Origin of the sequence: Mitsuaria sp. WAJ17, from assembly GCF_014174515.1 — a bacterium.
Lineage (GTDB): Bacteria > Pseudomonadota > Gammaproteobacteria > Burkholderiales > Burkholderiaceae_C > Roseateles_B.
This window is the reverse complement of sequence record NZ_JACJUG010000030.1, coordinates 1-52,780: the sequence shown is the minus strand read 5'-3', so window position 1 is coordinate 52,780 and position 52,780 is coordinate 1. Positions and strand designations below refer to the sequence as shown.

Sequence of the window (52,780 nt, the reverse complement as noted above, 5' to 3'; positions counted from 1 at the left end):
CAGGAAGGCATGCTGTTCCACCACCTGATGGCGACCCAGGGCGATGTGTACCTGCAGGACGTGCTCTTCAGCTTCCAGGAGCGCGACAAGCTGGACCGCTTCGTGCAGGCCCTGGGCCAGGTCGTGCGGCGCCATGACGTGCTGCGCACCGCGCTGCACTGGGAAGGCCTGGACGAGCCGGTGCAGGTGGTCTGGCGCGAGGCACCGCTGCTGCTGCAAGAGGACGCCCTCGACCCTGACAGCGACCAAGACGCTGCGACACAGCTGCGCGCGCGCTGGGACCCGCGCCACACCCGGATCGAGCTGACCCAGGCACCGCTGATGCGAGCCCATGTGCTGCACGATGCCGCCCAGCAGCGCTGGCTGCTGCTGCTGCTGATGCACCACCTGGCGACGGACCACCAGGCGCTGGAGGTCATGCAGCAGGAGATCGCCCTGCTGCTGAGCGACCGGGGTCAGGACTTGCCCCCCGCACAGCCCTTCCGCAACTACGTGGCGCAGGCCCGGCTGGGGCTGACACCCGCCCAACACGAGGCCTACTTCCGCGAGCAACTGGGCGATGTGGACGAGCCAACGCTGCCCTACGGCCTGTCAGACGTGCAGGGCGATGGCAGCCAGGTCGGCGAAGCCCACCTGGCACTGCCGGATTCGCTGAGCCAAGCGCTGCGCACCCAGGCCCGCCGCCTGGGCGTGAGCGTGGCCAGCCTGTGCCACCTGGCCTATGCCCAGCTGCTGGGCCGGGTCAGCGGGCGCGAGGACGTGGTCTTCGGCACCGTGCTGTTCGGCCGCATGCAGGCCGGCGCCGGGGCGGACCGCGCCCTGGGGCTTTACATCAACACCTTGCCGCTTCGAGTCAAGCTGCAGGGCCCCGTGCTGGGCGCCGTCAAGCAGGTCCAGCAAGACCTGGCTGGGCTGCTGCGCCACGAGCACGCCCCGTTGGCCTTGGCCCAACGCTGCAGCGGGCTGGAGAGCGGCGTGCCGGTCTTCGCGGCCCTGTTTAACTATCGCCACAGCCCGAAGGACACCACGGCTGACTCTGAGGCCACGCTGATCGACTTCACCGCCGGGATGCAGAGCGAGGTCGGCGCTGAACGGAGCAACTATCCCTACACGCTCAGCGTCGATGACGACGGCGAAGCGCTGTTCGTGACCGCCCAGGTGCATGACAGCATCTCCGCCGAGCAAACCTGCCGCTACATGGCTCGCCTGCTCCAGGCGCTGTCGGTGGCCTTGGAGGAGGACGCCTCCCGATCGCTGCTCTCACTGGACATGCTGGAGGACTCGGAGCGGCAGACCCTGATCCAGGGCTGCCATGAACCCGTACGGTATGAGCAGCGGCTGACCGTGCATGGCCTGTTCGAGGAGCAAGCCCATCGAACCCCAGAGGCAACGGCCATGATCGACGGCGACCGCCGCGTCAGCTATGCCGAGCTCAACGCCAGCGCCAACCACGTGGCCTGGCAGCTCCAGCAAGCCGGTGTGCGCCCTGGCCAGCCGGTCGCCTTGTTGATGAAGCGTTCCGTCGAGCTCGTGGCTTCGCAGCTGGCCGTGCTGAAGTGCGGCGCCTTCTTCGTCCCCTTGGACGAGCAGGCGCCACCGCAGCGCTGGGCCGAACTCATCGACGACAGCGGCGCCGCGCTGCTGCTGGTGCTGCCCGGCGACGAGGAGCGATCTCTGCCCAAGACAGAGCAGCTGTGCGTCGATCTTCGCCATCTGGACCTCACTCATGCGGGCAAGCCTGTCGAAGTCCATGCGCAGCTGGAAGACCTGGCCTACCTGATGTACACGTCCGGCTCGACCGGCCGCCCCAAGGGCGTGCGGATTCCGCACCGAGCCATCGGGCGCATCGCCCTCGAGAACGGCTATGCCGACTTCGGATCCGCGGATCGCGTCGCGTTCATTTCCAATCCGGCCTTCGACGCCAGCACGATGGAGGTCTGGGCCGCGCTGCTCAACGGCGGCACGCTGGTGACGATGGACACCGACACGGTGCTGGACCCGCCCCGCATGGCAGAGGCCCTGGATCACACGGGCATCACGGCAATCTTTCTGACCACGGCGGTGTTCAACCAGCTGGCGGCATCCATTCCTCGTGCGCTGTCCCGACTGCGTCACCTGATGACGGGCGGGGAGCGTTGTGATCCGCAGGCCTTTGCCCGGGTCCTGGCGGAGCAGGGGCCAGTCCGTCTGATCCACTGCTATGGTCCGACCGAGACCACCACCTTCGCGCTGACGTCCCACATCACGTCGGTGAGCGACGGGGCCCTGACGCTGCCATTGGGGCGCCCGATCTGCAACACCCGGGTCTATCTCCTGGATGAAAGGCGCAGGCTGGTGCCCTCCGGCGCGATCGGCGAGATCCACATCGGCGGCGATGGTGTCGCCCTGGGCTACTTGAATCGGCCGGAGCTGACACGCGACCGCTTTGTGGACGATCCGTTCGTGCCTGGCGCAACGCTGTACCGCAGCGGTGATCTGGCCTATCAGCGCTCGGATGGCCAGTTCGTCTTCGTGGGACGTCGCGACTTCCAGGTCAAGATGCGGGGGTTCCGCATCGAGCTTGGCGAAATCGAGGCTCAGCTGCTGCTGCAACCGGGCGTACGCGAGTCGCTGGTGCTGGTTCAGCACGACCAGACACCGCAGCAACGCTTGCTCGGCTACGTCGCCGGTGACCTGGACAAGCTCAGCCCGGAGGCCGTGCGCGCGCAACTGGCATTGACGCTGCCCAGCTACATGGTGCCCGCGGTCATCGTGGCGATGGAGCGCATGCCCCTGAATCGCAATGGCAAGATCGACCGGGCGGCGCTGCCGGCGCCGGATGACGACGGCCGTGGCATGGAGGCGGAGCAGCACGTCTGCGGCGACCTGGAACAGACGATTGCCAGCATCTGGCGCGAGGTGCTCGGCTTCGATCGCATCCAGCGCAACGACGACTTCTTCCAGCTGGGCGGGCATTCCCTGCTGCTGGCCCTGACGGTGAACCGATTCGAGGCCCGCGGCATCGACATCAGTGTGGCCGAACTCTTCGGGCATCCCGTGCTGAGCGACCTGGCGGCCTACCTGCGCCAACGCCCAGCCCCCATCGGCGACGCGGTCACGATCATCCGGCCCATGGGCAGCAAGCCGCCCATCTTCCTGGTGCACGAGTACCTCGGCTTGGACATCTACTTCCACCGCCTGGGCCCCAAGATCGACCCCGAGGTTCCTGTGTTCGGGCTTCCGGGATGCAAGCCGGGTGCGAACAGCGCGGACACGATGGCCGGGCTGGCCCACCGGCTCGTCAAGCTGATCCGCGCGGTGCAGCCAGAGGGGCCCTACCGGGTGGCCGGCTGGTCCTTCGGCGGGATCCTCGCCTATGAAGTCGCCATGCAGCTGAAGGACTCAGGCGCAGAGGTCGGATTCATCGGCCTGCTGGACAGCTTTGCGCCCGCCGTGTTGCGTTTGCTGCGGGCACATGTCCGCCTGCGCCACGATCTGTCACCGCAGCGCAACCTGATGCTGCTCTGCGAAGAGCGCCCTGAGCCGACGCTGAACTGGCTCCAGAACATCGTCAAGATGAAGCTCAAGGGCCGGGCCATTCGCAAGCTGACTCAGCGAGCGGACCAACTGAGCTTCGCCGCCTTGCTGGCCGAGTGCCGCAAGGCGCGCATCTTGCCGGACTACCTCGACCAGTTCGACGAAGGCGCCTTGCGCGATTTCATTTCGCGCCTGCAGGCTCATGAGGATGCGCTGGACGGCTACACGCCGCGTTCGGCCGACCTGCCTGTTCACCTGTTCTCGGCCGAGGACAAGAGCACCGTGTTCGACGAGCTGGTCCCGATTGAAGTGCTGGAGCAGAACTCGGATCCGCGCGCAGGGTGGCTGCACTACATCCCCGATGCGCTGCTGCGCGTAGTGCCGGTACCAGGCGACCACGGAAGCATGATGGGCGACTACGTTGCCGAGCTGGGGACCGCGATCTCCAAAGCACTGGATGAATCTTTGCAATGAAGGGCAACATGAACAAGCAACACACCCACGAAGGCCTCGGCCAGCGCGCGCCGCAAGGACCGAGCCATGAGACCTTGCTGTTTTGGTTCGACAGCGAGCATGCCGACCAGGCCGCTCCGCCGGACTGGATCGAAGGGACAGGCGGCGCGGCGCCCTTGCGGTGCATCGCACTGAACTGGCGCGAGGCAGGCCGACCTCGCACGACGGAGGGCGCTGCGGCCTGGCTCGCTCAGAGCATCCGGTCCTTTCAGGGGGAGGGCCCCTACTGGCTGGTGGCAGAGGCCCGCAGCGCCGAACTGATGCATGCCCTTGCCCTGCAGTTGCTGGGTCAGGATCAGGAGCTCGCCTTTCTCGGCCTGCTCGGGGCCACGCCTGCACCAGTGGCGTCGGGGATCTCCCTGCGCTCACGGGCACTGCCGGCGTGGTCGATCGATCCGGCCAATGGCCTGGTGCAGCGATTGGAACTGCTGGCGACGGGGGCCAAGGTGCTGTCCTCGACCGTGGTTCGCGAACCCGACGGGACGCTCGAATGCCTCCAAGCCCTGTGGTCTGACGTGCTGGACCTGGCGGACAGCCTGGCGCCGCAACGCGCTCCGGAGCTGGACTATCAACCCTTGATCAAGCTTCAGGCAGGCAGCCCCGGGCATGCGCCGCTGTTCTGCGTTCCGGGCGCCGGCGACAGTGTCATGGGCCTGCGGGACTGGGCTGCAGCCTTGGGAGCGCAATGGCCAGTCTATGGACTGCAACCTCGCGGAACCGACGGTGTGCTGATGCCCCACACCACGGTCGAGGCCGCCGCGGTGGCGGCGGTGCGGGCGATGGAGGCCGTGACGGGCAGGGGGCCGGTGCATCTGGCCGGGCATTCTTTCGGCGGCTGGGTCGCTTTCGAGATCGCCCTGCAATGGCAGGCCCTGGGGCGCGAGGTGCTGTCCTTGACGCTGCTGGACAGCGAAGCACCCGACGCTGCGGGGGTGCTGGACAAGGAGCACAGCCATCTGGACATCTGTGAGCAGCTGGCTGGCAGCCTGGAGCTGGCCTTGGGGCGCCCCCTGGGTATCTTCCGCCACCAGTTGGCGCCCCTGTCGCCGGCACAACGCCTGGCCACGCTGCATGCGGCGATGACGCGCCACGGCCTCCTGCCAGCCCGCACGCGCCCCGACGTGATGGAAGGTCCCCTCCAGGCCTTTGGCGCCGCGCTGCGTACCAGCTACCGGCCCACCGGCCAGTGGGGCCGGCCTATCTGCCTGGTGCAGGCCGACGATCCGCGTCGCTGCGCCGAACGCAATGCACAAGACCAGCAGCGCGATGCCGAGGGATGGCGGCTGTGGGCGCCTCAGCTTCAGCACTGGAAGGGGCCTGGCAATCACATGAGCATGCTCAAGCCCCCGCATGTGCAGCATTGCGTCGATGGGTGGCTTACCCGGCAGCGGGGCGTCAGCAGATCGACAACGCCGATCGCGTTTGAACAGAAAACGAAGGACATGGGAGTCAATTGATGAAAGCATTTTCCCGACTGGCCGCATTGGGCCGACCGTTTTGGATGCTGTGGACCGGTCAGACGGTCTCGATGGTGGGCACGCAGATGGTTCAGTTCGCCATGAGCGTCTGGATCTACGAACGCACCAATTCCACGCTCAGCTTTGCCGGCGCCATCGTGGCCAGCCTGCTGCCGGCCGTGCTTGTGTCACCGATCGCTGTGAGCGTCGTGGACCGGGTGAAGCGGCGCAACGTCATGATTGCCGCAGACTCGGTGGCGGCCCTGATGACCTTGATGCTGCTGATCCTGCTCTGGACAGACAGTCTTGCAGTGGTCCATCTGTACGCCTTCACCGCGGTGGCGTCGATGGTCAGCGCATTCCAGGGGCCTGCCTTTGAGGCGTCGGTGGCGAACATCGTCAACAAAGGCTTGCTGACCCGAGCGGCCGGTGCGTTCGGCGTCAGCGCGACTACTCTTGGCGTTATCGCTCCATCCATGGCGGGCATGCTGATGGCGCTCATCGGCTTGCCCGGCATCGTCACCATCGACCTGATCACTTTCGTGATCGGTACCTTGTTCGTCTGGTATGCCTTCAGCCTCGCCAAGTCCAACACCGAAACACTGAAGGCAGGCACGCTCAAGGAGGCGCTGCTCGACTCGCGAAAGAACTTCGCGTCGGCTTTGGGGTTCTTCAAGCGGGACACCATCATGCTGGCGCTGCTGCTCTACTCCATGATGCAGGCCGGCCTGATCGCTGTGTCCGTCAGCTTGGTCGTCCCCCTGATCCTGGAGCGGCACGATGAGCAGACGCTCGGCATCGTGTTGAGCTTCGAGTCCCTGGGCGCGCTGTTCGGCAGCATGGCCATGGTGTGGTTCGACATGCCGGAGCGTCGCATGCGCATCGTGCTGGCCTGCGACGCGATCGTGGCCGTTTGCGTGCTGCTGGTCGGGATGGTGGAGGGCGTCCCCGCCTTGTGCGCGATCGAGTTCCTGGCCGGTCTCACTGCAGCGATCGCATCGAGCTGCGTCTTTGCGCTCTGGATGACGCGCGTTCCCGAATCTCAGCAAGGGGGCATCCTGGTGCTGACGAGTACCAGCACCATGCTGGCGACAGCCTCCACCGTCGTCTTTGGTGGCCTGCTGGTGGAGCAGGTCTTCAAGCCGGCCTTCAAGCATGGGCACTGGGTGGCCGAGATGATGGGCCGTGCCGTGGGAAGCGGTGAAGGCCAGGCGGTCGCCGCCATGTTCGTGCTTTGCGGGCTGCTGGGCCTGATGGCCTCCGTCGGAGGCATCGCCCTGCGCCCGCTGCGCGAGCTGCGCTGAGGCCGGCGCGGCGGACCGCCCCTGCGACTGCTCGAACGCGCGAGCGAAATGACAAACGAAATGACAAACGAAATGACGAGCGAAATGACAAACGACGTGATGAACGAATCTTTACTGGGAGCGTCCCTGATGAACACACCTCAACTCACACGATCCATGCTGCTGCAGCCCGAGCTGGCCTTCACCTCGCTGCGCGCGCAACCGCGCTTTGCCTTCCCGCTGCTGCTGCTGGTCGGCTTGACCCTGGCCTCCATCGGCGCCTACTTCAGCCAGGTAGACCTGGCCTGGCTGCAGACACAGCTGCTGGCACCCGCCGGCGACAAGGCCCAGGAAGGCATGCCGGCCCTGTCTCTGCAGACACTGGCGATCACCTCCGTGGTCGGCGCCTTGATCGCGCTGGTGGGCGGAAGGCTGATGGAGGGCGGGTACTACTTTCTCGCGGGCCGTGCGACCCGCATTGAATTTCCGTTCAGCCAGTGGCTGGCATTGGCTTGCTGGGCCAGCCTGCCGCTGCTGTTGCTGCCTTTGCTGTCGATGGGCATGCTGGTGGTGTATCCGAGTGGGCAGGTCCTGCAGGAGCAGCTCAACGCCCTCTCGCTCAACGAGCTGTTCTTCCATGCCCCGCAGGACAGCCCTTGGTATGTGCTCCTGAACTCGTTGAGCGTCCTGCATCCCTGGAGCTGGTGGTTGAGTGCCGTGGGCGTGAAGACCTGGAGCGGGCGAGGCTGGGCATTCAGCCTGGCATTTGCGCTGGCCCCGTGGTTGCTGGTGTACGGCGTCTGGACCTTGGCGGTGGGACTCTGAGATGCGTCGTCAACTGTTGTTGGGCGGCGCGCTGGCGCTGCTGGTGGTCCTGCCCTTGTCCATCAAGGCGCTGCGGACTTCCGAACAAAAGGCCGTCGAGGTCGCCACGGTGGGGAAGCGTGCAATCACGCCCTCCATCCTGGCCTCCGGCATCCTCGCCTTTGGAAGCCAGGTCACCCTGGTTTCGGAGGTCCTTGCCCGGGTGGGCGACGTGCTGGTGACCGAAGGCAGCAGCGTCAGACGCGGCCAGGTGCTGCTTCGCCTGGAAAGCGAGTCGCTGCACGCCGAGATTGCCCAGCTCACCGCCGCCAGGCGCCAGGCTGAACTGGCTGTCGATCGCCAGCGGATTCGCCTTGAAGCAGCCGTGAGCAAGCTCAAGCGCAATGAAGAGCTGCACAGGCATGGCATGGTGGACTCCCTGCGCTTTGATGACCTGGCCTCGGAAGTGCACCTGGCCGAGGTGGAGCTTCGCAACAGCCAGGAGGCGGTGCGGCAGTCCTCGGCCTTGCTGGCACAGGCGCAGCTGCGCCTCACCAAGACCGAAGTGCGGGCACCGATAGACGGGATCGTGACCACCATCTCCATCAAGCGCGGCGAGACGGCCGTGCCCAGCGCGATGAGCATCGCGGGCGGCAGCCTGATGGTCGTGGCCGACACCCGGCAGCTGTATGCAGAGATCCAGGTCGATGAGTCGGACATCGCTCGCGTGACGGCCGAACATGAGGCGACCATCGTGCCGGTCGCCTTCCCCGACCGGCTGCTGAAGGGCAAGGTGGAGACCATTGCCCTGACTCCCCGGCAGGCGCCAGGCCAGAGTCGCACCTACCCCGTTCGTATCCGGCTGGATCCGGTGCCGGATCTCAAGTTCCATCCCGGCATGAGCGCGCGCGCCGACATCGCCACCGCGGCCACGGCGCAGCGTCTGGCGGTGCCGCTGCAGGCCATCCAGTACGAGGGCCCGTCAGGCGCCAGCAAGGCCAACGTTTTCGTCGTCGAAAACAGTACCGTGCGCAAGCGCGTGATCGAGCCGGGGATCTCCGATGACAGCTACCTGGAAGTGATCAAGGGCCTGAATGCGGACGATGTGGTGGTGGTCGGCCCCGCCAAGACACTTCGATTCCTTCGGGAAGGTGAGCGTGTCCAGCCCCGGCCTGGCGCCCAGAAGACGGCGGCCCTGGGCGGCCCATCGACAGGGGAGGCGAGCCGATGATCGAGCTGCATGACATCTGCAAGGCCTACCATCTGGACGGGCAGGAGTGCCCGGTGCTGCATGGCATCTCGCTGCAGGTGGCCGCCGGCGAGTTCGTGGCGCTGACCGGCAGTTCCGGCTCAGGCAAGTCCACGCTGATGAACATCCTGGGCTGCCTGGATACGCCGACCAGCGGTCGGTATCTGCTGGATGGACGCGATGTGTCCTCCCTCAGCGAAGCCGCACTGGCCCGGGAGCGCAACCTGAGGATCGGCTTCGTCTTCCAGAGCTTCTACCTGCTGCCCCGGATGCCCGCCTGGGTGACGGTGGCTCAGCCCCTGATCTACCGTGGCTGGTCGCCGGCCATGCGCCGGGAAGCGGCCCTTCTTGCGCTGCAGCGCGTGGGGCTGGAACACCGCGCGGAACACCGCCCCAACGAGCTGTCAGGCGGTCAAAGGCAGCGCGTGGCGATCGCCCGGGCCCTCGTCGGCGAGCCCAAGCTGCTGCTCGCCGACGAGCCGACCGGCAACCTGGACAGCCGCACCGCTCAGGAAATCATGAGCTTGTTCCATGAGCTGCATGCCCACGGGCTGACCGTGCTGCTGGTCACCCACGAACCCGGCATTGCCTCGCAGTGCCGCCGCATCGTGCGCCTGCATGACGGCCTGATCGTGGAGGACGCCTTGACCACGCCCGGGCGGATGAGGGAGGCCGCCTTCTCATGAACCCGACCATTTCTTCGACGCACACCTGCGCCCCTTTGATCGGTGACCCCGACGCCGACCCGCAATGCGCAGGCCAGCAAGCCCCATGGAGCGCACGCTTCTACCTGCTGCAGGAATGCCTGCGCTCGGCATTGGCCAGCATTCGGGCCCACGGCATGCGGAGCTTCCTGACCATGCTTGGCATCATCATCGGCGTGGCGTCGGTCGTCACCGTGATCTCGCTGGTGCAAGGCCTGTCGAAGTCGATCAGCCAGCAGTTTCAGGGCCTGGGCGGCAATGTGCTCACCCTTCGCGCCGACACATCGATCGAGGATGCGCTGCGCGGCAAGGTGAATCGGCTGAAGCTGAGCGATCTGGAGCAGCTCCGCCATCGGATCGACGGCATCCAGGACATCACCCCCACCGTCGTGGCAGGCGGCCGCATCGGCGCGGACATCCGCAACGGCTCGCATGTAGCCTACGGCACCATGTACGGCACGACCGCGCTTTACCAGGACGTGCAGGCGCTGTACCCGCTTCACGGCAGGTTTCTGACCGAAAGCGATGACTTGACACGTCGCCGGGTGGTCGTGCTGGGCGAGAAGCTGCGCCGGGACCTGAAGCTGCCGCCCAATCCTGTGGGCATGCACATCCAGATCGCTGGCGAGTGGTTCAAGGTGCTGGGCGTGATGGAGCCCCGTGGTGAAATGTTCGGCATCAGCCAGGATGCCTATCTGCTGATGCCCTTCCAGACGGCCTTGGCCGTGAATGGCGTGGTGGAAGAACCGGACCTGTCCATCAGCTTCACCGTCAGTGACCCGGACCAGGCCACGGCCGTACAGGCAAGGGTCGTCGAGCTGATGCGGCTCGCACACGGGCTGAAGCCGGGCCAGGCCAACGATTTCGTCCTGGAGTCGGCCGATTCGCTGCGCAAGTCCTTCAGCGAGATCAGTACCACCATCACCATCGTGGTGGGTGCCGTGGTCGGCATTTCGCTGATCGTGGGGGGCGTGGGCATCATGAACATCATGCTGGTGTCCGTGACGGAGCGCACCCGCGAAATCGGCATCGCCAAGGCCCTGGGCGCCCCTCGGGCCTTCATCCTGCTTCAGTTCCTGATCGAGGCCATGCTGTTGGCCGTAATCGGCGGGCTCATAGGCCTGCTGATCGGCACGGGACTGGCGCATGTAATCGCCGCGCTGATACCGAATTTCCCGCCACCGACAGTGCCCTGGTGGGCTTCATTGGGGGCATGCGGCTTCTCGGGGATGATCGGTGTGGTGTTTGGCATTCTGCCGGCGAGCAATGCCGCCAATCTGACGCCCATTGACGCGCTTCGCCACGAATGACCCTTTCGCGCTGCACCGCCTTCGCTGGGCGGTGCAGCGCAGGCGGGCGGTGTCAGGCGCCGGACGGGCCCAGAGCAGGCGCCTCCTCGTCCGGCACGCGCTTGTCGATGGATTCCCGCGCGAACCACTGCTGCAGACACTCCAGCAAGGCAGGTGAAAGCGGCAGCGGGTCGATGTCCCGCAAGTCAAACAGCGCCGGCGGCCCTTCGCAGGCCGAGAGGTGGTGAATCATGTCGGGGACCACGTGATGCTCGGTCGGGACGTCCACCAGTTCAGCCAGTTTCCCCGCGCTGTCGGGCGTGCATTGGAGGTCCTTCTCACCCGAAAGCAGCAGCATGGGGCAAGGGACGTCGCGGTAGATCCGGTGCATGTCCAGCTCGATCAGCTCGCGCAGCCAGCGTGCGCTCACGCGAGCGCTGCCCAGACGGACAGTGCCCCCTTCCAACGTCCGAACCCGCTCCAGCAACTTGCGCAAGCTCTGGCCATACGGGCCCGTCAGGCGGTTCATCACCCGCAGGATGAGACCCAACAGTCCTGGCACATCGGGCAACTCACGTTCGATCTGGTCGGCCTGATGAATCAGCATGGCCTCCGCGCCATCGACGAAGGGGCAGAGCTGTACGAGCGCCCGAGGTCGGTGGACGACCCTGGCCGCCAGTTGCGCCGCCATGGCTGTTCCTTCGCTATGTCCGACCATGTACATGCGCTCTGGGTCGCAGAAGGGCGCGGTCACCAGCGACTCCCAACACGCTTGGGCGTCACCAACCAGGTCGTGATACCCGGTCTCAAGAAAATTGCCGCCACTCGCACCGGCACCGCGCTTGTCGTACCGGTAGCTGGCCACGCCGAACTCTGCAAGAGCTCTGGCCAATTTGGCGTAGATGGCGGGTCCGCGGCCGCGAACGTTGCCATTTCTGTCCACCTGGCCGCTGCCCTGCAGAATCAGCGCAATCGGAAAACGGCCCTCGGCGGGGAGGCAAAGACTGCCCTTGATGACAATGCTGGAGCGTTGCACGTTCCAGTCTTTCTCGATGATTGGCATGAACTACTGACTGATTGAGTAGATGGCGCAGTCTAGCGGCCCTTCGTGACGGCGATGCAGCGAGCGTGGAAACCCCCAAAGCTGCGCAGCCACACCTGCGCGGTTCATGCGTGGGCCTGGCGCTTGACGGCAGAACTCAAGCGGCCGGGAGCCGCCCAGGAGGTCGCGAGGTCGAGACCGACCGCGGCGTGCAGGGTCTTGCTGGCATGCGGCCCCAGATGCCCCTTCAGCGACCCAAGGAAGGGGCTCCATGCCAGGAACACGAGCTGTTCATCGTCGCCACGAGTCAGGTGCGGCTCGACTTGCTCGGCCAGTGAACAGGCGAAAGCAAGATGCCTCTTGCGGCGAGGATCCTGACGGGGAGCAAGACTCGTTCCGCCCGAGCGTTGGTCTGCCGCGGCATGCCGCAGGTGGCCATCGACAAGCTCGCTTGCTTTCAATCGCCCACCCGGGGTCCCGCGCCTCGCGGAGAACCTACAAAGCTCTGAACTTGGCCCGCAGGGGCTCGCTTTCTGACGGCCCAAAGGCCGCGTGGTCGATGGTCCCATGCCGTCGTCGAGTGCTCAAGCAATGTAGGCATCAGCAGGGCGCCTCCATTGCGCTGGCGCAATCCCGCCGGCACAGCGGCGGGTAGATTGAACCCGAGCGACTTCCGGCCTCCTTGCCAGGGCCTCGGATGGGCGAAATCACCATGAACCGCAGGCTGTCAGTGCAGCCACTGATGGACGGGGGCCCCTTGAGGCCGCCCCCCCGCGACAAGCGGCTGAAGCAAGTGCGGTCCCGCCCGGATGGCCCCCACTGGATCGATGTTCAGGCCGCCAGGAGTTCGGCAGCTTCGTCACGGTGGACGTCCGCACCGCCGGTTCTTCACATCGACGAGGGCGTTGACCACGGCGGTGATAGCGAGCCCGAGGGGCCCCCTGAGGCAGATCGCGGCTGTCACTGATCCATGCTCGCCAGGGCAGGGTGCTGGGCCTAGCCTCAGGGCATCCTAGAAGGAGACGGCGATGCGTCCTGGTTTGCGACATGAGGCCCTTCAGTTCCTGTCACCCAAGACAGGTCCCTTGCTGTTGCCGGTGCGCTCGGCACTGTTCGGCCTGGAGCGATTTCACCAGCATGGCATCAGCCTTGCCCATGCACAGCCCGTTGAACGACGCGCCGCATGGCATCGACGCGTGCGGACGCCCCACTTCTTTCCTCGTCTGAGGATCAACATACGAATGCTGGAGCGGGCACGGGGCTACCTCGATCTGCTGGACCGCGAAGGCGAGGCGCAGAGCCCGGCCGCCGAATGGCTGCTCGACAACTTCCACCTGGTCGAGGCCCAACTTCCGGAGGTGCGCAGCGGCATGCCTAGAGGCTACTACGCCCAGCTGCCCAAGCTACGGCAGCAGCCGCTGGCCGGACTGCCTCGCGTGTATGGCATTGCCTGGGCTTTTGTAGCCCATACCGACTCCAGCTTCGACCCGGCTCTGCTCAAGCGCTTCCTGGAGGGCTATCAGGCAGTGGATGTGCTGACCCTGGGCGAGCTGTGGGCCTTGCCAAGCACCTTGCGGGTGGTGCTGATGGAAAACCTGGCACGGCTCGCCGAGGTGGTGGCGACCACCCGCGCGGCTCAGGATGCCGCCAGCTGGTACTGCGACCAGGCGGGCGCTGGATCACTGAGTCAGCTGGAGCAATTGTTCGAGCAGGTCGAGCACCGGAGCGTCGGGCCCATCTTCCTCGCGCAAATGCTGCAGCGCCAGCGTGCCCTCCACATGGGCGGCGTGCCTCCGTGGAGCGAATGGCTGAACCGCAAGGTGCCCGACGCCCAGGTGCTGCTGGCCAGCACCCAGGCGGCGCAGGCGGCCGACAACGTCAGCGTCAGCAACGCGGTGACGGCTTTGCGAAAAATCAATGACTTCGAGTGGATCGAACTGGTTCGCGCTGTCAGCCCGGTCCTGTCGATGCTCGCGCAATCGCCAGCGTTCCTGGCCGACAGCGAGCTGACGCAAGACGCCATCACCCACGAGATCGAGTACCTGGCCAGAACCTTGCGCCGATCGGAGCTGGAGGTGGCTAGGCAAGTGATGCTGCTGTGCCAGGCTCCGAATGCGCCCACGGGCACAGGGCCAGCGCACTGGGCCATCGGTTGTGGGCGAGACCAGCTGCTGGAGGAGCTCCATGCGGACCCTTGCGGTATCAGGGACGCCGCCCGCCACTGGTTGCGACGTTGGCGAGCGAGCTTGTATGGGGGCGCACTCGGCCTAGGGGCTGTCTCCGGCCTGGCCATGCTGTTCGGTCGCGGCCATGCGGGTTGGCTCGCAGCGCCTGCGCTCCTGCTGGCAGCCTTTCCGGTCCTTGAATGCGTGATTGCCTTGGTGCACAGGATGCTGGCCGAGGCGGTTCAGGTGCAGCGCTTGCCCCGCCTGGCGCTCGACGAGGGGCTGACGCCATCGCTGAGAACACTCGTTGCAGTGCCTTGCCTGCTTACCTCGCAGCGTTCAGTGCACGAGCTGCTGCAGCGGCTGGAGCTCCACTACCTGGCCAATCCGGAGTGCTGCGTCCAGTTCGCGCTGCTCAGCGACTGGGTCGATGCCAGCCAGCAGGCGCTGCCCGAAGACGCGACCTTGCTTGCCGTCGCGCATGCGGGCATTGCGCGGCTGAATCAACGCCATCCCGCACCGGATGGCGTTGCCCCTCGCTTCCTTCTGCTGCATCGGCAGCGCAACTGGTGCGAGGGTGAGGGCGTATGGATGGGATGGGAACGCAAGCGCGGCAAGGTCGAACAGTTGTTGGCGCTGCTGGCGATCTCGCCGACACAGTCGTCCTTTCTGGACCTGGGTCGTGTCAGCCGGCCCGAGCCTGAAGTCCGCTTTGCGGTGGTACTCGACAGCGACACGGAACTTCCTCCAGGCAGCCTGCGGGAGATGGTGGGCATCGCAGCACATCCCTTGAACGAGCCGCAGGTCGATGCGGTCACGCGGCGTGTCGTGGCGGGCTACGGCATCCTGCAACCGCGCGTGGCAGCTCGCTTTCCGCAGCCCGACACGGTCACGCCCTTCGGCTGGATGTTCACGGGGCCCTGGGGCACGGACGCCTACAACAGTGGTTGCTCGGAAATCTACCAGGACGTTTTCGGCGAGGGCAGCTTCTGCGGCAAGGGTCTGTTCAATGTGCAGGCCGTTCATGAGGTGCTGCGCGACCGAGCAGTGCCCTGCAGGCTTCTCAGCCACGATCTGTTTGAGGGCCTGTGGGCGCGGTGCGCCTACCTCAGCGACGTTCTGGTCCTGGAATCGCACCCAATGCACCCGGACGTGGCGGCCTCACGCACCCATCGCTGGACGCGGGGCGACTGGCAACTGCTGGCCTTCATGGGGGCGGTGCTTGGAGGAGGCGTCGGTGGTCTCAATGTCTGGAAGATTCTGGACAACCTTCGCCGCAGTCTGCTGACGCCCGCCTCAGTGGCCTTGCTCTGGCTGGCCTGCACCACGCAGGTCATGGCCCCCTGGCTGGCGACGGCCACAGTGATGGCTGCGCTGGGCCTTGGCCCGCTGATGGGTGCCCTGGCTGGGTTCGTGCCGACGCGCTCGCACATAGCGTGGCGGCACCTGCTTCACGAAGCTGCTCGGGAGCTGGGGCGGGCCGTGGCCGGCTCTGTGTACCAGACGATGACACTGATGCATGCGGCATTGCTACACGTGGATGCCATCGGTCGCACGATTTGGCGCCTCTTGGTGAGCAAGCAAGGGCTGCTGCAATGGACCACTTCCGCCCAAGCCCAAGTCGATGCAGGGCATGCCTGGTGGAACTTCTGGCAGCGCCATGCGCTGAGCAGCGGCGCGGCACTGGCCTGGTGGGCTGCGGGCATGCTGGTGCCGGGTGCCAACCAGGCCTGGCTCAGCGTCTTCGGCCTCCTGTGGCTTGCTACTCCCGCCTGGCTCTGGACCGCAGCGCGGCCCTTGCGACCGATACGGCAGCGCCTGTCGCCAGCCGAGCGCAGCTACCTCGAGCAGGTGGCGCGCGACACCTGGCGCTACTTTGACGAGCATGTCGGAGACGCCGACCACGATCTGCCGCCAGACAATCTGCAGCTGGAACCTCGCCCCATGCTAGCGGGCCGCACATCGCCGACCAATATCGGCCTGTACCTGCTGAGCTGCGCCTGCGCACACCGCCTGGGTCTGATCGAGGCGACTGCGCTGGGAGGGCGCATCGACCGCTGCCTGGCCACCATGGACCGCCTGCCGCGCCATCGCGGTCATCTCTTCAACTGGACGGACACTCGGACGCTGGAAGCGCTCACGCCGCACTACGTCTCTGCCGTCGATAGCGGGAACCTAGCGGCCTGCCTCTGGGCCGTGGCCCAGGCGTGCCGGGAGCTCGGTGTCCATGAGCCGGAGGGGGCGCGCTGGCGCCAGCGCGCCCGCAGGGCAGACGCCATGGTGGCGGCCATGAACTTCAGCTTCCTCTATGCGCCGAAGCGCCGCCTTTTTCACATTGGATTCCGGCTGGACGATGCCTCCCTCGATCCGGCCTATTACGACCTGCTTGCCTCCGAGGCTCGGCTGACCAGCCTTGTCGCCATTGCCAAGGGCGACGTTCCCCGGCGCCATTGGGAGGCGCTGGGGCGTCCCTTCCTGGCCGTGAAAGGCCAGCCCGCACTGCGCTCGTGGTCTGGGTCGATGTTCGAGTATCTGATGCCTGCCTTGCTTCTGGAGGAACCGGAAGGAGGGCTGTTGCAGCGCGTTTCTGTCGCCGCCCTGCAGGCCCACTTGGCTTTCGGCGCCACGCACCGCATTCCCTGGGGCGTCTCCGAATGCGCCTACTTCGCCCAGGACCACACGCTGGCCTTTCAATATGCACCCTTCGGCGTGCCAGGTCTTGCTCTGCGGCGAACACCAGTCGAGGACCGCGTCGTGGCGCCTTATGCGACTGCATTGGCGACACTTGTCGATGCTCCCAGCGCCATACTGAATCTGCGCAGGCTGGAGCAGCTGGATGGCCGCGGTCGATACGGCTTCATCGAGGCTCTGGACTTCACGCAGACGCGCATCGACAGCAAAGGCCCGCAACATGTCAGGACCTTCATGGCGCACCATCAGGGCATGAGCCTCGTGGCCTTGACCAACGTGCTGTGTGAGAACGCTGCTCGCCACTGGTTCAGCCAGGCACCGCAAGTGCAGGCCTTTGCCTCGTTGCTCCACGAGCGCATGCCTCGCGAGATCGCCCTGCAGGAGCCCATCCAGCCGCGAGCGCCGCATCTGGCGGACGGTGCGGCCTCGGTCGTGTCCGTGAGGGAATTCGACCGGGACCAGGTTCAGGGCGCGAGAGCAACGCAGTGTCTGAGCAATGGGGGATACGCCGTGACCTTGCGTCCCAACGGAGCGGGGACAAGCAGTTGGCGTGGCAATGCGATCAGCCGCACGCGCGATGACGCCCTTCGCGACATGCATGGTCTCTGGCTGCTGGCTCGGCTGCAGGGAGAGGCTCAATTCCATTCATTGACGCAAATGCCGTCCCCGCGACCACACATGCGCTATGCCGCCCGGTTCTTCAGTGACCACGTGGAATTCCTTGCGGACTGCGATGAGTTCGAGGCGCTGATCAGCGTCTGGGTCGCGCCCGACGATGACATTGAGTTTCGCCAGCTGACCTTGCACAACCGGCGGGAAGAGGTGATCGAACTGGAGCTGATGAGCTACTTCGAGGCCGTTCTGGCCCCTCAGGCCGCGGATGAAGCGCACCCGGCGTTCTCCAATCTGTTTGTGATGGCCCAGGCTGTCGATCCCCACGCACTACTGCTCGAACGACGACCACGGCTGCCGGATGAACCCAGCGTCTGGGCCATCCATTTCCTCGGTGCCTGCGACACGGCCCCCGATCAGGTGGTCCTGTGCTGCGACCGCGAGCAGATGCTGCCACGGGGCACGGGGATTCCCGCGATACGGCCTGGCGATTCGCCGGCCGTGGCGGGGGCACGGCTCAGCACTGGGCTGGACCCTGCTGCCTCGGTCGGTCTGCGGCTGCGCCTGCCGCCGCGCGCGCGCGCATCCTTGACCTTCGCCACGGCTGCGGCGTCGGACAAGGCCCGCCTGCTGGCCCTGATGGACGAGTATCGCCAGAGCGTTCACATGCAAAGCGCTCGCACCATGGCTGCGGCCCTGGCGCGGATCCGTCGCCGCGAACTTGGCCTGGACGCCAGCGAACTGCATGCAGCGCAGGACCTGGCCGGCGCCCTGGTGCAGTTCCGCGGCCGCCTTCGCCCACTGCCGCCACTGGCCGTGGATCGGCGGGCGCTGTGGCGCTTCGGCGTCTCGGGCGACCGGCCGATCGTCCTGGTGCGGGTGAGCTCACCACAGGGACTTCCGGCCATCCGGGCGCTGATGGCGGTACAGCGCCTGTGGGAATTCGCAGGAGTCCCCATGGACCTCGTGATCCTCAACGGCGAGCCAGCGTCCTATCTGATGCCGCTTCAAACGCACTTGACCTCCTTCCAGCACGAGTTGGGGAGCACGCAGCACGAGCAGCCCGTACGCGCCAGCGTACAGCTGCTGAGGGAGGGCGAGGTATCGGCAGCAGAGTTGTGCGCGCTCATGGCCTGTGCCCGGCTCGAGTTGCACGCGGATGGCAGGACGCTGGAAAGGATGGTCACCGCGGCCCTGGGCACGCTGTCCCAGCCCGATTCAGGGGAGGGCACCGGTCCGCCCCCCCCACACACCACGCCGCTCGTGCCCGATGCCTGGGCACCCAACCGCTTCGGCGACGAGGGGCGCAGCTTCCTGATCGACATCGATGCAGCCCATGTGACACCTCGTCCCTGGTCCAACGTGCTGGCCAATCCCCAGTTCGGCTGTCTGGTCACGGAGAGCGGTGGCGGCTTCACCTGGGCCCTCAACAGCCGATTGAACCAGCTGACGCCCTGGAGCAATGACGCCTTGCTGGACCCGCCCTCGGAGCATTTCCTGGTCCGGGACCTGGACAGCGGCCAGGTGTTTGGCGTGTTGCCAACGATGGATCGCAATGGCGCGCAGGGCTATCGCGTGCGACATACGCAGGGGAGCAGCGAATTCCAGCACCTTCGCGACGGGCTCCTGGTACGGGCAACGATCGCCGTGGACCCTTTGGAGTCGGTCAAGTGCATTCGTGTTCAGGTGCGCAACAACACCCAGCACCGACGGCGTCTCCAGTGGGTCGCCTGCGTCGAGTGGGTACTGGGCGCGCAGCGGCGTGATCGCATGACGCTCGGGACCGAGTCCATGCCCGATCTCCATGCGGTGCTGGCGCGTCAGCTGGACCATCAAGGTGGATTTGGCGACGGATGTGCCTTCCTGGCCTTGTCCGGTGCTCGGCCAGGAGACTGGACCTGCTCGAGGGAAGCGTTCCTTGACTTGCAGGGGCGCGTGCGGCTGCCCCGCGTTCTGGGGCGGGTGGCCGGTGTCGGACTGGACCCCTGCGGCGCACTGGCCGCGGACGTCGAGGTCGGCGTTGGAGAAACAAGGGAACTGTGCTGGATGGTCGGCTATGCCCCCGGAAGAGAGGCCGCCCTGGCACTGTTGAGGCGCATGCTCGCGCCCGGGGTCCTGTCCGGCCTTCCCGAGCGAGCCATGCAGGACTGGGACAAGCGACTGTCTCGCTGTGTCGTGCATTCGCCAGACCCGTGCTTCGATGCGATGGTGAACCGCTGGTGGCCCTACCAGGCGGTGGCTTGTCGGCTCTGGGCGCGGGCCGGCTTCTATCAGGCGGGAGGAGCATTCGGCTTTCGCGACCAACTGCAGGACGCTCTGGCGCTGGCCTGGACAGAGCCTTCGGCGCTGCGCGAGCAGATCCTGCTCCATGCCTCGCGTCAATTCCCTGAGGGCGACGTCCAGCACTGGTGGCATGTGCCCGGGGGGGCCGGCGTACGTACGCGCTTCAGCGACGACCTGTTGTGGCTGCCCTTCGCAGTGATGCATTACCTGGAATGCACGGCGGACACCGGTGTGCTTGATGCAGACGTGCCGTTCATCGACGGGCAGTCCGTGCCGGCAGAGGCCGAAGATGCCTACTTCGTGCCGGGAGCCAGCTCGCAAAGCGCCACGCTATACGAGCATTGCGTGCGAGCCATCGATCACGCGCTTCGCTTTGGCGAACACGGTCTGCCCCTGATGGGCACAGGGGACTGGAACGACGGCATGAATCGCGTGGGACATGAGGGCCGAGGGGAATCGGTCTGGCTGGGCTGGTTCCTCTTGCGCATCCTGAGCGGCTGGGCGCCTGTGGCCAGTTGGCGCCATGACGATGAACGGGCGCAGCGCTGGAGCGGCGCATGCAGTCGTTTGCGGGCAGCCATGCAGCGCGATGGCTGGGATGGCCATTGGTACCTGCGAGCCTACTTCGACAACGGCCATGCGCTGGGCTCCCAGGTCAATGTGGAATGCCGGATCGATCTGATTGCACAGGCCTGGAGCGTCCTGGCCTCAGAGGCTCCCGATCCTCGGGCCAGGCAGGCGATGGACAGCGTCGATCAGCTGCTGGTCGATAGAAGGCTTGGCCTGATTCGACTCTTTGACCCGCCACTGCAGAGAGCCGCTGACAACGCCGGCTATGTCCAGGCCTATCCTCCCGGCGTACGCGAAAACGGTGGCCAGTACGCCCATGCGGGGGCCTGGGCTCTATTGGCTCAGGCACGCCTGGGGGACCCGATCAAGGCCTGGGAGTACTTCCGCATGCTCAGTCCGGCCCACCGCGCCACTGACGAATCCGCGCAAAGGCGGTACCGACTGGAGCCCTACGTCATGCCCGGCGACGTGTACTCGGAAGCTCCCTATGAAGGGCGGGGTGGCTGGAGTTGGTATACCGGGTCGGCGGCGTGGATGTGGCGGGCGTCGATCGAAGGGCTGATCGGTTTGTCCGTGCGCGCCGATGCCCTGCAGCTGTGCCCTTGCCTTCCACCGTCCTGGCAGGAAGTTGAGCTTACCCTGGTGATTGCGCACAAGGCCATCAGGCTGCGGCTGCAAAGGCTGTCGGTGGCGCTGCCAAGCCAGGCCCGGCCCTGCTCGGTGGGACAGTGGGTCCCCTTGGCCGACATTCCGGAGAATGGCCTCTTGTGCTGGGTGCTGCCTCCGTCGTGACGTACCCACCAGGTATCGACAAGGCCAAAGAGCCCCTTGACTGCTCCGCTGCTAGCTTGCTGCCACGGATGCGGCAAACAGGAGCAGCACCAGCACGAGCAGGGTCACGGCATGCCTTATCAGCAACTGCAGCAGGCGTTCAGCTACATGCAGCAGCCGAACATGGCGCCTGCGGCAGTGTTGCATCTGATCGGCCAAGTCGGACAGGTCCTGCTCGACAAAGCCAGCAGGGCTCCAGGGAGCACTCAGCGGCGCAAGGACGGGAATGCAGGCATCAAGCATGGAGACCTCCCACGGTCACAGCAGGCAGTTGAAGCGAAAGCCAGCGGGCGGCATGCTCGGCAACCTGCGCCATCGCACCCGGCTCCGCAAAAAGATGCGTGGCGCCAGGCACGATGACCAGCTCCTTCAGAGCTGGCAACTGCAGCATGGCCTGGCGATTGAGTTGCAGCACCTCGGTGTCCAGCGCGCCGACGATGAGCAGCGTGGGCGCCTTGATGCGCTGCAGCGCCTCGCCCGCCAGGTCCGTCCTGCCGCCACGCGAAACAACGGCATAGACACGGAAGGGCTGTGCTGCCGCAGCACTCAAAGCAGCAGCAGCGCCCGTACAGGAGCCAAACAGCGCCCAGGGCAGGGATGCGAGGGCAGGGCGCCTGTCTATCCAGCGAATGGCATCCACCAGTCGCTGCGTGAGCAATCGAATATCGAAGACCTTGGCGCGATCCGCCGCCTCCTGGGGCTCTAGAAGATCAAAGAGCAGGGTGCCAAAGCCCTCGCCGTGGAGGGTCCGAGCCACGCTGCGGTTTCGCACGCTGTGCCTCGTGCTGCCGCTGCCATGGGCAAACAAGACCAGCGCCCTGGCCGGGCGAGGCAAGGTAAGCCATCCATCCTGGCCATTAGGTCCGATCACGACATGCTGAAAGGTGGGAGCGGTCTCGTCCATGCGGACTCCTTGCCGGCCCTGCATCGAGCCGCGGATGACGGCTTCAATGTAGGAGCGTTCACGGGGGTGCCGATTGCGCCATCGCAATGCGTGCCTTGCCTTGTGCGGGCATCGTGTCCGCCAAGGAGTGATCGATGAACACCTTCACCAAGCTGGTACTCGGCGCCATGGGACGGTTGCGACCGGAGCCCGCACTGGGCGCTTCGGTACGTCGCATTGTCCTGCCGGCGCCTCGCCACGAAGGTGGCATGGGTTTGCTGGAAGCGCTCGAACTGCGCGGCTCGTCCCGTGAGTTCAGCAGGACGCCACTGACCATGCAGATGCTGTCGGATCTGCTGTGGGCCGCCGATGGCGTCAACCGCCAAGGCAGCGGCCGCACGGCGCCCTCTGCACTGGGTGCGCAGGAACTCCAGGTTTACGTGACCCTGCCGCAAGGTGCCTACCGCTACCTGGCGCACGACCATGCGCTGGAGCTGACCTCAGCCTCCGATGTCCGGCGGATCACGGGTTATCAGGACTTTGTCGAAGAGGCGCCTCTCGATCTGGTCTATGTCGCCGATCATTCGCGCATGGCCCTTGTACCGGTGACCCAGCGCGAATCCTTTGCTCATGTCGCTGCCGGGGCGGTAGCGCAGAACGTGTATCTGTTCTGTGCTGCGCAGGGCCTATCGACCGTGTTGCGTGCCTGGATCGACCGTGAGGCGATTGCCCAGGCTTTGGGACTGCCGATGAGCCACAGCGTGCTCCTCTCCCAGACGGTTGGCCATCCCAAGACCTAGCCTGGGCGTCTCGAAGGCTGTCTCGGGGGCTGGCCGAGCCCAGGCCGAGCTTCGCACCGCGCCCCCCTCTCGGCACCGCTCCCAAGCGGTCAGGCGACTCAGGCCGCGACGTCCATCGGCGCCCATCGCGATCAAGGCGCATTGACGCTGGATGGCTTCGTAGGAAAGCCCGCAGTGATGCATAGCAAGATCAGCCGGGACTTCGTCCGGGCTGCCCGCTCGAGGGCTTGCCCCAGGGCACGCTCGGCAGCCTGACTGCCATCGACGGGAACCCGAGTCCTTGGATTCTTTTCGATACCGCTGGAGAGGTATCCGCTTCACGGTGCGCGTACAGCGGCCCTCAGGGCAGCCAGCTCATCCAGCAGATCCAATGCCAGCGCCGCTCCAGGGCCGTTGACGCCGAGGTCGTTCATCAGGCGCAGGGCACGTCGTGCGCGTAGCAGGCTGGCCCCGCCGAATCGCCAGTGCGCCTGGGTATCACCCAAGGGCTCCAGGATCCCATCGTTCACCAACTGGGCCAGGGTCTCGGCACTGCAGGCGCAGGCACTGCACATCTCATCGGGGTCGAGCCAGAGGTCCACATCGACGACGACGAACACCTGGGTGTTCCGCGGTTGAGCAGCTGGAGGCGGACTAGGCATGGTGAGTCACTCCGTTGATGGCCTGTGGCCAGCTTGGGCGCAGGCGCGTTCCAGGTCCCGCCAGGCTTGTTCCACGGCCGGCGAGTCCACCCGCGGCATCCGCAGGATCACTTCCGCGTACAGGTCCCCCGGCGGGTCCCCCGGCAGTCCTCGGCCGGCCAGACGCAGCTTGTGACCGGGCTGGCTACCGCGTGGCACTTTCAGCGCCACCGGGCCTCCTGGCGTCGCCGTGGTGACCGTTGCGCCCAGGGCCACCTCCCAGGGGGCGAGAGGGAGGTCGAAGTGGACATCACGGCCGGCCAGGCGATAGCGCGGGTGCGGCTCGAGTTCGACCTCCAGATAGAGGTCCCCGGCAGGCGCTCCCTCGCCGCCTGGACCTCCCTGGCCTTTCAAGCGCAGCTGCTGGCCGGCTTGCACGCCCTTGGGGATGTGCACATCGACCCGTCGCTCTGTCATGAGCATCTGCCCCTCCGCGTTTCTGGCAGGCGAGCGAAGGGTCAGTACACGGTCCGCACCTTGGTACAAGTCCTCAAGCCTCACCCTGACTCTTGCGTGGTGGTCCTCACCACGCACTTGGCCAGAACGGTTGCCCCGCCGGCGGCCTGGCCCGGCCGCGCTGCCGAACAGCGCATCAAAGAAGTCGCTGTGCTCGGCAAAACTGCCGTCCTGATGGGCACCATGGAACTCGAAGTCCTCGTCCCAGGTCCGCTCGGCCCGGCCCGGCGCCCGCTGCTGCTGCCGGTCCCAGTCCTGCCCCACGGCATCGTAGGCGGCCCGCTTTTCGGCATCCTTCAGGACTTCGTAGGCCTCGCCAAGTTCCTTGAACCTGGCCTCGGCGTCCTGCACCTTGCTCACATCGGGGTGGTACTTGCGCGCCAGCTTCCTATAGGCGCGTTTGATCTCATCGGCAGTCGCCGTGCGGGCCACGCCGAGCGTGGCGTAGTAGTCCTTGTAGTCCATGGAACGGCTCCCGGTTCGCGGACTTGCTCCAACCCTAGTCCTCCAACCCGTGCATTCCCTTGCGGCGCATCAAGAGCGTGCCAGGCCAGCGCAGAGGTTTCCGTGCGCCGCCGCAATGCGGGCCCTGGGGCTGGTACAGACTGAAAGCATCTCCCAGTGGATCGACGGACGCCAGATCGACCTCGGGGCGATGACCACCTCGTCCCTTACGAATCTGCCGGATGCGCTTGACGCCCTTCCTGTCAGTTGCTCCGGCTTTTGCAGCAATTCCTGCAAACGGGCGAGGAAGCGGGCCCCGCATCCAGTCGCTCAACCGACGATCGGTCGATACGGTGGTTTGCAGCACATGCGGGGCCTCGCGAACCACCAGTTCCTTGGTCTCCTGCGCCAAGGCAATCGCCTCATGCAAGCCATGCTCGGCAGTCTCACGGCCATCCAGGAGAACCAAGGTTCGTACATACATAGTACATAGCGAAACCTCCAGGCATGTGCATTGCCCGACGCCTCCTGGCATGGGGTCGCAACACGATGAACTGAAGAATGCTCAGCCCTCGCCGAGGAGCGCGCCTGGCTTCGAAGGGCGCCAGGAAAGAGGCCATCACCGCGGCATGAGGGGTTCCAATGCAGCCTGTACGGCATCGCTGACGCTCTCAAGTGGCTCAAAGCTCATCGCCTCGCGCACCGAGGCAGGCACCTCACGCAGGTCCCTGAGGTTGCGCGCTGGCAGTAGCACTCGACGTATGCCGGCACGTTGGGCGGCCAACACCTTTTCCTTGATGCCCCCGACGGGGAGCACCAGGCCCCGAAGACTGATTTCCCCCGTCATCGCAAGATCCGGACGCACCGCCCGATCCCTGAACAGCGAGGCCAGTGCCACGAACATGGCGACGCCGGCGCTCGGGCCATCCTTGGGTACTGCGCCCTCGGGAACATGCACATGGACATCACAGTGCTCGAACTCGCCGGCGCCAATGCCCAGCGCAGCGCTTTGTGCCTTCACCAGCGTCAAGGCCGCCTGAGCACTCTCCTTCATCACGTCGCCGAGCTGGCCCGTCAGGATCAGCTTGCCGCTTCCATGCGTGCGCATGGCCTCAATGAAAAGGATGTCACCGCCAACCGGCGTCCAGGCCAGACCCGTTGCCACGCCTGGCAGGCCGGTGCGCAAGGCCACATCATGCTCGTAGCGGGCCGGGCCAAGTATGGCGTCAAGGTCCGCCACACCGATCACCACGCTGCCTTTGTCGCCTTCTGCCACCGCCAGCGCGGCGTGCCGCATGACCCGCCCGATCTCTCGCTCCAACTGGCGCACGCCGGCTTCGCGGGTGTAGTCCTCCACCAGGGACACCAGGGCCTGTACGGTCAGACTGCATTGCGAATCCGCCAGGCCGGCGGCGCTGCGCTGGCGAGGCATCAGGAAGGCTTGGGCGATCTGCAGCTTCTCGTCCGGCGTGTAGCCCGGCAGTTCGATGAGTTCCATCCGGTCCCGCACCGGCCCCGTGACGTAGTCGATCACGTTCGCCGTGCAAAGAAACATCACGCGCGACAGGTCGAAGGGAACGCCCAGGTAGTTGTCGCGAAAGCTACCGTTTTGCTCAGGGTCGAGGATCTCCAGCAGGGCGGCCGTCGGATCACCGTGCGAACTTGCGGACATCTTGTCCACCTCGTCGAGCATCATCACGCAATCGCGTGCGCCCGCCTTGCGCAGACCTTGGATGATGTGGCCAGGCAAGGCCCCGATATAGGTTCGTCTGTGGCCCCGCATCTCGGCCTCATCGTGCACGCCGCCGAGCGAGACCCGAACAAATGGCCGATCCACGGCTCGTGCAATGCTTTGGCCGAGCGATGTCTTGCCTACGCCCGGCGGTCCGGCCAGGCATAGGATTGGCGCGCGCCCCTGTGGATTGAGCTTCTTCACCGCCAGGTACTCGATGACCCGGCGCTTGACCTTGTCAAGGCCAAAGTGTTCGGCTTCCAGTACGGCGCGTGCGACCTGCAAATCAATGGCCAGGGGCTGAGGCTCGCGCCAGGGCAGCTCGATCATCCAGTCGATCCAGCTGCGCAAGGCCCCGCCTTCGCCGGAGGACTCCGCCAGGCGATGGAGCCGCTTGAGCTCCTTGCGGACCTGAGCCTCGGTCTCCGCAGGCATGGCCGCCTCGGTGATGGCCTTGTCCAGCTGCTCAAGCTCCTCGTCGAGCGCCCCGTCCTCCCCCAGCTCCTCCTGAATGGCGCGCATCTGTTCGCGCAGCAGGAAGTCTCGCTTGCGGTCGTCGATCTGCTCCTTGGTACGCTCCTCGATCTCGTGCGACAAGCGCAGGACTTCGATCCGATGGGTGACCAGACCCAGCAGCCGCTCCAGCCGGGCTTCGATCGCCAGCACTTCCAACAGCAGTTGTTTCTCGGCGGTGTCGATGTCGATCAGGTTGGCGACGATGTCGGCCAGCTGTGACGAGGAGCGGGTGGCCGTCAAGGCATGCGACAGTTCTGCGGGCACGCCAGGCAAGAGGGAGAGCAACTCCACGGCGCGCTCGCGCAGCTGAAGGCCCAGCGCCTCGGCCTCTGTGCTCAGCAGGCCGCTCTCGATCGGCCGCTCCACCCGGGCCGCCATGAAGGGATAGCCATCGACCAGTTCAATGATGCGGATCCGCTGCAGCCCCTGGCACAGCGCGTGCTGCAGCCCATCCTCGCTGCGGCTGGCCTGTGTCACGGATGCCAGGGTTCCTACATCATGCAGGCCGGCGCGGGCCGGTTCGTCCTCGCGGATGTCGCGCTGCAGCACGATGCCCAGGGGCACCTTGGCCTGCAGGGCATGCTCCAGGGCTGCGATCGACTTCTCCCGTCCGACACTGATGGGCAGCAAGACGTGAGGAAACAGCACGACATTGCGCATCGGCACGATGGCATAAACGTCGTCGGGCAGGCGCAGGGGGCTGCCGGGACTCTCGCTCATCGCCAGCTCTCAAGGCCGGATGGCCCGTTGCCAGGCCTCGGCCAGCTGTGGCGGGACGATCACCGGCATCTCGCTCCGGCTGGCCTCTAGCGTGCCCCCGGCGTCCATGGTGACGACTTCATGCTGGGCGGTGCTGGCAATGGACATGGTGGCTCCCGATGTGTTCCAGACAAGCCAATTTAGGTGTCTGCCTGCCATGGCCATTGCGATTGCGCAATCCGCGCGCGCCGGCCTGGTGGTGCCCAGGCCCTCAAGCACCGCCCTGCAGTGACCCAGATCACCACCGCACGGCACGGTGCCGGCATCATTCGAGCACGGGGTGCCCATGGCGGCGGGTGCCTCTCTTCTTCTACCGGCACGCCGAGATGGGCTCGCGCTGACCGCGTCCGCCCCGTTCAGCCCCGGGGAGTACGGCGATGAACATCCAGTTCAAGCATCGCGCGCAAGGCAGCACGCTTCTGGGCCAGCGGCTGCTCACCATGGACTTGGACATGCCGGTCGCCGTGGCACTGCCCCGTGGCGGCGTTCCGGTGGCGGCGGAAGTGGCGCGCGCACCGTCTGCCCCCTTGGACCCTCTGCTGGTGCGCAAGGTTGGGGCTCCCCAGCAGCCGGAGCTGGCCACCGCCGCCGTGGTGGATGGCCCGCAGCTGACGCTGAAGTTCGACGAGAAGACCCTGTCCTTGAGTGGCGCCACGCGAGACCATGTCCTTGCGCATCTGCCTCGCCATCTGGCGGAAATCGAACGGCACCGTCACCTCTACATGCCGGGATGGGTGCCAACGGACCTGCTTGCCCGTACGGTCATCTGGCGAGGAGGTCGTGGCGCTGATGCACCAGTTGCCCCGCTCCGCAGGCGTAGCGACGGGCTCGGCACGGCAGCCCCACCGCCGCGCAGTGATGCCTTAAGCAGATTCCGCCGAGTGCCAGCACCCAACAGTGGATTCACAGCTCTACTGCCCCATGACCGGGCGGAGGCATGCCGCTTGAATCTTGCTAAAGGTCAAGACAGCGACCTTCAAGCGTGCCATGCTCCCAAGCATGACCCCACCTCCTTCGTCAAGGCGGATTCGTGTGATTCTGGTCGATGATCATCGACTGATTCGCGAGGCGCTGCGTTGCTTGCTGGCCCGGGCGGAGGACATCCAGGTCGTCGGAGAAGCCGGTGAGGGTGAAGCGGCCGTCCAATCGGTACGCTACCTGAAACCTGATGTCGTGCTGCTGGACATCAGCCTGCCCGACCTGAACGGTGTGGAAGTGGCGACGCGGATCCTCGAGACGGGCGAGGATGCCCGCATCCTGGCCTTGTCAGGCCATTCGGACCGCCGGTTTGTGAGTGACATGCTGAAGGCCGGTGCAGCAGGCTACGTGACAAAGACGGCCGCCGGGGTCGATCTCATCTCTGCCATCCGGGCTGTCTCCGACGGCCGCACCTATCTCAGTGCTGATGCAGCGAGCGCGCTTGCTTCGGAAATCCGGGACGTCTCGGGGAAGCGCGGCGCCCGCCTTGGGCGCCGCGAGCGCGAGGTGCTGCGACTGCTAGCGCAAGGATTGCGCTCCATGGCCATCGCCGAGGCCTTGAACCTGTCCGTCGCGACAATCGAAGTCCATCGTCGCAACATCATGCGAAAGCTTGAACTGCACACCGTGGCTGAGCTGACCCGCTACGCCGTACGGGAGGGCATTGCTCCCCCCTGACAGCTCAACCCGCCTCGTCCAACTGCTACCGGTTTTGCAGTACTGAGCCTGCACAAAGCTGTGGATTTTTTCACAGCCAAAGAGCCTCTACATTCAGGCAGGCGTGCCGGGAGGACCGCAGAGGACCGGACGCAAGTTGCGAAGCAGCGGGCCGCCCCGGCAGGGGTAAGTGGCCAGATCGACAGGGAGTCGACTGAATGACCCATGACACCATCCTGAAACATGCGGCTTTGCTGCTCGGAAGCAGTGGCGACGCCGGCATGATCACGGATCCGAACGGCACCATCCAATATGTGAACCCGGCCTTCGAATCGATCACGGGTTACGGTCAGGCATCGGCGCTGGGGCGCACACCGGCCATCCTCAAGTCCGGACAGCAGTCGGAGGCGTTCTATCGCAATCTATGGGACACGCTGCGTAAAGGGCAGGAGTTCCGGGGCATTCTGGTAAACCGGCGACGAGACGGCAGCCTGTACCACGAGGAAAAGACCATCCGGCCACTGTTCGACGCAGACGGCAGCGTCAGGCATTTCTTGTCATCGGGAAGTGACGTCAGCACGCGCATCGAAGCGATGGAAAGGCTCCGGTTTGACGCCACGCATGATTCCCTCACGGGATTGCCCAACCGGACGCTGTTCATGGACCGGCTGGAGCAGGCCCTGAGCCGCGCCACCCGCAGCGGCGAGGTGTTTGCTGTGGCCCTGTTGGACCTGAATGACTTCAAGTCCTTGAACGACGCCTTGGGCCATGATGCCGGCGACGCGGCGCTGAGAGCAAGCGCCCAGCGATTGAAGCGCTGCCTGCGCCAGACCGACACGGCAGCACGGCTTGGGGGCGATGAGTTCGCGCTACTGCTCCATGACGCCACCGACGTCGCCCGGGTGATGGCCGCCCTCATGGAGGTGTGCGCAGAACCATGGCGCTTCGATGGGGCACAGCGCCCGCCCCTGTCACTCAGCGTTGGCGTCGCCTGCTTCCCGGATGATGGAAAGAGCGCTTTCGAACTGATGCGCCGTGCCGATGAGGCAATGTATCGCGCAAAGCGTTCAGGCGGGGAGCGCAGCCGCTGGGCCCTGTCACGGACCGCGCTGCAGCCCGAAGTGGCTTCGGTGCCAGCACCTGGGCATGCCCAGTGTGGCCTTGCGCTGCTCGAGAGAGAGGTCGCGGTCCAGCGGCACCTGGTCAAGGCGGGCGACACGATCTACCGAGTCGGTGAAAGATTCCGGAATGTCCACGTGCTTCAGGTCGGCTTGTGCAAGCTGTATGGCCTGTCTGCCGACGGGAAGGAAGGGCTGGTCACCATGCTCTTCAAGGGAGACTGGCTGGGCTTGGACGGCCTCGCGGACGGCCGCTATCGCTGCAGCGCCATCGCGGCGGATGTCTGCGAGGTGCTGACCATCCGCTATGACGCCCTGCTGTGCGCCGGTGCCCGCAATCCGGCTCTGCTCACGCAGATGCTCGCCGCCTTTGCCCGGCAGGACTCCCGGGAGCGCGACACCGTGCTGAACATGCATGCGCTGCCGGCCGAAGGGCGCGTGGCAGCTTTCCTGTGCCGCTGGGCCGACGAGTTGCAGCAGCGAGGACTCCGCAATGACCAGATCATGCTGCCCACCACACGGGCGGAGATAGGTGGGCATGTGGGTCTGCGCCTGGAGTCTGTCAGCCGCGCCATGACCAGCCTGGAACGTGAACAGCTGATCCGCTTCAACTCCCGCAGCCGGCGCGACATCGAGATCCCCAATCTCCTGGCCTTGCGTGACTATGTGAACCGCTTTTCCGAGCGGAATTGATGCGGTGGTGCTCAATCCAGCGAATGGGTGGCGACGGTCCCACGGAGGGTGCAACAGCACCTTGCGCTGACGCAAGGCCGGCCGAGCCGCTCATGCCACGCTGCATGCGAGTGACGACATCAAACAAGGGGGGCAGCACCCTGCGCGTCGAAGACTTATGCCCCCAATTTGGGTCGTGACATGCAGGGATGCGACCCGTGTGGCCGAGCCCCCGCGAATCGAATCAAGCGAGGCCAGCACCTGGGCGCCATGATCCTCGTCCAACCGCAGGAGGGGAGGGGAGGAGAGAGAACGAATCCGTTGACAAGGCAAGCCATGGCCGATCCCCTGATGGACACCTCTCGCACAGCCCTGCAGCAGACTGCCCGCGCGCGCTTGACGCAGACCTGAGCGCGGTTCCTGGCTGCGAGTGAGGCCGCCAGGCCGCCCTTAGGCCATCCCGCCGCAGTCAGTCCCTAGTGCGGACTGTCAAGCAGGCCATGCGGATCACAAGCACTGAGTCGATCCCCCGCTTGACGCGGCGCCAACTGCTGGCTGGAGGCGCCGCCTTGGCACTTGCAGCCTCAGCTGGGGCTAAGACCGGACCGGCCACCGCGCTGACGGCGTCTCGCTTGGGGTACTTGGGTTCGGTCACGCCCTCCTGGCGCAAGCACTGTCGAACGGTGTTCCGGGACAACCCGGTTCGCCGACACACCTCGCAGATGGACAACCCATTTCGCCGGTGCATTCGTCTGATCTTGGCCAACATGCCCACGCTGATCACTCCGGCTTCCCCTGCTCAATCCTTGAGCAGGTCAGTGTGTTTGCGTGGGGCAGTTCTGCGCGAGCGTCAACAATCAAACGGACTTGTCGTCATGGAATTGCAGTCGGCTGCAAATTGAGGCCCTCCGCGCCATTCGTTGCGGCGGCGCAGAGATTGATGCGTGTCAATGTGGCCACGAGGCGACCGGCGCAACATCGGCTCAGAGCTAAGAGGCTCGCTGGAGCATGCACTCCATGATCGCCACGATTCAAAGGACAACCAAGCGACGGCTTGCAGCCGTGATGCTGTTCGTCTGGCTGTTCGCGCTGGTCTCCGGCATGGCCAACGCTTGCGCCTTAGGCGACAGCAGTGCCGCTTTGGCGCTCGGTCAACCTGTTTCACCTCATCACGACGATCCCACGCCGCTCCATGGGCATCACGATCATGGCGATGACGAGAGCGCCGTCGAGTCGAACGCACCCGAACCGCAGGATCACGATGCGGCCTGCCAGAAGTTCTGCGATGACGAACGCGCCACCGTCAGCTTCATTGCCAAGAATCTGGGCTCGCCCGGCAGTCTGCTACCGGTGCTGGTCCAGTTCACTACCTTGGCCTGGACGCCTGAAGTAGTGAAGATCGCGGAAGCCTTGCCCGCAGATGTGCCTCGCTGCGTGACAGGGCCACCAATCCCGATCCGTCTGCTCAGGCTGACCATCTAGCCCTCCGTCACCACGCCTCCAGCATTCGTCGGGAGGCGTCGAAACCGCACGGCATGACGCGCGTGCTGGTGGCGGGGCAGCATGCGTGCCTTCAACTTGGACCCCAGTCGGCCTTCCTCGCCGCAACCTTTCGGAGAGCACCATGAACAAGATTGCAATGATCGCTCCTGCGCTGCTGCTGGCTGCAGGTCTCGCCGTCGCTCAGAAGCCTGCGACCGCGAATGAACAGGACCACCAAGCGCACCATCCCGAGGGCAGGGCTTTGGCTGCAGCGCAGCCGGCCACCAAGCCGGCGCCCAAGGCTGTCGCAGCAACGGCCCAGGACATGGCCATGGCCATGGCCATGGCCACAACGATAAAGGCCATGCAGGACACGCATCAGAAGATGATGGACGCCAAGACGCCAGAGGAGCGTCAGGCACTGATGGCCGAGCGCATGAAGGCGATGCAGGACGGCATGGGGATGATGAAGCAGTTGTCCGGCAGGGGCGCAGGCGCTGGCATGAAGGGAATGCCAGCGGACCCGAAGGCCCGCATGGAGGCCATGGAGCAGCGCATGGACATGATGCAGATGATGATGGAAATGATGATGGAGTGCATGCCTGCAGGTCCGGCCTCGACGGCCAAGTGACGGGAGGGCAGCCGTCATGGAACACAACCATAAGCGGACGCCGTTCTGGCGCTCCCGTTTCGGTTTGGGCTGGCTCGTGCTGGCCGGTGTGGCCGGCTGGTTCCTCTGGGAGGAGCATCGAGCCCACCTGCTGGGCGTCTTGCCCTATCTCGTTTTCCTGGCCTGCCCGCTGATGCATGTCTTCATGCACGGCGGCCATCACCATGGAGGTGGCCACCACCAGCATGGCGACGATCGCGATGAAAGGAAAGCGCCATGAACCACGACGCTCCCGCCTATGGCTTGTGGTCCCTGGTGATCCTCAACTCGGCCGTCTTTGTGATGTTCGCGTTCAGCTTCTTCAAACCAAAGACGGCTCGGGACTGGCGCAGCTTCAGCGCCTTCTCAGCCTTCGTCGTCGCGCTGTTTGTCGAGATGTATGGCTTCCCTTTGACCATCTATCTGCTGTCGGGTTGGCTGCAGACGCGCTACCCGGGGCTGGACCTGCTATCCCACAACTCAGGTCATCTTTGGTCAATGCTGTTGGGTGAAAAAGGCGACCCGCACTTTGGTGCCCTGCACATCGCCAGCTACCTCCTCCTGGGCGGGGGGTTCTGGCTGCTGTCCGAGGCTTGGCATGTGCTCTATCACGCACAACGCCGTCACACGCTGGCAACCGTGGGGCCCTATGCCCGGATTCGACATCCTCAGTACGTGGCCTTTGTACTGATTCTGCTGGGCTTCCTGGCCCAGTGGCCCACGCTTCTGACGCTGCTGATGTTCCCGGTCCTTTTGGTGATGTACACACGCCTGGCCGTCATCGAAGAGCAGGAGCTGAATCAGCAGTTCGGCAACGAGTACCGCCGCTGGGCTGCACAGACGCCCCGCTTCATCCCACGCGGGTCAGGCAGCATCGCACCACCGAATCCGGAGGGCTGATCCGGCCCACCCAGGCCAGGCCGGCATGAAGTCGGCGTTGCCAGGCATTGACCGAGGCCCAGTCCACGAGAGCCGCATGAAGCATGAACACGATATGAAATCGGACGCCGCCGCTCCTGATGCGGTGTACCACAACCAGGCGCGACAGAGCCAGGGCTCGGTGGTGATGCCAGCTCCTGCCAAGGCAGGACCCGCATTGCCGACGTCGGTCAAGCCTGAAGCACCCACTTCAACCGACGCGACCATCTACACCTGTCCCATGCATCCGGAAGTACGGCAGGACCATCCCGGCAACTGCCCGAAATGCGGCATGACGCTTGAGCCGCTCCTGCCCGAGTTGAAAGAGGAAGAAAACCCAGAGCTGCAGGACTTCCAGCGTCGGTTCTGGTGGACGCTGCCACTGACGGTGGTGGTCACCTTGCTCGCCATGGTGGGACATCGACTGCAGTTGTTCGAGATGGCCACGCAGAGCTGGGTGGAGATGGTCTTGACTTTGCCCGTGGCGCTTTGGGCCGGCTGGCCGTTCTTTGTCCGCGGAGTCCAGTCGGTGGTGAACCGCAGTCCGAACATGTGGACCCTGATTGGCCTGGGCACCGGGGCTGCCTTTGCGTACAGCGTCGTTGCGACGGTGTCACCGCAAGTGTTCCCCGCCTCCTTCCAGGCCATGGGACGTGTCGCGGTCTACTTCGAAGCCGCGGTCGTCATCATCTCGCTGACCTTGCTGGGTCAAATCCTTGAGCTGAAGGCCCGCTCTCAGACCTCGGCGGCCATCAAATCGCTGCTGGGTCTGGCGCCCAAGACTGCTCGGCGCATTGATGAGCATGGCGTCGAGATTGACGTTCCCCTGACCCATGTGCATGTGGGGGACCTGCTTCGTGTGCGCCCTGGGGAGAAGGTACCTGTCGATGGAGTGGTCGTTGAAGGCCGAAGTGCTGTTGACGAAGCCATGCTGACCGGTGAGCCTGTGCCGGTGGTCAAGGGCCCAGGCGACAAGGTGATCGGGGCCACCATGAATACCAATGGCGCCTTGGTCATGCGCTCCGAACGTGTGGGTTCCTCCACCATGTTGGCGCAGATCGTGCAACTGGTGGCGCAGGCCCAGCGCTCGCGAGCGCCGATGCAACGCATGGCGGACCACGTCGCAGGGTACTTCGTCCTTGCGGTTGTTGGCATAGCCGTGCTGACACTGCTGGTTTGGGGCCTGTTTGGCCCGGAGCCCAGTTGGGTCTACGGATTGGTCAATGCTGTCGCTGTCTTGATCATCGCCTGCCCTTGTGCGCTGGGACTTGCCACGCCCATGTCGATCATGGTGGCCACCGGGCGCGGGGCGACCAGCGGCGTGCTGTTCCGTGATGCGGCCGCCATCGAGAACCTGCGAAAGATCGATGCGCTCATCATCGACAAGACCGGAACACTGACGGAAGGGCGCCCCGCATTCGATCGGCTCGTCGCCGCCCCAGGCGTCCAGGAGTCCGACGTACTGCGCCTGGCGGCAAGTCTTGACCAGGGCAGCGAGCATCCGCTGGCCGAAGCCATCGTCAAGGAAGCTCGCTCGCGCGGCCTGCCCCTGTCCAAGCCGGAGAGTTTCGAATCTGGCACCGGCATCGGCGTGCGTGGCGTGGTTGAGGGCCGCCAACTGGCGTTGGGCAATACGGCGCTGATGGAGCAGTCTGGTGTCGAAGTGAAGGCTCTGCTTCCCGCTGCAGAAGCGCTTAGGGCGGAAGGAGCCAGCGTCATGCATCTCGCGGCAGATGGGAAGCTGATGGGGCTGCTGGCGGTCTCGGACCCGATCAAGCCCAGCACGCCTGAGGCACTGACAGCACTGCGAGAATCCGGCATCCTCATGGTCATGGCGACGGGGGACGGTCTCACAACCGCCAAGGCTGTCGGTGCACGGCTGGGCTTTGATGTGGTCCACGGCGAGGTCCAGCCTGCAGACAAGCTGGCCCTAGTGCAGAGCCTTCAGGATCAGGGCCGCGTGGTGGCCATGGCGGGTGACGGCATCAATGATGCACCGGCCCTGGCCAAGGCCGATGTGGGTATCGCGATGGGGACCGGGACCGACGTTGCTATGAATAGCGCACAGGTCACGCTGGTCAAAGGTGACCTGCGCGGCATCTCGACGGCAAGAGCCCTGTCCGAGGCGACTGTGGGCAACATGAAGCAGAACCTCATGTTCGCCTTTGTGTACAACGCATTGGGAATCCCCATCGCTTCGGGCTTGCTCTATCCGTTCACAGGATGGCTGTTGTCGCCCATGATGGCCGCCCTGGCCATGAGCCTCAGCTCGGCCTCCGTCATCACCAACGCCTTGCGGCTGCGCCGCGGGTGACGGACTTGTCCTGCGACGAGCACCACCAGGCAACGACGGTGCTGTCCGCACCGGTCAAGCCCGTGTTCGCCTTCCTGGATAATCCATTGCGTCTGGTCCAAGCCGACACTGATCATGGGCCATGCCACGATGCGGACTGAACTGGATGCAGCTGGCGGCCGGGCACTGGGAAGCGCAATGCGGCTTCGGGGCCTACTCGAGCGTTGGTTCGGAGCAGCCTATGCCCGCGGGTGTATCGACCACATGATTCAGGACACCGCCAGGCACCTTGAGCAGCCCCTTGCGGCATTGATCCTGCTGACCTCTGTTGCTGGAGTGAAACGATGGAACGACCCATTCACAGATTCTCGGACCTGTTCAAGCAACTTGGACTGCAAGCCGACGACGCTGGGATCGCGAGCTTCCTGACCCTGCATGCACCACTGCCTGGTGGCGTGGCCCTCGAGGATGCCCCCTTTTGGACCGTCGCGCAGGCCACACTGCTGCGCGAGGAGATCCTTCGAGACGCTGACTGGGCCGAGGTGGTAGACCAACTCAACGAGGCACTGCGTGCCAAGAAATGACCTGATGAAACGCATCGTGCAGATGCATGGTCCTGGCCCTCGTGGGCATTGCAGCGATGAATACCGCAGTGGCCGATGTGGTCGATATTCGCTGGGACACAACGGGACGCTTCATGCATTCCCAGGCCATCACCGCGGGAAAGTTCGCGGAGGTCTGCGCCAAGGTGGACGGTGTCAAGTCCGCCAAAGGGCTGCTGGAAGCGGCACTGGGTCAGGACTACTGCTGGAGGTGGTCCAACAAATTCGGCGATACCGTGGATCTGGCGTTCTCTGTTCAGAAGCTGCCTTGAGACTTCTGGCCGCCAACTGCGCAACAGCCGTCGGGCAGCCGGCGCCCCGTGACCGGTCGATGCTGCAGCTCGATGCGCTCACTTGACACAGCGCAACTGGAGAGACGCCTCCCGAACTATCCTTGCAACCATGACCATCACTAGGCGTCTGCGCCGCTGGGTTTCCGCCAGCGTCCTGATGGCGATGCTCTTCATGCAGCTTGCCACGGCCGCCTACGCCTGCCCACAGCTGGAGAGGGCGCGCCAGCATGCGGCCGTGGTCATGATCGATTGCGATGGCATGCCTGGCTCGATGGATGACCAGCAGCCGCAACTCTGCAAAGCCCATTGCGACAAGGATGCCCAGAGCACCCCGCTGACAAGCGCTCCCGATCTACAGCCCAACCCCGCAGCAGTCACACTCATCTTCGGCATCGTGCAGCCGGTTCTACCGCTGTTGCCCGCGAGTGTCCGCGCTGGGAAGGCGCCGATTGCTCGTCGGTCTGCGGGTGAACCTCCGCTGTATCTCAGCCTCTTAGTCCTCAGGAATTGAGCTGATCGCATGCCGCGCGCCCTCATCGCGCGGACCCCTTGCTGCGATAGCTATCTTCCTTGAGGACTCCCATGTCTACATTCCACACCGGTCGCCCCCTGGGGCTGCCTGCTGCTTTCACACCGCGGCGCCTCAGCGCGTTGCTGAGCCTTTGCCTGAGCTTCATGCTGCCTGCTCAGGCCCTGACTTACGCCGAAGCGCGCCAGCTCGCCGAGCGCCAGAACCCCGGGCTTCGCGCTCAGCAATTTGCTCTGGAGGGCGCATCAGCGGCCCAGCCCGCGGCCGGCACTTTGCCTGACCCGCGCCTGTCGCTGGGCATCGAAAACTTACCTGCCAGCGGCACGGACCGGTGGAGTCTCTCTCGGGACTTCATGACCATGAAGCGCATCGCACTGATGCAGGAGGTCCCCAACCAGGCCAAGCGCACCGCTCGACTGGAGGGGGCCCAAGCCCGCACCGAGCGTGAGCGCGCCATGCTGCAGGTGCAGCGGCTGCAAGTGCGTCAGGCGCTGGACCTGGCTTGGATCACGGCACAAAGCCTCGAGGACAAGCGGGCGCTTCTGCATGAACTGCAGGTGGAGAACCAGCGCCTGCAGGACACCCTGCCGGCTCGCATTGCCGGTGGTGCACCCGCAACGGACCTGCTGATGGCCCGCCAAGAGGCCCTGAGCCTGGCCGACCGCCAGGACGAACTTCAGCGCGATGCCGACAAAGTTCGGGCGACTCTGCGACGCCTGCTGGGACCGCAAGGCGATGAAGCGCTGGAGGGTGACATTCCCCTGCCGGATCTGCCCCCGGAGGATTTCAAGGCCCGGCTGACTCACCATGCAGCGCTTGCCGTCTATCCAGCCATGCTTGCCATGGCTCGGGCTGAGATCAACGAGGCCAATGCCGAGTCCAGGGGCGACTGGGCGTGGGAGGTGGCCTACAGTCGCCGCGGCGCGCAATGGGGAGACATGGTCTCCTTCCAGCTGAGCTTTGACCTTCCCTGGCAGAAGGGCAAGCGCCAGCACCCCATCGCAACGGCCAAGCAGCGCGATCTGGAGCGCATTGAAGCTGAGCGCGAGGAGGCCGAACGCCGCCATCGGCAAGAGCTTGAAGAGGAACTCGCGGAGCTGCAGTCGCTGGGTCGGCAAGTTGAGCGACTGGACGGCCATGCCCTGCCGCTGGCCCAGGACCGTGTCGCGCTGGCGCTCAGCAGCTACCAGGCTGGCCGAGCCGACTTGGCCGCCGTCCTTGGCGCGCGAGGCCAGGTGCTGGAGCAGCGCCTGCGCCGCATCGACCTGCAAGCCCAGCGCAGCGGCTTGCTGGCCCGTTTGCACAGCCTGATCGCCGACTGAGCAAGGACGCCCCATGAACACCAGGAATCTCATTGCAGGACTCACATTGCTTGCCGCAGGAATTGCCGCAGGCTGGGGCCTTTCGAACTGGCGCTCCAACGCAGCCAGCCACGACAGCGCATCTCCCGAGCGTGTTGGACCGGCGGCGAAGGGCGAGCGCAAGGTGCTGTACTGGTACGACCCGATGAGTCCGACGCAACGCTTCGACAAGCCGGGCAAGTCGCCCTTCATGGACATGCAGCTGCAGCCCAAGTATGCCGACGAGTCAACTGAGCAGACGCCAGGCTTGAACGTGTCAGCGCAGGCTGTCCAGTCCCTGGGCCTGAGGGTAGCCGCAGTACAGGAACGCCCCATCGCCGCTCGGGTTGATGCTGTCGGGACGGTCCAGCTCAATGAGCGTGAGGTGAGCATCGTGCAGGCCCGCGCCGGCGGTTTTGTCGAGCGCGTCTATGCACGTGCTCCGGGCGATGTGATTGCCGCCGGAGCGCCGCTGGTCGATCTCCTGCTACCTGAGTGGGTGGCTGCGCAGCATGAGTACCTGGCCGTCAAGGCGCTGGGTGACGCCGCGCTGACGCAGGCGGCTCGGCAGCGCCTTCTTTTGCTGGGCATGAGCGAGGTGCTGGTGGCGCGTCTAGACCAGACCCGCGAACCCAACGCCCGCATCACCGTCACCGCCCCGCAAGGCGGCCTGATCGCCGAACTGATGGTCAGGCAAGGCATGACGGTCGGCGCTGGCATGAGCTTGGCCCGTATCAACGGCCTGAGCAGCGTATGGGTCGAGGTGGCCGTGCCCGAGTCTCAAGGCGGTCGAGTCGCGGTGGGCCAGAAGGCCGAGATGCGATTTGCCGCCTACGGCGCCGAAGTCTTCAAGGCCCGCGTGGTCAGCATCCTGCCGGAATCCAGCAAGGACACACGAACGCTGCGCGTGCGGATCGAGCTGCCCAATCCCGGACAGCGCTTCAAGGCTGGCATGTTCGCTCAAGTCAGCCTGCAAGGAGCGCCACAGACTCGCCTGCTGGTACCCAGCGAGGCCGTCATCCGGACGGGCAAGCGTGCCTTGGCCTATGTGGTTGATGGCCCGGGTCACTTCCATCCGGTCCGCGTCGAGGTGGGCGAAGAGATCGAGGATCAACTCGTGGTGCTCGGCGGACTGAGTGCAGGGCAACAGGTCGTGGCGTCAGCCCAGTTCCTGATCGATTCCGAAGCCAGTCTCAAGGGGGTCATACCCCCGATGGAGGCAGCCTCGGCCTCGCCGCAAGCGAGCTACAGCGCCCTCGGCACGATAGAAGAGATCAGCAAGGACGAGATCACCTTGTCTCACAGCGCGATCGAGGCCTTGAAATGGCCGGCGATGACTATGGGCTTCAAGCTCGACAAACCGGCCTTGGCGACGGGGCTGAAGGCCAGGCAGGCCGTGAAGTTCAGCTTTGCAAAACGCGGCGACGACTATGTTGTCGTGTCGATTGAGCCTGTCGCTCGTGCGGCTTCAGGAGCACAGCGATGATTGCCCAACTCATCCGCTGGTCGGTCGGCAACCGATTCCTGGTCCTGCTGAGCACCATGTTCCTGCTCGCCTGGGGTATCTGGGCGGTGCGCAGCACGCCCATCGATGCCTTGCCTGACCTGTCCGATGTGCAGGTCATCATCCGGACCAACTACCCGGGCCAGGCGCCGCAGATCGTCGAGAACCAGGTCACCTATCCTCTGGCCACGACCATGCTCGCCGTGCCTGGAGCCAGGACTGTGCGGGGCTTCTCCTTCTTCGGGGACTCCTTTGTCTACGTGCTCTTCGAGGACGGCACGGACCTGTATTGGGCCCGTTCCCGCGTGCTGGAGTATCTGAATCAGGTGCAGGGTCGGCTGCCGGCCTCCGCCAAGTCGGCCCTGGGTCCTGATGCAACGGGCGTCGGCTGGATCTTCCAGTACGCCTTGGTGGACCGGACAGGAAAGACAGACCTCGCCGGTCTGCGAGCGCTGCAGGACTGGTTCCTCAAGTTTGAGCTCAAGAGCCTGCCCAATGTGGCGGAGGTGGCGTCGGTGGGCGGCATGGTGAAGCAGTATCAAGTGGTCCTGGATCCAGCCAGGCTTGCGGCCTATGGCGTGACGCAGGCGCAGGTCCGGGAGGCCCTGATGTCGGCCAATCAGGAGACCAGCGGCTCCGTACTGGAAATGAGCGGCGCCGAATACATGGTGCGAGCCAGTGGCTACCTGAAATCGCTGGACGAATTCCGGGCCATCGCCCTGGCCACGCGCGGTGGCGTCCCGGTGCGCCTGGGCGACGTGGCGACGCTGCAGATCGGTCCCGAGATGCGCCGCGGCATTGCTGAGCTCGATGGGGAAGGGGAGGTGGCCGGCGGCGTTGTGATCCTGCGCTCTGGCAAGAACGCGCAGGAGACCATCGCTGCGGTCAAGACGAAGCTGGGCGAGCTGCAGGCCAGCCTGCCCAAGGGCGTGGAGATCGTCACCACCTACGACCGCAGCGCCCTGATCGAGCGCGCCATCGAGAACCTGACGCACAAGCTGGGCGAGGAATTTCTGGTCGTGGCCCTGGTCTGCGGGGTCTTCCTGTGGCATCTGCGCTCGGCATTGGTGGCCATCATCTCGCTGCCGCTGGGCGTGCTGGCGGCCTTCATCGTGATGCGATACCAGGGCATCAACGCCAACATGATGTCCCTGGGCGGTATCGCCATTGCCATCGGCGCCATGGTCGATGCTGCCGTGGTGATGATCGAAAACGCGCACAAGAAGCTGGAGGCCTGGCAGCATGCCAACCCTGACAGGACCTTGGTCGGAACTGAGCGCTGGAGCGTCATCACCGAGGCTGCCGAGGAGGTGGGCCCAGCCTTGTTCTTCTCGCTCCTGATCATCACCTTGTCATTCATCCCGGTCTTCACGCTGGAAGCGCAGGAAGGCCGGCTGTTCGGGCCGCTGGCCTTCACCAAGACCTATGCGATGGCGGCAGCTGCGGGGCTCTCGGTCACGCTGATCCCGGTGCTGATGGGCTACTGGATTCGCGGCCGTATCCCCGACGAGCAGAAGAACCCCATCACCCGGGCGCTGATTGCCGTGTACCGGCCAGCGCTGGAATGGGTACTGCGCAGGCCCAAGGCCACGCTGGCCATCGCCGTGGCTGCCCTGGCGACGACGATCTGGCCCTTGGCGCGACTGGGCGGCGAGTTCCTTCCCAGCCTGGATGAAGGGGACCTTCTATACATGCCTTCGGCGCTGCCAGGGCTCTCGGCGCAGCGGGCGACCGAGCTGCTGCAGCTGAGCAATCGCATGATCAAGACCGTGCCGGAAGTAGAACGCGTGTTCGGCAAGGCGGGGAGGGCGGAGACGGCCACCGACCCCGCCCCTCTGGAGATGTTCGAGACCACCGTCAAGCTCAAGCCGCGCGATCAATGGCGGCCAGACATGACGCCAGAGAAGCTCGTCGAGGCCCTGGACCAAGCCGTCAAAGTCCCCGGCTTGTCCAACATCTGGATCCCGCCCATTCGCAATCGCATCGATATGCTGGCCACGGGCATCAAGAGCCCCATTGGGGTAAAGGTGACGGGCAGCGACCTGAGGGTGATTGACCGTATCGCTTCCGAGGTGGAGCAGGTGGCCAAAAAAGTGCCCGGCGTCAGTTCGGCGCTGGCGGAGCGTCTCACCGGAGGACGCTATGTGGATATTGACATCGACCGCAATGCAGCGGCCCGCTATGGGCTCAGCATGGCCGATGTCCAGGCCATCGTCGCTGGCGCGATCGGTGGCGAGAACGTCGGCGAGACGGTTGAGGGCCTGGCCCGTTTCCCAATCAACTTGCGCTATCCGCGCGAGTGGCGAGACTCTCCCGAGAAGTTGCGCCAGTTGCCCATCCAGACAGCCATGGGCCAGCAGATCACCTTGGGCGCATTGTCCAGCGTGAAGATCAACGACGGCCCGCCCATGCTCAAGAGCGAGAACGCACGCCCCTCGGGCTGGGTCTATGTGGATGTGCGAGGACGCGATCTTGCGTCGGTCGCCAACGATCTTCGCCAGGAGGTGGGCAAGAAGATCAAGCTTGAGCCCGGGATCAGCATTGCCTACTCGGGGCAGTTCGAATACCTGGAACGTGCCAACGCCAAGCTCAAGGTGGTCGTGCCGGCCACGCTGTTGATCATCTTCGTGTTGCTGTACCTCACCTTCAAACGCCTGGACGAAGCGGCGCTGATCATGGCGACCATGCCATTCGCGCTCACCGGCGGCATCTGGTTCCTGTACCTGATGGGCTTCAACCTCTCGATTGCCACCGGTGTGGGCTTCATCGCTCTGGCAGGTGTTGCGGCTGAGTTCGGCGTGGTGATGCTGATCTATCTGCGCCATGCTCTGGAGGAACGACTTGGCCGTGGCGAAGCGCTGAGCGCCCATCTGGTGCTTGACGCGATCCGCGAGGGTGCGGTGCTGCGGGTGCGGCCCAAGGCCATGACCGTGGCGGTGATCCTAGCCGGCTTGGTTCCCATCGTCTGGGGCAGCGGGACCGGGTCCGAAGTGATGAGCCGGATTGCGGCGCCCATGCTCGGTGGGATGGTGACAGCGCCTTTGCTGTCACTGTTCGCGGTTCCGGCAGCCTTCCTCTTGATCCGACGGGAGACCTCCGGGGACAGCTGAACGGACTGCTGCACAGAGCGGAGAGCTGCGCACAGATGTTGATTTACATAATGCACATTGTCGAGTTCTTTAGGAGGCGGCGGCAGGTGCTTTTGGGCTGGCTCAAGGACCGCACCAGCGGTCTTTTTTTTGACCTGGCCAAGCCGATATCCCTGCCATGCTAAATCGCCTTCCGAGCGATGTGCCGAGCTTCAGGGAGCTGGCAACTGACATTGGTTTGAAGACCTCCAACACGCGCGCGATTGCTCGGGCGCTGGGCGTGTCGGAGCGCACCGTTTGGACCTGGTGGGCATCAGATTCCCCCAAAACAGCCCGTCTTGCGCTGTGGTGGCTGTCGCGCGCTGGCCACAACATGTGGGATGTTGAGATGGCCAATCGGACCCAGCTGGCGGTGTCGACCAACCGGATCTTGTGGCAAACGCTCAAGTCCTACGACGCCGGCACCAGGTATCGCAGCAACCTGGCTTGCCGCTACGGCCAGGCGGCGTGCAACGACCTGCAGGCCTGCGAAGACCAGCTCGCCTAACCCGCCTGGCGCTGCACCCGTCACGCCAGGCAAGCTGTCATGCCGGCTGACTGTCGCGCCAGGCTAGACACCTCGAAACCAGCCCTGCAGCCCGGAAACACCCCCATCGATCCCCGTCCTTCGTGAGGGGCGTCGATGGGGGTGTTTTTATTCCGGGCAGCAGGCCCGGTTTCCTACGCACAGCAAGACACCCCCCTCCGCCCCCTACTCGGGGGAACTCCCCCCCGCCCCTAAGGGGAGCGAGGGAGCTTTCTTCTGAAGGTATTCCCATCCACCACACCCCAAGAGCCATGGCCATCGCCAAGAACTTCAGGAAGTACGCAGAGGCACTGCTGGTGCAGCTCGAGCTGCCCCTGCAAGGCTTCGCGAAGACCATCCAGAACATGCGCGGCGCCGTCCTGGCCGCCTATCGCCGCAGCCTGGATGCCGGCACCTGGAAGCGTTCACGCTTCATGCAGAAGCCCAAGAAGAAGCCCGCTCAATGGCGGGCTATCGATGTGCCGGGATGCTGGTTCTGGGGCCAGCTCGACCTGATCAAAGCGACCGAATTGCAGCCTTGAGCACGAAGGGTGCAGCGAACACCACCAGCACAACAAAGACGATGCGCGCCCAGGCGCGACGGCGCTGACGTCTGATCGCCTCACGCTCGACCTCAGCCAACGACACACGGAACGCTGCGCGCTCGACGTAGCCCTCATCCTTTCGGATCTTGTCTCGGTACCAGTCTCTGGAATCAATCCCCATAATCCAACGGAACAGAGCATACCGCCAGCAGCTCAGGCGGCCACCATGGGCCCAGATGCAGCCCTAGCAGGCGCTGAAGCCTCAGGAGCACGCACAGGGGCCGCGTGAGTGTCAGGCGGCACCAGGTGACCTTGGGTGACCGCGTAGCACAGCGCAGGCCGGTCCGAGACGATGCGCGGGGGCTGCTCCTGCGTCATGCAGTGGCACTCATCGTCCGCCTGCCAGCAGCCGGCCACGATATCAGGCCAGGTCTGGCGCTCAGCAACCACGCCAACGAATGCCGGACGCCCGCGAGGCACCACACGCTGGCCACCAGGCGGCGACGCAGGCCAAGCACCAGGCGCAACACCGGACGCAGGACCTACAGGTGCAGAAGCAGCAGCCGAAGGCGCACCGCCGCTCAACATGCGGTCCGCTCGCCTGGTCGCATTCCAGATCAAGAACGGAATCGCCAATACAGCGATGAGGAATGCCCAAATCTGCCACGGGATACCCCGGGCTTGCTTTGTGTGCAGCTCAGAACTCCGGTAAATCTCGAAGGTCTTCTTTGAATACTTCCAGACCTTTTTACTAAGCGCCTGGCTCACAGACTTGGGATTCGTGCACGCATCAAACTCATAAATCAACGCAGCACTGCGACCAAATAACCGACGCACATGCAAGTGCGGATTAATAAGAGCCCGGACATTTGCATGCAGTAAATTCCCGTGCTGAGTAATAAACACGAAATCCACCCCATAGTGCCGATGCTCTTCGAGGTTTGTAATATGGGGCGGCAGCGCCCTCCCCGCAGCCATCGGTTTAAAAACATGCTGAGCCTCGTCAATCACGATGACGTCACCAGGCCGACACCAAAGCCACCAGAGATCGGCACGCATTGGAGCGCCAGACACAGGAGGATCAGCGGGAAGACGCTGCACACCGATCCACTTTGCCACCACAGGGTCTTTGTACCAGGCGTCCCAATCACGAATGCGAGGAACCTCGATCAATTCATGATCCAGCAGCAGGTCTCGAATATTCCCGGCCACAAGCCGCCGCTTCACAACCTGGCCGGTGTCTGACACCAGGTCCACAAGCCAGCCTGGCACGAACACAGACAAGCAATAAAGCGTTTTTCCAGCCCCAGGCGTGCCAGTAATCAGCGCATTTGACATTACGAGCCCACACCAGCAATGCGAACAGCCGAAGTCAAACCCCAGTAGCTGACAGCGAACGACACACCACCAAGCACCAGGCCAAGAGCATCCCAAGCTCCAGCCAAGCCAGCAAGCTGAAGCATGGCGGGAGGCGCGGCAGCCAATTGCCCCATGAGCGCGGACTTAATGCCGGCGATCGAAGCGGCAATGCCAGCAATAGAAACCACCGACAACCCCAAACTCAGCAATACACGAGCAGTAACGGAACCAGCAATAGACAACAAACCCGCAAGCAGTGAGCCAGCCATTTATGACCTCACAGCAGAAATAACAATCATCAGCGCAGCCATGGCGCCAAGCGCCACAACAATAGGCCTCAACTGAGACGCTGCATCACAAGCCGGCGCATAGCTAATCATGAGCCCACGTGGACCTGGAATATCAGCGGGGCACCCAACAGGTAGGCCGACAAATTCCGCAGCAAATGAAACAGTCCTACTCGCCTTAGGCACCGGCTTAGCCTCGTCCTGGCCCAGCTCGGCACAACCCAGCCGATTGGGATTCAGCTCGCAAGGATCACGCTCCTTATCGGGTTTGGTCGCGGGATCTGAGGTAGAAGTGTCTGTATCAGAGCTAGTCCCAGTACCCGCAGCGGGTGGCTTCTGGGCCTCAGTATTTGCACCATCAACAGTGACAGGCTCTAGGCGAACGCAATTTGGACAATCGGAAGTTGGATTCGGACTAATGCGCCAACCATCGATACAAGATCCACTAGCAAAAGCGGTGCAGGGGTAAGGCTTGGCATTATCAACAGAAGCAACAAACCCTGTCTTAATGGCGGGACCAGTAACAGGCACCGGAACAGCCGACGCATTGAGCACCTGATCAGAATTTGGATCAAGCGCTGCTCCAGGCTTCACATCAGGCTGCGCCAACGGATGAGTATCTGCCACCCGATCAAAATCAGCCTCAGTCGCCGCCTCATCTGTGGAGTTCGAGCCTGGCTTGTCGTAGCCCCAAATTGACAGCTTGTTGACAGTGGGCGGGTAGTTAACACCAGACGGGGGAAAAAATGTAAGCGTACATTCCCAACGATACTTATTGCCATTGACCATAGCACAGCCACCATAAGACTTTGACCACCCTGGTGGCGGTGCAAGATGCGCATATACGGACTGAAACGCCTGCTGCGGCGTTGAAAACGTAGAGTTTGCAGGCAATGGATTACTCAGAGCAGGAGCGCCGAAGACTAGGTTTTTGAACTGCTCATTGCGGTTAATACACCAAAAATAGGCGCCGCCAGAATCTTGGCACTTTTTAATACCCTCATATGTCAACCAGCCCAATACCGCAGCTGCAGCAACATATGGGTTCCTAAAAATAGCCCGAGCGATAGCACGGCTCGCACCTGCACGCACCGAGAAACGACCAGGCAGAGACGCACCCGCTCTACCAGGTAAGGACAGCTCGCCGGGCGTGATAACTGACCCACCGGAAAAACCAGGCCGCCCGACACCTGGCGTATATGTCGGACCAGCTGGGGGCCATTCAACGCCAGGAAATACCACAGGCTGCGGAGGTACAAATGCCCAGGCCGGACCACTAACAGAGAACAGCCCAACCATCACGGCCAAGCAGAACAAAGACCAGGCCACACGCATCATCGACGCCCCCTGAATGTGAACCAGATAACGGCCACAACCAGGCCGAACGTAACAAGCGGCGGTAGGTAACTCATTGGATATCTCGATCGGAGGAGAACAAGCCCACAAGCTCTTTGCCAAGGAATACCACCAGCAAAGCGCCACAGAATGCCCCGGCATATGGTGCCCAATAGGCCCAGTCGTAAAACTCGCAGGCCGGCAAGCTCTGACCAGGCACGACCACCTCAGTCACCAGCCCGGCCCCATCGACAGACCGCCGCGTCCAAGTGAAGACAGCACCAGGCCCGGCAACGCCAGAAACACCGGAACAGCTCACCGAGGCGCCGGAACTGGTGAGAACCGAGTGCGAACCGCACCAGGCAGCAGCCGCAGCCGCGGGAGATTCGTAGCAAACGCCACCGAAAGATGCGGAGTCGGCCATAGCACCTCAGATGAAAAAGTGCCCGCTCTCGGGCGGGCACACAGGAAGTTAGGACGAGCGATCAGCGGCCAAACAGGCCCATGACCTTGCGACCGCCCCAGACAGCCACGGCCAGCGTCAGCATGGCAGCGAGGAAGGCCAGCATGTCGGCCTTGGCGTCATCAACGGGCTTGGTATCGACAGCCCAGGCAGGAGCCGAGAGAGCCAGGACGGCCAGGGAAGCGACGAGTTTGCGCATAGGTTTTCTCCAGGTGCGAGTAATGGCCATGACCCAGCGGCACCACGCTGGGGGCCGGGATTTCAAGCTGCGGCCGCAGCAGCGTTGCCCTTCGACGGCTTGGCAAGGTCCACGGGGCGAAGATCCACAACGACTTGCTGCACGGTCTTTCCGTTGCTCATCTCCTCTTCGGTCAGCTCGCACCAGAAGGGCACCGGCAGATGAACGATGCGACGCAGCAGCTTCTCGTCCACCTTGATGGCCGCGGTGCAGTGGCCTTTGATGACCCGGTTTTCACCATCGTTGCGACGGTCATCGAGTGCCACCTTTCGGTAGAGCTCCGAGGTGACGCCCTTCTTGCCGTCCATTTCCCAGGGCGCGAGCTTGATGCCCACAACCTCGACGGTGCGCTTGGTCAGATCCATGTGTTTCTCTCTTTCATGCTGCGAGCTGGTACCAAGAGGGTCTTTCAGCGCGGCGCAGCTCAACGACGCGGACCCTGGGTGTGAACGGCCTGACATTGCGGACCGCCAGGTCCAGGCCGTACTTGAGAAGCTCATTGCGATGGCGATACCAGGTGGCCTGGCTCAGCGTCTTGCGCGTGTCCATGCCGGCGAGGTAATCACGGGCGGTCGCGCGGAGATGACGCGGCAGTTCGTCCAGGTCATCAGTGGCCTTTTCGGCACGCGTGAGCACGGCGCTCTTGTCGTTGAACAGGTGCACCAGCTGCTGCATGGCAAACCCCCTTTCGTAGTCGCCCAGGAATGCGGCACCCATGTCAGTCAGGGCTTTAGTTCTGACCGTGCCTTCGAACCTCACGAGGCCCACAGCCTCACAGTGCGCGGCGACGCGCTCATCAGCGCATTCATGCCGGCGGAGTTCCAAATGTTTGAGATAGGCTTTCCAGTACGACCTGGCGCCCTTCCCTCCGCCCCAGGCAACCGTCTCGCCCTGGCCAAGCACCCTGCCCTCATGCCGGCCGGCGTGCTGAGTGCCGAGGTACTGCATGACCGCATGAGCGTCATCCGCTGAACCGGCCTCGTAGTTGGCGGTCAGGTCGATGCGGCTAACGCGGGCGCCGGTCCAGGCATAGCGCACGTCCTTGCCCTTCTTCGCGGCGTATTCAATCCGCTGGCCAGCCGTGAAAGGCGGCAGGCCATAGTGGGCGAGTACCTCATTGGCACGGGCGATGCACTCAGCGAAGCCGAAGCCGAACAGGTTCTCAGCACGTCCAAAGCGAGACAGGTTGCCTGACAGCGTGACGCGCACACCGTCGCACTTCACCGAAATTGACGTCTCAAAGGAGCCTTGGTGCTGGACCGCGCGAACGGTCTTCCAGACCAACTCGCCCGCATCGTCACAGGCCATCACACAGCCGCTATCGACCACCGGCAGGCCCTTCTCTGGATGCTCCTGGCTGATCGTCAGCCAGTCCACGAAGAAGGGCGTTTCGCGATCCAAAGGCCAACTTTCGACCGCGCGGAAGGCCGGCTTTTTCTCACCGGTGAGAATTTCGGAACGTGTTACTAGGCCGTTCCGCTCCCCGGCAAGGGTTCTCCCGGGGGTGCGCGCGAGCGCGCCCCTCCCGGCAGACCCCTCACCGGGGAGTAGGTGGCCAAGCCTTGACGGCGGCACCAGCTCAAGGCTCATGCCTGCACCTCGCTGATGGGCTCGCAGGTGCATCCCAGGCCGGAGCAGAGGCGCACATTGCGGGACTCGACCCAGACCAGGCCGAAGAGCTGCGACTGGACCTGAAAGAACTCTCCCGAGTTCGTGAAGGTCTCATGCATCTTGGCGACGCAGCCGCAGGAAACGACGCCCTGCTTGCGAATCTGGACGCGCACGGGCTCGACCTGGCCAGCGAGGAACCGGCGGCATGCAGCCGCGGTGTAGGCCCTGTGCGTCAGGGGTGCTTTACCCGTCAAAGCAGCGGCCACCTCATTGGGCATACTCGCTAACTTCTCAATCACAGGGAGCCCCCAATGAAAACGATATTCATCGTGCTGGCCATTGCCGCTGTCGTGCTGCTGGCGCTTTTTGTCGAAGCAGCAAAGCGGCAAGGCAAAGGGCGAGCGCTAGGGCCGATCAAGGCCAAGAAGCCATTGACGCCGCGGGAGCAAGGAATGTTCTTCCGGCTGCAAGAGGCGTTTCCGGAGCACGTGGTACTGAGCCAAGTGGGTATGTCCGCGCTCTTGTCAGCCAAGGACACGAGCACGCGGAACACCTTCGATCGAAAGGTCGCGGACTTCGTGCTCTGCACAAAGGCCTTTGATGTGCTGGCGGTCATCGAGCTGGACGACGCCACCCACAAGGGCAAGGAGGGCAAAGACGCGAAGCGCGATGAGATGCTGCAACGCGCAGGCTTCAAGACGCTGCGATTCGCGCAAGTGCCAGACGCGCTGCCGCTTAGGCGTGCCGTCCTTGCTCCAGTAGCCGAAGCCAAGGCAGCGTAGGCAGCATGCGCCAGTGCGCCCTCCCCCTCCAGTGCTGATTCGACCTGTGCGCTTATCATCGCGTCCCGTACCCCTTCCGGGTGCGGACTATGTACCCCTTGGGGTTACGGAGGCAATGAAATGCTTATCGACCTGTTGGAGGGATTGACGCCCGATCAAAAGCGTGAACTCGAAGAACTCGGGATCACGCGACAGCGTCGCCACGACTGGAAAGTGGGCCCGAGAAAGCCCACCGCGGCGCAGTGTTTGGTGCTTGCGATGGTGACGAATTCAGACCCTAAGCCGCTCCTGCAATGGCTGGCAGAACAGGAGGCAAGCGAGGCGCAGCTCGCCTACTTTCGCAAGGTCAAAGAGACGGGATCTTGGGCCTTCTTGAGTGCAGTATTTGCAGTCGTTCTGGCAACACCTGAACCCGCTTTTGCGCAGTGTTCATCGGGTCAAACTCGCTTTGCCCCTCAGAACCAGGCAATGCACATTGTCGAATCTTCAGGAAGCGCTGGCAGGCCCTGTGCGCATGGCTCAAGGACCGCACCGGATCTTGTGGCAAACGCTCAAGTCCTACGACACCGGCACCAGATATCGCGACAACCTGGCCTGCCGCTACGGCCATGCGGCGTGCAACGACCTGCAGGCCTGCGAAGACCAACTGGCCTAGACCGAGGCCAGCAGGACCGGCCCGAGATGGGCCGAGCGCTTCGGATGGAGTGCTTACGGGGGCCTCGGCGGCGTCGCCGCCTGCTGAATCACCAACTGGCGCCCTGCCGTCGGGCGCTATAGATTAGCTTCGACTGGATTGAGACTCTCGGCTGCGCACAACCCGGCTCATCACCGGATGCCAATGTGTGCAGTCCAGTCATGCGCTTACTCTCCTGGCTCAGATCACCACCACTTGACCACGACCGTCGAAACGCAACGACCATGTTCAAGAGCACCTACACCCACTTGGCCTTAGCCGCCGAGAACCGCACAGTGCAAGCGCTGCGCCCCACTGCGATGGACCTTGAGCGCGGAACCCGTCTTATCCGCATCGGCAGCCGGTCTGGAGTCGATGATGACACCCTGGACCTCTTCTGCATGATGGACGCACAACGGAGCATCCCCTTTTCAGCCCAAATCGTCACAGAGGTCGGCTGGAAGCCTTTGCGGGAGTTCCGCGTGAGTGGATGGACCCCGCTCCCGCATCACGATCTCGGCATCCGCATCGTCGATGTGCGTGTCGACAACATCGGCGCTCACCCGAGCACCATCTGGAAGGGGATCCGCTCGAGGGTCAACTTCGAGGACCTCTGGGCCGTGGAGAGCGCTCCTCCGTTGACCGTGCTTACCGAGGCGGAACGCCGCCAGGTCTTCCTCGACATTCAGGAAGCCCTTCCCGTCTGGTGGTTCGACAACTACGTGAGCGTCGAACGCCCGGACCCCGCGGTCTGTCGTCATGTTTCGGCGGCGCAACCTGAATGGTCCGACGTTGCCGATTTGAGCGGCAACAGGGAGAGGGCCAGCGTGCTACTTATGCCGCCGCCGCTGTCGAACCAACCGTATCAGGAGGTAGAGGCGTGGCTAGCAGCCGTCGAGGGTAAGACCTTGACGATTGAAGAGATCATGGCCCGAGTCTTAGACTTTGAACGAGGCACTCTCTTCTATGACCACCTGCTGACCTGGGGGCTTAGTGACAACGCCCGCTTCTGGCAACTGCTGCGCGACTCCCACCGTGCGCATTACGTGGACCACTACGACGGCTTCGAGCGCTTCCTCGTCAGAATCCACGATCTCATGACTAGCCGCTTGGCGGGGCGGCGGGTGCTGCAGACCTATCCGAGCTGGCGCCGTCCGCGGGTGGGCGATACCTGACGCACTACTGGGGAGCGACAGAACGGCATACGAGAGCCGCGGCAGCGTTCTCACACGGCCCCGCTGCAAAGCCGTCCGCTGATACTTTGTTTTAGCCAGGTTGCACAACACCGCCTTGGCACGGACACTGACCGTCCAACTTCTGGGGGTCAGTTCAGTCGTTGATGGATACGAGCATCCTAGGCGCGGCTCAACGGATCAACATGACTTGCCAGGACGTACATGGACGCCCCCGTTTGCCAAGCTTCCAGTTCACTGCCGCACGAAGAAAAGATTGCACCCGTACATTCGGACTTCAGATGCGAGACGAGCTCGCTGTCCCTGATGGGTTCTGCTGGTCGGCG

At 64.2% G+C, this 52,780-nt stretch carries 44 protein-coding genes and 1 pseudogene; 27 read left to right on the top strand and 18 right to left on the bottom strand.

The features are described from left to right. The first annotated feature begins 9 nt into the window (after positions 1–9). The 7 genes from H5407_RS19865 to H5407_RS19835 all read left to right on the top strand — a co-directional run bounded on the left by H5407_RS19865 (position 10) and on the right by H5407_RS19835 (position 10,836). Positions 10–3,990 carry an amino acid adenylation domain-containing protein gene (locus tag H5407_RS19865; RefSeq protein ID WP_255501340.1) on the top strand — a complete coding sequence of 1,327 codons (3,981 nt, stop codon included), beginning with the start codon at positions 10–12 and terminating at the stop codon, positions 3,988–3,990. Between the two features lie 8 nt (positions 3,991–3,998). After that, the gene (locus tag H5407_RS19860) at positions 3,999–5,486 is read left to right on the top strand and encodes an alpha/beta fold hydrolase (protein WP_183106230.1); all 1,488 of its coding nucleotides are present in this window, start codon (positions 3,999–4,001) and stop codon (positions 5,484–5,486) included. Beyond that, positions 5,486–6,790, top strand: a complete 1,305-nt coding sequence (locus tag H5407_RS19855) for an MFS transporter (protein ID WP_183106229.1) — start codon at positions 5,486–5,488, stop codon at positions 6,788–6,790. Before H5407_RS19860 ends, H5407_RS19855 begins: the two co-directional genes overlap by 1 nt. Positions 6,791–6,919: 129 nt before the next feature. Next, on the top strand, positions 6,920–7,594 hold the full coding sequence (locus tag H5407_RS19850) for a YIP1 family protein (RefSeq protein WP_183106228.1): 675 nt from the start codon (positions 6,920–6,922) through the stop codon (positions 7,592–7,594). 1 nt (position 7,595) lies between these two features. Further along, the gene (locus tag H5407_RS19845) at positions 7,596–8,804 is read left to right on the top strand and encodes an efflux RND transporter periplasmic adaptor subunit (RefSeq protein ID WP_183106227.1); all 1,209 of its coding nucleotides are present in this window, start codon (positions 7,596–7,598) and stop codon (positions 8,802–8,804) included. Beyond that, complete coding sequence (locus tag H5407_RS19840) at positions 8,801–9,508, top strand: ABC transporter ATP-binding protein (RefSeq protein WP_183106226.1); 708 nt, start codon at positions 8,801–8,803, stop codon at positions 9,506–9,508. Before H5407_RS19845 ends, H5407_RS19840 begins: the two co-directional genes overlap by 4 nt. Beyond that, positions 9,505–10,836 carry an ABC transporter permease gene (locus H5407_RS19835; protein WP_183106225.1) on the top strand — a complete coding sequence of 444 codons (1,332 nt, stop codon included), beginning with the start codon at positions 9,505–9,507 and terminating at the stop codon, positions 10,834–10,836. Before H5407_RS19840 ends, H5407_RS19835 begins: the two co-directional genes overlap by 4 nt. Positions 10,837–10,888: 52 nt before the next feature. Here the strand turns inward: H5407_RS19835 and H5407_RS19830 are convergent, their stop codons facing one another. After that, complete coding sequence (locus tag H5407_RS19830; RefSeq protein WP_183106224.1) at positions 10,889–11,878, bottom strand: alpha/beta hydrolase; 990 nt, start codon at positions 11,876–11,878, stop codon at positions 10,889–10,891. Positions 11,879–11,982: 104 nt separating this feature from the next. Further along, positions 11,983–12,426 (bottom strand): host attachment protein, encoded by a 444-nt coding sequence (locus H5407_RS24895; RefSeq protein ID WP_404935645.1) that lies wholly within the window; start codon positions 12,424–12,426, stop codon positions 11,983–11,985. A 672-nt stretch (positions 12,427–13,098) separates the two neighbouring features. On the opposite strand from H5407_RS24895, the gene H5407_RS19820 reads away from it, so the two are divergent. Continuing rightward, complete coding sequence (locus H5407_RS19820) at positions 13,099–20,970, top strand: GH36-type glycosyl hydrolase domain-containing protein (protein WP_183106222.1); 7,872 nt, start codon at positions 13,099–13,101, stop codon at positions 20,968–20,970. A gap of 51 nt (positions 20,971–21,021) precedes the next feature. On the opposite strand, the gene H5407_RS19815 is transcribed toward H5407_RS19820, so the two are convergent. Together H5407_RS19815 and H5407_RS19810 are read right to left on the bottom strand one after the other, a co-directional pair. Beyond that, on the bottom strand, positions 21,022–21,252 hold the full coding sequence (locus tag H5407_RS19815) for a hypothetical protein (RefSeq protein WP_183106221.1): 231 nt from the start codon (positions 21,250–21,252) through the stop codon (positions 21,022–21,024). Continuing rightward, positions 21,245–21,913, bottom strand: a complete 669-nt coding sequence (locus tag H5407_RS19810; RefSeq protein ID WP_255501339.1) for a dienelactone hydrolase family protein — start codon at positions 21,911–21,913, stop codon at positions 21,245–21,247. The genes H5407_RS19815 and H5407_RS19810 overlap by 8 nt, the downstream gene beginning before the upstream one ends. 134 nt (positions 21,914–22,047) lie before the next feature. Here H5407_RS19810 and H5407_RS19805 point away from each other — a divergent pair, with 134 nt between their 5' ends. Further along, positions 22,048–22,692 carry a SagB/ThcOx family dehydrogenase gene (locus tag H5407_RS19805; protein WP_183106220.1) on the top strand — a complete coding sequence of 215 codons (645 nt, stop codon included), beginning with the start codon at positions 22,048–22,050 and terminating at the stop codon, positions 22,690–22,692. Between the two features lie 131 nt (positions 22,693–22,823). Here the strand turns inward: H5407_RS19805 and H5407_RS24890 are convergent, their stop codons facing one another. The 6 genes from H5407_RS24890 to H5407_RS19775 all read right to left on the bottom strand — a co-directional run bounded on the left by H5407_RS24890 (position 22,824) and on the right by H5407_RS19775 (position 27,387). Beyond that, on the bottom strand, positions 22,824–22,988 hold the full coding sequence (locus H5407_RS24890; RefSeq protein WP_183106233.1) for a universal stress protein: 165 nt from the start codon (positions 22,986–22,988) through the stop codon (positions 22,824–22,826). Between the two features lie 21 nt (positions 22,989–23,009). Continuing rightward, positions 23,010–23,291 (bottom strand): chaperone modulator CbpM, encoded by a 282-nt coding sequence (locus H5407_RS19795; RefSeq protein WP_183106219.1) that lies wholly within the window; start codon positions 23,289–23,291, stop codon positions 23,010–23,012. A gap of 48 nt (positions 23,292–23,339) precedes the next feature. After that, positions 23,340–24,293 carry a DnaJ C-terminal domain-containing protein gene (locus H5407_RS19790; protein ID WP_183106218.1) on the bottom strand — a complete coding sequence of 318 codons (954 nt, stop codon included), beginning with the start codon at positions 24,291–24,293 and terminating at the stop codon, positions 23,340–23,342. Positions 24,294–24,327: 34 nt separating this feature from the next. Then, positions 24,328–24,684, bottom strand: a complete 357-nt coding sequence (locus H5407_RS19785; protein WP_183106217.1) for a hypothetical protein — start codon at positions 24,682–24,684, stop codon at positions 24,328–24,330. 207 nt (positions 24,685–24,891) lie between these two features. Further along, positions 24,892–27,240 (bottom strand): endopeptidase La, encoded by a 2,349-nt coding sequence (lon, locus tag H5407_RS19780; protein ID WP_183106216.1) that lies wholly within the window; start codon positions 27,238–27,240, stop codon positions 24,892–24,894. 9 nt (positions 27,241–27,249) lie between these two features. Beyond that, on the bottom strand, positions 27,250–27,387 hold the full coding sequence (locus H5407_RS19775) for a hypothetical protein (protein WP_183106215.1): 138 nt from the start codon (positions 27,385–27,387) through the stop codon (positions 27,250–27,252). Positions 27,388–27,656: 269 nt separating this feature from the next. On the opposite strand from H5407_RS19775, the gene H5407_RS24045 reads away from it, so the two are divergent. The 3 genes from H5407_RS24045 to H5407_RS19760 all read left to right on the top strand — a co-directional run bounded on the left by H5407_RS24045 (position 27,657) and on the right by H5407_RS19760 (position 30,725). Beyond that, on the top strand, positions 27,657–28,328 hold the full coding sequence (locus H5407_RS24045) for a hypothetical protein (RefSeq protein WP_220800698.1): 672 nt from the start codon (positions 27,657–27,659) through the stop codon (positions 28,326–28,328). Continuing rightward, on the top strand, positions 28,312–28,935 hold the full coding sequence (locus tag H5407_RS19765; RefSeq protein ID WP_220800696.1) for a response regulator transcription factor: 624 nt from the start codon (positions 28,312–28,314) through the stop codon (positions 28,933–28,935). Before H5407_RS24045 ends, H5407_RS19765 begins: the two co-directional genes overlap by 17 nt. Positions 28,936–29,132: 197 nt before the next feature. After that, a complete protein-coding gene (locus H5407_RS19760; protein ID WP_183106213.1) occupies positions 29,133–30,725 on the top strand; it encodes a diguanylate cyclase domain-containing protein in 1,593 nt (530 codons plus the stop codon). Between the two features lie 595 nt (positions 30,726–31,320). On the opposite strand, the pseudogene H5407_RS24885 reads toward H5407_RS19760, so the two are convergent. Beyond that, positions 31,321–31,479 (bottom strand): annotated as a pseudogene (locus H5407_RS24885) (IS21 family transposase); the annotation flags it as partial. A gap of 242 nt (positions 31,480–31,721) precedes the next feature. Here H5407_RS24885 and H5407_RS19755 point away from each other — a divergent pair. From H5407_RS19755 to H5407_RS19695, 13 genes are all read left to right on the top strand, one after another. Next, the gene (locus H5407_RS19755) at positions 31,722–32,186 is read left to right on the top strand and encodes a hypothetical protein (RefSeq protein ID WP_183106212.1); all 465 of its coding nucleotides are present in this window, start codon (positions 31,722–31,724) and stop codon (positions 32,184–32,186) included. A gap of 331 nt (positions 32,187–32,517) precedes the next feature. Next, a complete protein-coding gene (locus H5407_RS24450; RefSeq protein WP_255501338.1) occupies positions 32,518–32,817 on the top strand; it encodes a hypothetical protein in 300 nt (99 codons plus the stop codon). A gap of 16 nt (positions 32,818–32,833) precedes the next feature. Continuing rightward, positions 32,834–33,076 (top strand): DUF2933 domain-containing protein, encoded by a 243-nt coding sequence (locus H5407_RS19745; RefSeq protein WP_183106210.1) that lies wholly within the window; start codon positions 32,834–32,836, stop codon positions 33,074–33,076. Continuing rightward, positions 33,073–33,735 carry an isoprenylcysteine carboxylmethyltransferase family protein gene (locus tag H5407_RS19740; RefSeq protein WP_183106209.1) on the top strand — a complete coding sequence of 221 codons (663 nt, stop codon included), beginning with the start codon at positions 33,073–33,075 and terminating at the stop codon, positions 33,733–33,735. Before H5407_RS19745 ends, H5407_RS19740 begins: the two co-directional genes overlap by 4 nt. Before the next feature lie 259 nt (positions 33,736–33,994). Then, positions 33,995–36,067: a copper-translocating P-type ATPase gene (locus tag H5407_RS19735; protein ID WP_220800700.1), complete on the top strand. Its 2,073-nt coding sequence runs from the start codon at positions 33,995–33,997 to the stop codon at positions 36,065–36,067. 323 nt (positions 36,068–36,390) lie between these two features. Next, on the top strand, positions 36,391–36,630 hold the full coding sequence (locus H5407_RS19730; RefSeq protein WP_183106208.1) for a DUF2789 domain-containing protein: 240 nt from the start codon (positions 36,391–36,393) through the stop codon (positions 36,628–36,630). Between the two features lie 26 nt (positions 36,631–36,656). Continuing rightward, entirely contained in the window at positions 36,657–36,920 is a 264-nt protein-coding gene (locus H5407_RS19725) for a hypothetical protein (protein WP_183106207.1), read from the top strand. Positions 36,921–37,002: 82 nt separating this feature from the next. After that, entirely contained in the window at positions 37,003–37,452 is a 450-nt protein-coding gene (locus tag H5407_RS19720) for a hypothetical protein (RefSeq protein WP_183106206.1), read from the top strand. 71 nt (positions 37,453–37,523) lie between these two features. Then, complete coding sequence (locus H5407_RS19715) at positions 37,524–38,792, top strand: TolC family protein (protein ID WP_183106205.1); 1,269 nt, start codon at positions 37,524–37,526, stop codon at positions 38,790–38,792. Between the two features lie 13 nt (positions 38,793–38,805). Further along, positions 38,806–40,296 (top strand): efflux RND transporter periplasmic adaptor subunit, encoded by a 1,491-nt coding sequence (locus H5407_RS19710; RefSeq protein ID WP_183106204.1) that lies wholly within the window; start codon positions 38,806–38,808, stop codon positions 40,294–40,296. Beyond that, on the top strand, positions 40,293–43,424 hold the full coding sequence (locus H5407_RS19705; protein WP_183106203.1) for an efflux RND transporter permease subunit: 3,132 nt from the start codon (positions 40,293–40,295) through the stop codon (positions 43,422–43,424). The genes H5407_RS19710 and H5407_RS19705 overlap by 4 nt, the downstream gene beginning before the upstream one ends. 217 nt (positions 43,425–43,641) lie before the next feature. Continuing rightward, entirely contained in the window at positions 43,642–43,950 is a 309-nt protein-coding gene (locus tag H5407_RS19700; RefSeq protein ID WP_183106202.1) for a hypothetical protein, read from the top strand. 290 nt (positions 43,951–44,240) lie between these two features. After that, positions 44,241–44,510, top strand: coding sequence for a hypothetical protein (locus H5407_RS19695; protein WP_183106201.1), 270 nt, complete (start codon positions 44,241–44,243; stop codon positions 44,508–44,510). 216 nt (positions 44,511–44,726) lie between these two features. On the opposite strand, the gene H5407_RS19690 is transcribed toward H5407_RS19695, so the two are convergent. From H5407_RS19690 to H5407_RS19660, 7 genes are all read right to left on the bottom strand, one after another. After that, positions 44,727–45,851: a zonular occludens toxin domain-containing protein gene (locus H5407_RS19690; RefSeq protein WP_183106200.1), complete on the bottom strand. Its 1,125-nt coding sequence runs from the start codon at positions 45,849–45,851 to the stop codon at positions 44,727–44,729. Continuing rightward, positions 45,851–46,141: a DUF2523 family protein gene (locus tag H5407_RS19685; protein ID WP_183106199.1), complete on the bottom strand. Its 291-nt coding sequence runs from the start codon at positions 46,139–46,141 to the stop codon at positions 45,851–45,853. Before H5407_RS19685 ends, H5407_RS19690 begins: the two co-directional genes overlap by 1 nt. Further along, positions 46,142–47,179: a virulence factor TspB C-terminal domain-related protein gene (locus H5407_RS19680; RefSeq protein ID WP_183106198.1), complete on the bottom strand. Its 1,038-nt coding sequence runs from the start codon at positions 47,177–47,179 to the stop codon at positions 46,142–46,144. An 800-nt stretch (positions 47,180–47,979) separates the two neighbouring features. Beyond that, positions 47,980–48,156, bottom strand: a complete 177-nt coding sequence (locus H5407_RS19675; protein WP_183106197.1) for a hypothetical protein — start codon at positions 48,154–48,156, stop codon at positions 47,980–47,982. 62 nt (positions 48,157–48,218) lie between these two features. Beyond that, positions 48,219–48,560 (bottom strand): hypothetical protein, encoded by a 342-nt coding sequence (locus H5407_RS19670; protein ID WP_183106196.1) that lies wholly within the window; start codon positions 48,558–48,560, stop codon positions 48,219–48,221. A gap of 13 nt (positions 48,561–48,573) precedes the next feature. Next, positions 48,574–49,785, bottom strand: coding sequence for a phage/plasmid replication protein (locus tag H5407_RS19665; RefSeq protein ID WP_183106195.1), 1,212 nt, complete (start codon positions 49,783–49,785; stop codon positions 48,574–48,576). Then, entirely contained in the window at positions 49,782–49,979 is a 198-nt protein-coding gene (locus H5407_RS19660; protein WP_183106194.1) for a hypothetical protein, read from the bottom strand. Before H5407_RS19660 ends, H5407_RS19665 begins: the two co-directional genes overlap by 4 nt. A 138-nt stretch (positions 49,980–50,117) precedes the next feature. Between H5407_RS19660 and H5407_RS19655 the strand changes: the two genes are divergently transcribed. Both H5407_RS19655 and H5407_RS19650 read left to right on the top strand, forming a co-directional pair. Beyond that, positions 50,118–50,588: a DUF2726 domain-containing protein gene (locus H5407_RS19655; RefSeq protein WP_183106193.1), complete on the top strand. Its 471-nt coding sequence runs from the start codon at positions 50,118–50,120 to the stop codon at positions 50,586–50,588. A gap of 918 nt (positions 50,589–51,506) precedes the next feature. Continuing rightward, positions 51,507–52,436 carry a hypothetical protein gene (locus H5407_RS19650; protein WP_183106192.1) on the top strand — a complete coding sequence of 310 codons (930 nt, stop codon included), beginning with the start codon at positions 51,507–51,509 and terminating at the stop codon, positions 52,434–52,436. The last annotated feature ends 344 nt before the right edge of the window (positions 52,437–52,780 follow it).

Coding starts and splice junctions, on each gene's coding strand:
- H5407_RS19835 (WP_183106225.1), top strand. CDS start 9,505: ATGAACCCGACCATTTCTTCGACGCACACCTGCGCCCCTTTGATCGGT.
- H5407_RS19665 (WP_183106195.1), bottom strand. CDS start 49,785: ATGAGCCTTGAGCTGGTGCCGCCGTCAAGGCTTGGCCACCTACTCCCC.
- H5407_RS19760 (WP_183106213.1), top strand. CDS start 29,133: ATGACCCATGACACCATCCTGAAACATGCGGCTTTGCTGCTCGGAAGC.
- H5407_RS19670 (WP_183106196.1), bottom strand. CDS start 48,560: ATGGATCTGACCAAGCGCACCGTCGAGGTTGTGGGCATCAAGCTCGCG.
- H5407_RS24450 (WP_255501338.1), top strand. CDS start 32,518: ATGGCCATGGCCATGGCCACAACGATAAAGGCCATGCAGGACACGCAT.
- H5407_RS19840 (WP_183106226.1), top strand. CDS start 8,801: ATGATCGAGCTGCATGACATCTGCAAGGCCTACCATCTGGACGGGCAG.
- lon (WP_183106216.1), bottom strand. CDS start 27,240: ATGAGCGAGAGTCCCGGCAGCCCCCTGCGCCTGCCCGACGACGTTTAT.
- H5407_RS19705 (WP_183106203.1), top strand. CDS start 40,293: ATGATTGCCCAACTCATCCGCTGGTCGGTCGGCAACCGATTCCTGGTC.
- H5407_RS19805 (WP_183106220.1), top strand. CDS start 22,048: ATGAACACCTTCACCAAGCTGGTACTCGGCGCCATGGGACGGTTGCGA.
- H5407_RS19695 (WP_183106201.1), top strand. CDS start 44,241: ATGGCCATCGCCAAGAACTTCAGGAAGTACGCAGAGGCACTGCTGGTG.
- H5407_RS19740 (WP_183106209.1), top strand. CDS start 33,073: ATGAACCACGACGCTCCCGCCTATGGCTTGTGGTCCCTGGTGATCCTC.
- H5407_RS19820 (WP_183106222.1), top strand. CDS start 13,099: ATGCTGGAGCGGGCACGGGGCTACCTCGATCTGCTGGACCGCGAAGGC.
- H5407_RS19810 (WP_255501339.1), bottom strand. CDS start 21,913: ATGGACGAGACCGCTCCCACCTTTCAGCATGTCGTGATCGGACCTAAT.
- H5407_RS19850 (WP_183106228.1), top strand. CDS start 6,920: ATGAACACACCTCAACTCACACGATCCATGCTGCTGCAGCCCGAGCTG.
- H5407_RS19675 (WP_183106197.1), bottom strand. CDS start 48,156: ATGCGCAAACTCGTCGCTTCCCTGGCCGTCCTGGCTCTCTCGGCTCCT.
- H5407_RS19745 (WP_183106210.1), top strand. CDS start 32,834: ATGGAACACAACCATAAGCGGACGCCGTTCTGGCGCTCCCGTTTCGGT.
- H5407_RS19735 (WP_220800700.1), top strand. CDS start 33,995: ATGCATCCGGAAGTACGGCAGGACCATCCCGGCAACTGCCCGAAATGC.
- H5407_RS19730 (WP_183106208.1), top strand. CDS start 36,391: ATGGAACGACCCATTCACAGATTCTCGGACCTGTTCAAGCAACTTGGA.
- H5407_RS24045 (WP_220800698.1), top strand. CDS start 27,657: ATGAACATCCAGTTCAAGCATCGCGCGCAAGGCAGCACGCTTCTGGGC.
- H5407_RS24895 (WP_404935645.1), bottom strand. CDS start 12,426: ATGGGACCATCGACCACGCGGCCTTTGGGCCGTCAGAAAGCGAGCCCC.
- H5407_RS19725 (WP_183106207.1), top strand. CDS start 36,657: ATGGTCCTGGCCCTCGTGGGCATTGCAGCGATGAATACCGCAGTGGCC.
- H5407_RS19815 (WP_183106221.1), bottom strand. CDS start 21,252: ATGCTTGATGCCTGCATTCCCGTCCTTGCGCCGCTGAGTGCTCCCTGG.
- H5407_RS19860 (WP_183106230.1), top strand. CDS start 3,999: ATGAACAAGCAACACACCCACGAAGGCCTCGGCCAGCGCGCGCCGCAA.
- H5407_RS19755 (WP_183106212.1), top strand. CDS start 31,722: ATGATCGCCACGATTCAAAGGACAACCAAGCGACGGCTTGCAGCCGTG.
- H5407_RS19685 (WP_183106199.1), bottom strand. CDS start 46,141: ATGGCTGGCTCACTGCTTGCGGGTTTGTTGTCTATTGCTGGTTCCGTT.
- H5407_RS19690 (WP_183106200.1), bottom strand. CDS start 45,851: ATGTCAAATGCGCTGATTACTGGCACGCCTGGGGCTGGAAAAACGCTT.
- H5407_RS19865 (WP_255501340.1), top strand. CDS start 10: ATGCTGTTCCACCACCTGATGGCGACCCAGGGCGATGTGTACCTGCAG.
- H5407_RS19845 (WP_183106227.1), top strand. CDS start 7,596: ATGCGTCGTCAACTGTTGTTGGGCGGCGCGCTGGCGCTGCTGGTGGTC.
- H5407_RS19855 (WP_183106229.1), top strand. CDS start 5,486: ATGAAAGCATTTTCCCGACTGGCCGCATTGGGCCGACCGTTTTGGATG.
- H5407_RS19775 (WP_183106215.1), bottom strand. CDS start 27,387: ATGTCCATTGCCAGCACCGCCCAGCATGAAGTCGTCACCATGGACGCC.
- H5407_RS19830 (WP_183106224.1), bottom strand. CDS start 11,878: ATGCCAATCATCGAGAAAGACTGGAACGTGCAACGCTCCAGCATTGTC.
- H5407_RS19655 (WP_183106193.1), top strand. CDS start 50,118: ATGAAAACGATATTCATCGTGCTGGCCATTGCCGCTGTCGTGCTGCTG.
- H5407_RS19650 (WP_183106192.1), top strand. CDS start 51,507: ATGTTCAAGAGCACCTACACCCACTTGGCCTTAGCCGCCGAGAACCGC.
- H5407_RS19710 (WP_183106204.1), top strand. CDS start 38,806: ATGAACACCAGGAATCTCATTGCAGGACTCACATTGCTTGCCGCAGGA.
- H5407_RS19790 (WP_183106218.1), bottom strand. CDS start 24,293: ATGGACTACAAGGACTACTACGCCACGCTCGGCGTGGCCCGCACGGCG.
- H5407_RS19715 (WP_183106205.1), top strand. CDS start 37,524: ATGTCTACATTCCACACCGGTCGCCCCCTGGGGCTGCCTGCTGCTTTC.